The organism is Deinococcus multiflagellatus, from assembly GCF_020166415.1.
GTDB lineage: Bacteria > Deinococcota > Deinococci > Deinococcales > Deinococcaceae > Deinococcus > Deinococcus multiflagellatus.
Genome location: NZ_JAIQXV010000005.1, coordinates 1 through 56,016 on the forward strand (window position 1 = coordinate 1; position 56,016 = coordinate 56,016).

The 56,016-nt window shown below is 70.7% G+C and carries 52 protein-coding genes; 28 read left to right on the plus strand and 24 right to left on the minus strand.

What is annotated here, in order from left to right; translation table 11 throughout:
* Positions 1-145 precede the first annotated feature (145 nt).
* From K7W41_RS08435 to K7W41_RS08460, 6 genes are all read right to left on the minus strand, one after another.
* Positions 146-658 carry a CarD family transcriptional regulator gene (locus K7W41_RS08435; protein ID WP_224606864.1) on the minus strand — a complete coding sequence of 171 codons (513 nt, stop codon included), beginning with the start codon at positions 656-658 and terminating at the stop codon, positions 146-148.
* 247 nt (positions 659-905) lie between these two features.
* On the minus strand, positions 906-1,628 hold the full coding sequence (locus K7W41_RS08440; protein ID WP_396115356.1) for an ABC transporter permease: 723 nt from the start codon (positions 1,626-1,628) through the stop codon (positions 906-908).
* Positions 1,625-2,557 carry an ABC transporter ATP-binding protein gene (locus tag K7W41_RS08445; RefSeq protein WP_224606867.1) on the minus strand — a complete coding sequence of 311 codons (933 nt, stop codon included), beginning with the start codon at positions 2,555-2,557 and terminating at the stop codon, positions 1,625-1,627. Before K7W41_RS08445 ends, K7W41_RS08440 begins: the two co-directional genes overlap by 4 nt.
* Positions 2,554-3,702 (minus strand): ABC transporter permease, encoded by a 1,149-nt coding sequence (locus K7W41_RS08450; protein ID WP_318010903.1) that lies wholly within the window; start codon positions 3,700-3,702, stop codon positions 2,554-2,556. Before K7W41_RS08450 ends, K7W41_RS08445 begins: the two co-directional genes overlap by 4 nt.
* Entirely contained in the window at positions 3,699-4,616 is a 918-nt protein-coding gene (locus K7W41_RS08455; RefSeq protein ID WP_224606870.1) for an ABC transporter substrate-binding protein, read from the minus strand. The genes K7W41_RS08450 and K7W41_RS08455 overlap by 4 nt, the downstream gene beginning before the upstream one ends.
* Positions 4,617-4,734: 118 nt before the next feature.
* On the minus strand, positions 4,735-5,031 hold the full coding sequence (locus K7W41_RS08460) for an Lrp/AsnC ligand binding domain-containing protein (RefSeq protein ID WP_199188330.1): 297 nt from the start codon (positions 5,029-5,031) through the stop codon (positions 4,735-4,737).
* Positions 5,032-5,126: 95 nt separating this feature from the next.
* On the opposite strand from K7W41_RS08460, the gene ahbA reads away from it, so the two are divergent.
* Positions 5,127-6,200: a siroheme decarboxylase subunit alpha gene (ahbA, locus tag K7W41_RS08465; RefSeq protein WP_224606872.1), complete on the plus strand. Its 1,074-nt coding sequence runs from the start codon at positions 5,127-5,129 to the stop codon at positions 6,198-6,200.
* A 98-nt stretch (positions 6,201-6,298) separates the two neighbouring features.
* Here the strand turns inward: ahbA and K7W41_RS08470 are convergent, their stop codons facing one another.
* Positions 6,299-7,810 (minus strand): E3 binding domain-containing protein, encoded by a 1,512-nt coding sequence (locus K7W41_RS08470; protein WP_224606874.1) that lies wholly within the window; start codon positions 7,808-7,810, stop codon positions 6,299-6,301.
* 283 nt (positions 7,811-8,093) lie between these two features.
* Between K7W41_RS08470 and K7W41_RS08475 the strand changes: the two genes are divergently transcribed.
* The 4 genes from K7W41_RS08475 (at position 8,094) to csaB (ending at position 12,789) form a co-directional block, all read left to right on the plus strand.
* Positions 8,094-9,128: a Glu/Leu/Phe/Val dehydrogenase family protein gene (locus tag K7W41_RS08475; protein WP_224606876.1), complete on the plus strand. Its 1,035-nt coding sequence runs from the start codon at positions 8,094-8,096 to the stop codon at positions 9,126-9,128.
* An 11-nt stretch (positions 9,129-9,139) separates the two neighbouring features.
* Complete coding sequence (gene udk, locus K7W41_RS08480; protein ID WP_263489685.1) at positions 9,140-9,739, plus strand: uridine kinase; 600 nt, start codon at positions 9,140-9,142, stop codon at positions 9,737-9,739.
* 225 nt (positions 9,740-9,964) lie between these two features.
* Positions 9,965-11,821, plus strand: a complete 1,857-nt coding sequence (locus K7W41_RS08485) for a DUF5693 family protein (protein ID WP_224606880.1) — start codon at positions 9,965-9,967, stop codon at positions 11,819-11,821.
* On the plus strand, positions 11,818-12,789 hold the full coding sequence (gene csaB, locus K7W41_RS08490) for a polysaccharide pyruvyl transferase CsaB (protein ID WP_224606882.1): 972 nt from the start codon (positions 11,818-11,820) through the stop codon (positions 12,787-12,789). Before K7W41_RS08485 ends, csaB begins: the two co-directional genes overlap by 4 nt.
* Before the next feature lie 53 nt (positions 12,790-12,842).
* On the opposite strand, the gene K7W41_RS08495 is transcribed toward csaB, so the two are convergent.
* The 5 genes from K7W41_RS08495 to K7W41_RS08515 all read right to left on the minus strand — a co-directional run bounded on the left by K7W41_RS08495 (position 12,843) and on the right by K7W41_RS08515 (position 16,075).
* Complete coding sequence (locus K7W41_RS08495) at positions 12,843-13,307, minus strand: PaaI family thioesterase (RefSeq protein ID WP_224606884.1); 465 nt, start codon at positions 13,305-13,307, stop codon at positions 12,843-12,845.
* A gap of 120 nt (positions 13,308-13,427) precedes the next feature.
* Positions 13,428-14,000: a DUF2231 domain-containing protein gene (locus K7W41_RS08500; RefSeq protein WP_224606886.1), complete on the minus strand. Its 573-nt coding sequence runs from the start codon at positions 13,998-14,000 to the stop codon at positions 13,428-13,430.
* A gap of 297 nt (positions 14,001-14,297) precedes the next feature.
* Positions 14,298-15,269: a CobW family GTP-binding protein gene (locus K7W41_RS08505; protein ID WP_224606889.1), complete on the minus strand. Its 972-nt coding sequence runs from the start codon at positions 15,267-15,269 to the stop codon at positions 14,298-14,300.
* Between the two features lie 23 nt (positions 15,270-15,292).
* Positions 15,293-15,637, minus strand: coding sequence for a hypothetical protein (locus K7W41_RS08510; RefSeq protein WP_224606892.1), 345 nt, complete (start codon positions 15,635-15,637; stop codon positions 15,293-15,295).
* A gap of 96 nt (positions 15,638-15,733) precedes the next feature.
* Entirely contained in the window at positions 15,734-16,075 is a 342-nt protein-coding gene (locus K7W41_RS08515; RefSeq protein WP_224606894.1) for a hypothetical protein, read from the minus strand.
* Positions 16,076-16,186: 111 nt separating this feature from the next.
* Between K7W41_RS08515 and bioB the strand changes: the two genes are divergently transcribed.
* From bioB to K7W41_RS08550, 7 genes are all read left to right on the plus strand, one after another.
* Positions 16,187-17,233, plus strand: coding sequence for a biotin synthase BioB (bioB, locus tag K7W41_RS08520; RefSeq protein WP_224606897.1), 1,047 nt, complete (start codon positions 16,187-16,189; stop codon positions 17,231-17,233).
* A gap of 8 nt (positions 17,234-17,241) precedes the next feature.
* Positions 17,242-17,883, plus strand: coding sequence for a dethiobiotin synthase (gene bioD, locus K7W41_RS08525; protein ID WP_224606900.1), 642 nt, complete (start codon positions 17,242-17,244; stop codon positions 17,881-17,883).
* A complete protein-coding gene (bioA, locus tag K7W41_RS08530) occupies positions 17,873-19,207 on the plus strand; it encodes an adenosylmethionine--8-amino-7-oxononanoate transaminase (protein WP_224606903.1) in 1,335 nt (444 codons plus the stop codon). Before bioD ends, bioA begins: the two co-directional genes overlap by 11 nt.
* A complete protein-coding gene (locus K7W41_RS08535; protein WP_224606906.1) occupies positions 19,204-20,409 on the plus strand; it encodes an aminotransferase class I/II-fold pyridoxal phosphate-dependent enzyme in 1,206 nt (401 codons plus the stop codon). Before bioA ends, K7W41_RS08535 begins: the two co-directional genes overlap by 4 nt.
* Before the next feature lie 51 nt (positions 20,410-20,460).
* Positions 20,461-22,221, plus strand: a complete 1,761-nt coding sequence (locus tag K7W41_RS08540) for an ABC transporter ATP-binding protein (protein WP_224606908.1) — start codon at positions 20,461-20,463, stop codon at positions 22,219-22,221.
* Positions 22,222-22,294: 73 nt separating this feature from the next.
* Positions 22,295-24,268 (plus strand): eCIS core domain-containing protein, encoded by a 1,974-nt coding sequence (locus K7W41_RS08545; RefSeq protein ID WP_224606909.1) that lies wholly within the window; start codon positions 22,295-22,297, stop codon positions 24,266-24,268.
* A gap of 2 nt (positions 24,269-24,270) precedes the next feature.
* Complete coding sequence (locus K7W41_RS08550) at positions 24,271-24,756, plus strand: hypothetical protein (RefSeq protein WP_224606911.1); 486 nt, start codon at positions 24,271-24,273, stop codon at positions 24,754-24,756.
* Between the two features lie 96 nt (positions 24,757-24,852).
* Here K7W41_RS08550 and tkt read toward each other — a convergent pair whose 3' ends face one another.
* Positions 24,853-26,823, minus strand: a complete 1,971-nt coding sequence (gene tkt, locus K7W41_RS08555; RefSeq protein ID WP_224606913.1) for a transketolase — start codon at positions 26,821-26,823, stop codon at positions 24,853-24,855.
* A gap of 437 nt (positions 26,824-27,260) precedes the next feature.
* Between tkt and K7W41_RS08560 the strand changes: the two genes are divergently transcribed.
* On the plus strand, positions 27,261-28,181 hold the full coding sequence (locus tag K7W41_RS08560) for a GNAT family N-acetyltransferase (RefSeq protein ID WP_224606915.1): 921 nt from the start codon (positions 27,261-27,263) through the stop codon (positions 28,179-28,181).
* Positions 28,182-28,900: 719 nt separating this feature from the next.
* On the opposite strand, the gene K7W41_RS08565 is transcribed toward K7W41_RS08560, so the two are convergent.
* The 8 genes from K7W41_RS08565 to K7W41_RS08600 all read right to left on the minus strand — a co-directional run bounded on the left by K7W41_RS08565 (position 28,901) and on the right by K7W41_RS08600 (position 37,187).
* On the minus strand, positions 28,901-29,377 hold the full coding sequence (locus K7W41_RS08565) for a hypothetical protein (protein WP_224606917.1): 477 nt from the start codon (positions 29,375-29,377) through the stop codon (positions 28,901-28,903).
* A complete protein-coding gene (locus K7W41_RS08570; RefSeq protein WP_224606919.1) occupies positions 29,374-30,549 on the minus strand; it encodes a DUF1501 domain-containing protein in 1,176 nt (391 codons plus the stop codon). The genes K7W41_RS08565 and K7W41_RS08570 overlap by 4 nt, the downstream gene beginning before the upstream one ends.
* Before the next feature lie 121 nt (positions 30,550-30,670).
* Positions 30,671-31,933 (minus strand): DUF1800 domain-containing protein, encoded by a 1,263-nt coding sequence (locus K7W41_RS08575; RefSeq protein WP_224606921.1) that lies wholly within the window; start codon positions 31,931-31,933, stop codon positions 30,671-30,673.
* Positions 31,934-31,980: 47 nt separating this feature from the next.
* Positions 31,981-32,808: a transcriptional regulator gene (locus tag K7W41_RS08580; RefSeq protein WP_224606924.1), complete on the minus strand. Its 828-nt coding sequence runs from the start codon at positions 32,806-32,808 to the stop codon at positions 31,981-31,983.
* Positions 32,805-33,089 (minus strand): hypothetical protein, encoded by a 285-nt coding sequence (locus K7W41_RS08585; RefSeq protein WP_224606926.1) that lies wholly within the window; start codon positions 33,087-33,089, stop codon positions 32,805-32,807. Before K7W41_RS08585 ends, K7W41_RS08580 begins: the two co-directional genes overlap by 4 nt.
* Entirely contained in the window at positions 33,086-33,634 is a 549-nt protein-coding gene (locus K7W41_RS08590) for an RNA polymerase sigma factor (RefSeq protein ID WP_224606928.1), read from the minus strand. The genes K7W41_RS08585 and K7W41_RS08590 overlap by 4 nt, the downstream gene beginning before the upstream one ends.
* A 104-nt stretch (positions 33,635-33,738) precedes the next feature.
* The gene (locus tag K7W41_RS08595; RefSeq protein ID WP_224606930.1) at positions 33,739-34,854 is read right to left on the minus strand and encodes a polysaccharide deacetylase family protein; all 1,116 of its coding nucleotides are present in this window, start codon (positions 34,852-34,854) and stop codon (positions 33,739-33,741) included.
* Complete coding sequence (locus K7W41_RS08600) at positions 34,845-37,187, minus strand: G8 domain-containing protein (protein ID WP_224606932.1); 2,343 nt, start codon at positions 37,185-37,187, stop codon at positions 34,845-34,847. The genes K7W41_RS08595 and K7W41_RS08600 overlap by 10 nt, the downstream gene beginning before the upstream one ends.
* A 118-nt stretch (positions 37,188-37,305) precedes the next feature.
* Between K7W41_RS08600 and K7W41_RS08605 the strand changes: the two genes are divergently transcribed.
* The 5 genes from K7W41_RS08605 (at position 37,306) to K7W41_RS08625 (ending at position 42,903) form a co-directional block, all read left to right on the plus strand.
* Positions 37,306-37,980, plus strand: a complete 675-nt coding sequence (locus tag K7W41_RS08605) for a metal-dependent transcriptional regulator (protein WP_221091018.1) — start codon at positions 37,306-37,308, stop codon at positions 37,978-37,980.
* A gap of 38 nt (positions 37,981-38,018) precedes the next feature.
* The gene (locus tag K7W41_RS08610) at positions 38,019-38,753 is read left to right on the plus strand and encodes an adenosylcobinamide-GDP ribazoletransferase (protein WP_224606935.1); all 735 of its coding nucleotides are present in this window, start codon (positions 38,019-38,021) and stop codon (positions 38,751-38,753) included.
* A 21-nt stretch (positions 38,754-38,774) separates the two neighbouring features.
* Entirely contained in the window at positions 38,775-39,401 is a 627-nt protein-coding gene (locus K7W41_RS08615; RefSeq protein WP_224606938.1) for a histidine phosphatase family protein, read from the plus strand.
* Positions 39,391-40,512 carry a nicotinate-nucleotide--dimethylbenzimidazole phosphoribosyltransferase gene (gene cobT, locus K7W41_RS08620; RefSeq protein ID WP_224606941.1) on the plus strand — a complete coding sequence of 374 codons (1,122 nt, stop codon included), beginning with the start codon at positions 39,391-39,393 and terminating at the stop codon, positions 40,510-40,512. The genes K7W41_RS08615 and cobT overlap by 11 nt, the downstream gene beginning before the upstream one ends.
* 498 nt (positions 40,513-41,010) lie before the next feature.
* Entirely contained in the window at positions 41,011-42,903 is a 1,893-nt protein-coding gene (locus K7W41_RS08625) for a trypsin-like peptidase domain-containing protein (RefSeq protein ID WP_224606944.1), read from the plus strand.
* Between the two features lie 182 nt (positions 42,904-43,085).
* On the opposite strand, the gene K7W41_RS08630 is transcribed toward K7W41_RS08625, so the two are convergent.
* Together K7W41_RS08630 and K7W41_RS08635 are read right to left on the minus strand one after the other, a co-directional pair.
* Positions 43,086-44,357 carry a phosphotransferase gene (locus tag K7W41_RS08630; RefSeq protein WP_224606947.1) on the minus strand — a complete coding sequence of 424 codons (1,272 nt, stop codon included), beginning with the start codon at positions 44,355-44,357 and terminating at the stop codon, positions 43,086-43,088.
* 61 nt (positions 44,358-44,418) lie between these two features.
* Positions 44,419-45,180, minus strand: a complete 762-nt coding sequence (locus tag K7W41_RS08635; protein ID WP_224606949.1) for an SDR family oxidoreductase — start codon at positions 45,178-45,180, stop codon at positions 44,419-44,421.
* Between the two features lie 78 nt (positions 45,181-45,258).
* Here K7W41_RS08635 and K7W41_RS08640 point away from each other — a divergent pair, with 78 nt between their 5' ends.
* The 3 genes from K7W41_RS08640 to K7W41_RS08650 are packed head-to-tail and all read left to right on the plus strand — an operon-like array spanning position 45,259 to position 46,549.
* Positions 45,259-45,678 carry a winged helix-turn-helix transcriptional regulator gene (locus K7W41_RS08640; RefSeq protein ID WP_224606952.1) on the plus strand — a complete coding sequence of 140 codons (420 nt, stop codon included), beginning with the start codon at positions 45,259-45,261 and terminating at the stop codon, positions 45,676-45,678.
* Between the two features lie 5 nt (positions 45,679-45,683).
* On the plus strand, positions 45,684-45,926 hold the full coding sequence (locus K7W41_RS08645) for a hypothetical protein (RefSeq protein ID WP_224606954.1): 243 nt from the start codon (positions 45,684-45,686) through the stop codon (positions 45,924-45,926).
* Entirely contained in the window at positions 45,923-46,549 is a 627-nt protein-coding gene (locus K7W41_RS08650; RefSeq protein ID WP_224606956.1) for a phosphoribosylanthranilate isomerase, read from the plus strand. Before K7W41_RS08645 ends, K7W41_RS08650 begins: the two co-directional genes overlap by 4 nt.
* Positions 46,550-46,713: 164 nt before the next feature.
* Here the strand turns inward: K7W41_RS08650 and K7W41_RS08655 are convergent, their stop codons facing one another.
* Positions 46,714-47,559 (minus strand): metalloenzyme domain protein, encoded by an 846-nt coding sequence (locus K7W41_RS08655; RefSeq protein ID WP_224606957.1) that lies wholly within the window; start codon positions 47,557-47,559, stop codon positions 46,714-46,716.
* Between the two features lie 389 nt (positions 47,560-47,948).
* On the opposite strand from K7W41_RS08655, the gene K7W41_RS08660 reads away from it, so the two are divergent.
* The 7 genes from K7W41_RS08660 (at position 47,949) to priA (ending at position 55,708) form a co-directional block, all read left to right on the plus strand.
* On the plus strand, positions 47,949-48,827 hold the full coding sequence (locus tag K7W41_RS08660; protein ID WP_224606960.1) for a nucleotidyltransferase domain-containing protein: 879 nt from the start codon (positions 47,949-47,951) through the stop codon (positions 48,825-48,827).
* Between the two features lie 82 nt (positions 48,828-48,909).
* Positions 48,910-49,536 (plus strand): RNA ligase family protein, encoded by a 627-nt coding sequence (locus K7W41_RS08665; protein ID WP_224606963.1) that lies wholly within the window; start codon positions 48,910-48,912, stop codon positions 49,534-49,536.
* Positions 49,533-50,369: a TIGR02452 family protein gene (locus tag K7W41_RS08670; RefSeq protein WP_224606965.1), complete on the plus strand. Its 837-nt coding sequence runs from the start codon at positions 49,533-49,535 to the stop codon at positions 50,367-50,369. Before K7W41_RS08665 ends, K7W41_RS08670 begins: the two co-directional genes overlap by 4 nt.
* Positions 50,366-51,640, plus strand: coding sequence for an AAA family ATPase (locus K7W41_RS08675; protein WP_224606966.1), 1,275 nt, complete (start codon positions 50,366-50,368; stop codon positions 51,638-51,640). The genes K7W41_RS08670 and K7W41_RS08675 overlap by 4 nt, the downstream gene beginning before the upstream one ends.
* Positions 51,628-52,404, plus strand: a complete 777-nt coding sequence (locus tag K7W41_RS08680; RefSeq protein ID WP_224606967.1) for a nucleotidyltransferase domain-containing protein — start codon at positions 51,628-51,630, stop codon at positions 52,402-52,404. Before K7W41_RS08675 ends, K7W41_RS08680 begins: the two co-directional genes overlap by 13 nt.
* Positions 52,395-52,970 carry a 3'-5' exonuclease gene (locus K7W41_RS08685; protein WP_224606970.1) on the plus strand — a complete coding sequence of 192 codons (576 nt, stop codon included), beginning with the start codon at positions 52,395-52,397 and terminating at the stop codon, positions 52,968-52,970. Before K7W41_RS08680 ends, K7W41_RS08685 begins: the two co-directional genes overlap by 10 nt.
* Positions 52,971-53,182: 212 nt before the next feature.
* Positions 53,183-55,708, plus strand: a complete 2,526-nt coding sequence (priA, locus tag K7W41_RS08690; RefSeq protein ID WP_224606972.1) for a replication restart helicase PriA — start codon at positions 53,183-53,185, stop codon at positions 55,706-55,708.
* Positions 55,709-56,016 lie beyond the last annotated feature (308 nt).

A 56,016-nucleotide genomic window follows, 5' to 3' on the forward strand; every position in this document is an offset into this window, starting at 1 on the left:
GTCTCGGAAGTAGGTTGGAGTTGTACTACAGCGTCCTAACTGGGCAAGAAGCCGCTCCGCAAAACCGTCTACCGTCCCAAGTCAAACGGCCTCCTTTGTAGAAGCCGTTTACGTGTGCGGCAGGACCGTTCCTGCCTGAGCAATTTCAGGCGCCGACGTGCTGTGGACCCTCATTCCAGGCATGTGAAAGCAGCAGCTGCACGTCCTGGGCGCCTGGGTCCTGCAGGCCGCTGACCTCCTGCTCTAACAGCTTGATGGCGCGGCGAAAGGCCTGCCGGTCCAGATCGGGCAGGCCGCGCTCCACGTTCCAGCGCCGCAGTTCGCAGGTGAGGATCGCCAGTTCAAACGGGTTGCCGCTGACCAGAATCTCGGTCACGCGGCGGTGGCGCGCGGCCCACTGCCGGGGCAGGTTCAGGCGGCTGGTCTTCAGGGATTCCAGCAGGGCAGGCATGTCGTGGGCGGTGAGCGCCGCGCGCATGCCCGCGCCGTCAGGCGAGGCCACAGGCACGAACGCCTGACTGGCTGTGTTGGGAAACTCCACCTGATAGTAGGCGTGGGCTTCGCCCGCCACAGGTCGCAGGCAGGTGCCCCGCACCACGCCTATGCCGTAAGGAGGAAGAACAACGCGGTCACCGGGCTGAAAAGCGGTCTGCTTCAAGGTGTCACCTCTGGAGGCGGCCAGACGGGGAGGCCAGCGGGGGCGGTTCAAACCTCACACGGGGGTGCGGGGGCAGGAAAGCGCCGGTTCATTCCCAAGCAGAAGCGGCCCAGCGACAGGGCTGGACCGCGTTACAGGCAGGATGAAACCAGGGGGTGAAGCTGCAGAGATGCTGACCAGAGGACAGAAGACCAGCGGCGCTGCATACGCCCGAGTGTACCGCAGGTCGGTTGAAATTTCATCTCGGTTACAGTTCTGCCCCCGCAGGCCGCTGAACCAGCGCCAGCCACGCGTCCAGCGTGAGGGCCAGCAGTGCCGCTGGCAGTGCCCCGGCCAGCACCAGCGCCGTGTTCTGCTGGGAAAGGCCGCCAATGATCGGCTCGCCCAGGCCACCTGCGCCCAGCGCCGCCCCCACCGTGGCGGTGCCCACGTTGTACACCACGCTGGTGCGCAACCCTGAGAGCAGCACGGGGGCAGCCAGCGGCAACTCCACCCGCCACAGGCGCTGCGCCCCAGACATCCCCATGCCGCGCGCGGCGTCCAGCACCCCGGGGCTCACCCCCTGCAGGCCCAGAATCGCCTGGCCCACCACCGGGCCCAGGCCATACAGCACCAGCCCCAGCAGCGTAGGGGCCCAGCCAAAGCCCAGCGCGGGCACCGCCAGCGCCAGGATGGCGAAGGTGGGCACCGTCTGCCCCAGGCCCACCAGCGCCTCGGTGAGCTGCCGGGGGGCGGTCCAGCCGGGGCGCGTGACGGCAACCGCCAGCGGCAGGCCCACAACCCCCACCAGCAGCGTGGCGGCGCCCACCAGACCCAGGTGGGTCAGCGTCTGGCGCCACAGCGGCGGGTCCAGGGGGCCCAGCTCGCCCACGCCCAGGGGATTCAGCAGCCGGGGCATGACCCCGGGCCACAGGCACAGCGCCAGCAGCGCGGGCCACAGCAGCGCGCCCCAGGGCGGGCGCCGCCTCACCGGGGGGCCCTGGCGCGCAGGTCGGTCCAGTGCACGGTGCCCACGGGCTGGCCCTGCTGGGTCACGGTCAGGACGTCCTGACCTTCGCGCAGCATCACGCTCAGGGCGCTGCGGGCGTTCAGGGCGGCGTCCACCGCCGGGCCGCCGGGGGCCGCCGGGCCAGGGCGCAGGAAGGCCGAGACCGGCTGGCCCGCCAGCTGACGCAGCGCGGCGTCCTCGCCCAGAAACTGGCGCACGAAGTCGTTGGCTGGGCGGTGAATCAGGTCGTCGGGTGGGCCGTACTGTACCAGGGCGCCTTCCCGCATCAGGGCCACGCGGTCCGCAAGGCGTAGCGCCTCGTCAATGTCGTGGGTAACCATCACCACCGTCTTGCGCAGGCGGCGCTGGATGTCGCGGAAGGCCGCCTGCAGCCGCTCGCGGGCCAGGGGGTCCAGGGCGCCGAAGGGCTCGTCCATCAGCAGGACCGGGGGATCGGCGGCCAGGGCGCGCGCCACGCCCACCCGCTGCGCCTGCCCGCCTGACAGTTCAACGGGGCGCTTGTGCCGGAAGGTGTCGGGGTCCAGGCCCACCAGGGCCAGCAGCTCATCCACCCGGGCCTGGGTGGCGCGGCGATCATGGCCCAGCAGCGCGGGCACCGTGGCCACGTTCTGTGCCACGTCCAGGTGCGGAAAAAGCCCGATCTGTTGAATCACGTAGCCCATACCCCGGCGCAGGGTTTCGGGCTTCAGGCGCCGGGTGTCCTGCCCGGCCAGCAGCACCCGGCCCCCCGTGGGTTCAATGAGCCGGTTGATCATGCGCAGGGTGGTGGTCTTGCCGCAGCCGGACGGTCCCAAGAGCGTCACCAGTTCGCCTTCGGGCACCGTCAGGTTCAGGGCGCGCACTGCGCTGACCCCGTTGTAGGTTTTTTCGAGGTCCTGTAGCTCAATCACTCGGCCCTCCCCAGGCGGGTGCCCAGCCAGCCTTCCAGGCGCCGCAGCCCCGCGTCCACAGCCACGGCCAGCAGCGCGGCGGGCACGGCGCCCAGCAGAATCAGGTCACTGGCCGCGCTCTGCAGGCCCTTGAAAATGTAGGTGCCCAGGCCGCCGGCGCCAATGAGCGCCGCCACCGCCGCCACCCCGATCAGCACCACCGCCGCCTGCCGCAGCCCGCCCAGCCACAGCGGCAGGGCCAGTGGGGCCTGTACCCTCCACAGGCGCTGCGTGCGGGTCATGCCCATGCCGCGCGCCGCGTCCAGCACGCCCGCAGGAACCCCCTGCAGCCCCAGCAGACCGCCGCGCACGACCGGCAGCAGGGCGTACAGGGTCAGCGCGGTCAGGGCCGGACTGACCCCAATCCCGCTGAGGCCAGCGGCGCGCAGGGCGGGCACCGCGTCCGCCAGGGCCGAAAGCGGCGCAATCAGCAGCCCCAGCAGGGCGAGGCTGGGCAGGGTCTGCAGCCCGCTGCTGAGGCCCAGCGCGGCGCCCGCCACCCGGGGGCGGCCCGCGCCCCAGATGGCCAGGGGCGTGCCCAGCAGGGTCGCCAGCCCCAGCGCCGTGCCCACCAGCCGCAGGTGCTGCCCAAGTTCCTGCACCCAGCGCGCGCCCTCGCTGCGGCCTTCCACCACCACGGACCACGCGTTCAGGTGCCCACTGAGTGCGGCGGCCAGCACCGGGCCCAGCCAGACCCAGCCCACCCAGCGCCGCTCGGGTGCCGCCTGCGCCGCACCGAAGAGGGCAATGCCGGCCCCCAGCAGGTACAGCCACGCCCCGCTGGAGGCGCTGGCTCTGGCAAAGGGGGCCTGACCCACCAGCGCGGCGGCCGTCTGCTGGCCCAGCAGCCAGACCCCCAGCGCCAGGGCAGCGGTGGCGGCCGGCCACACCCAGGCCCGGCGCCAGTGGCCCACCAGGGCCGGCAGCAGGGCCAGCGCGGCGGCCCCCAAAAGCCAGCCCGGCTCCAGCCGCAGGGGCTCGCCGGGGGCCAGCCGGTTGGGGCGCAGCAGCACCCAGGGCAGCCACGCGCCCGCCAGCATGGGCAGGGCGCCCAGCCACAGGACCAGTCTGACGTCCCGGGGGGCGCCCCGGTGGGGGGCGGTCAACGGATCAGGCCCTTGCTCCGCAGGTACTCGCGCGCCACGTCCTGCGCGGTGCGGCCTTCCAGGGCCACCTTGGCGTTCAGGCCCTGCAGCGTGGCCTGGGTCAGCCCGGCGAAGGTCTTGTTCAGCAGCCCCTCAATCTGCGGGTTGGCCTTCAGGGTGGCGGTGCGGATGATCGGCGCGGGCTGGTAGACCGCCTGCGCGCCCCTGGGGTCTTTCAGGGCCACCAGTTTCAGGGCGCTCAGGGTGCCGTCGGTGCCGTAGGCCATCGCCGCGTTCACGCCGCTGGTGCCGCTGGCGGCGGCCTGCTGGGTCTGGGGCGGCGTGGCCCCGGCCAGCACGAGCTTCTGGTCGGCGCGCAGCTTGAAGCCGTAGGCCGCTTCAAAGGCGGGCATGGTGTCGGGGCGGTTGAAGAACTCGGGGCTGCCCGCAATCTTAAAGGTGCCGCCGCCATTGAGGTACTTGGCGAGGTCCGCCACACTGCTCAGCTTGGCGCGCTGGGCCAGCGCCTGCGGCACGGCGATCACCCAGGTGTTGTTTACATTGGCGGGCTTGAGCCAGGTGATGCCGTTTTTGCTGTCCAGCTGCCGCGCCAGCCCGTAGATGGTGCCGGGGTTGCCCGCCTGCTTGGCCGTGATCTTGGCCTGCGGAAACAGGTAGACCGCGTTGCCGGTGTATTCGGGGTACACGTCGATCTCGCCGGCCAGAATGGCCTTGCGGTTGACCCCCGTGTCCCCCAGGGTGGTGCGGTCCGTGACCTCCAGCCCCGCATTTTTCAGGGTCAGCAGAATCATCTGGCCCAGAATCTGCGCTTCGGGGTCCAGCTTGCTGCCCACCACGATGGGCTTGGCGGCGGCGGTGCCCAGCAGCGCCAGCCCCAGGAGGAACGCGGCGCCTTTCAAAGATGTGGGGATCATGGGGCCACCGTACCTGCCCTGGCGGTGGCCGACGGGTGCGGCAGCTCACAAAGCTCAGCGGCGGCCGGCAGATGAAGGCTTTGTTAAGAGGGTGGTGGGGTTCTGCTGTCAGGGGCTTTCAGCGCTGCTGCTGGCCCTCGTCCAGGCCCACGCCGAAGCCCTGGTCCAGCAGCGCCTCGTTGTAGGTGCGGAACGCCAGCATGGTCTGGGTGCGGGTGATGCCTTCCACGCGGCGCAGTCCGGCGGTGACCACGTCGTCCAGGTCCTCGTAGCGCGAGAGTTTGAGAATCGCCACGATGTCCCACTCGCCGGTCACGGAGTACACCTCGCGCACCCCACTCACGCCGGCCAGGGCCTCGGCTGTTTCGGGAATGCGCTGCCGCTCTGCTTGGACCATCACGATGGCTGTGACCATGCCTGCCATTGTGCGCTCCGCCCGGGGGGCCGCGCACCCGCCTGACCGTTCGTTCGGGGACGTTTCGCCGCCGCCGGGGCCGCTATTGTGCAGACATGACCGCTCCCGCCGCCCCCACCCCGCAGGCCGCGCATGCGCCTGAACCCAGCGCGCGCGAACAGCTGCTCAACCGCATTCAGCGCGATATTCCGATTGTGCAGCGGCCCTATGCCCGGCTGGCCGAGGAAGTGGGGCTGAGCGAGGCCGAAGCGCTGGCCATCTTGCGTGAAGTGAAGGCCGAGGGCGTGCTGCGGCAGGTCAGCGCCATTTTCGACACGCGCACCCTGGGTTACCAGAGCAGCCTCGTGGCCGCCGTGTACGACGAGGACCAGCTTGACGCGGGCGCCGAAGTCGTGAACACCCACCCCGGCGTGAGCCACAACTACAAGCGCAACCACGATTTCAACCTGTGGTACACGATTGCCGTGCCGCCCGAGAGCAACCTTGAGGCCCACGTCCAGAAACTGCACGAACTGAGCGGCGCCCGCCTGACCCGCCTGATGCCCACCCTGCACCTGTTCAAGATTGGCGTGGAATTCGACATGACCGGTAAGGAGGACTGGAACGCCAAGGCCAAGCCCCAGTACACCTCTGAGCAGCGCAACATCGGCTATCAGGTGACCGACCTGGACCGGGCCTTTGTCCTGGAATTCCAGAAGGACCTGCCCGTCACCGAAGAGCCCTACGCCGAGGCCTGCGCCGCCCTGGGCCTGAGCATTGACGAGGTGGCCGCCCACGCCGAGAAGATGAAGGCGGCCGGCGCCCTACGCCGCGTGTCGGCGGTGTTCCGCCACCAGAAGGCCGGCTTTACCTTCAACGCCATGGGCGTGTGGGCCGTGCCCCAGGCGCAGGTGGCGCAAGTGGGCCGCCAGATGGCCGAATTCAAGGCGGTCTCGCACTGCTACCTGCGCCCCACGTACCCGGAATGGCCCTACACCATCTTCACCATGGTGCACGGCCGCTCCAAGGAAGAGGCCTTTGGCAAGATCAAGGCCATTGAGCAGGAGGTGGCCCCCGGCGTAGACCACGCCATCCTGTACTCCACCAAGGAATACAAGAAGATTCGCCTGGAGTTCTACAAGCCCGAGTTCTACGCCTGGGCGAAAGAGTACCTGGGCACCGAAGCCTAAGGAGGCGCGTGGGCAGCGCCTTTGTTTTCCCACGGCCCACTCCCCACTTCCGCCCACAAAAAGGCCGCCCCGTACTGGGGCGGCTTTTTTGTGGGCTCTTACAGCACCAGCAGGATGGGCTGTTCCAGGGTGGCGGCCACCTGGGCCAGGAACTGCGCGGCGCGGGTGGTGTCCACGTCGCCGTTCAGGCTCAGGGTGGCGCGCCCGCCTTCGCTGCGCCCCACGCTGAGGGTCACGGTCTGGGGGTAGTGCAGGTCGTCCAGGTCCAGGGCGGCGGCGTCCACCACCAGCAGGTCGGGCGTGCCGTCAAAGGTGGTGTCCAGAGCGGCCACGGCGTCGCGCAGGCTGCCGCTGCCCACCGTGTGGGTGCGGCCCTGACCGTCCAGGGCCACGCTGCTCAGGCCCAGGGTGTCGGCGTGGCGCTGCGCGGCGCGGGCCACCAGCAGCCCCAGGGGCAGCTCGCTTGCCAGCGCGCGGCTGACCTGACCGCGCAGGTCGTGCAGGGCAGCGACATCCGCGCTGCGGCGCAGGTAGGCGCCGAACCACACGCTGCCCGCCGGGGTGCCAGTGGGCGCGGAAACGGCAGCCGGCATGGGGGCGGGCTGGGCGGCGGGCTCGGGCTGGGCCGCCACTTCGGGCATGGTGGGCGCGGCCACCGGCTCGGGCATGGGGGCCGGCTCGGCTACGGGGGCAGGGGCCACGGGGGCAGAGGCCGCCACGGGTTCCGGCTCGGGCATGGCGGGCGTGCTGACCACCGGCTCGCTGACCACAGGCGCGGGGGTCTCGTCCACGGGGGCGGGCGCCTCGACCTCGGTGGGCTGGGCCGCCACCTCAGGCAGGACAGGCGTAGGCTCGGGCATGGGCGCGGGCGTCTCCATGACCGGGGAGGCGGCCGGCGCGGGGGCCACGGGCTCGGCCTGGGCGGCGACGGGGGCGACCACAGGTTCGGGAGCCGGGGCCACGGGCGCCACGGGTTCCGGGGTGGGGGCCGGCTGGGCCGCTTCGGGCTGCGCGGGCTTCTGGTACAGGCGCGAGAGCAGGCTGCTCAGGCCGCCAGCAGCGGCGGGCGCGGCTGGGGGCGGCGTGACCGGCGCCGGGGTGGGCTCGGGCATGGGCGCCTGGGCGGCGGGCATCACCGGCTCGGGCATCGGGGCGCTCACGGCCGGGGCCACGGGCGCGGGGATGGGCTCGGGCATGGGGGCCGGGGCCGCCGCCGCCGGGGTCACTTCGGGCTCGTCGTCCAGCTCGAACTCGGTGTCCTCGTCGAGATTGCTGGGGGCCGGGGTGGCCGGCACCTCGGGCGAGGCCGTGCGGGTCTGCTCCACAAAGGCCGTCAGGTCGGTGTCCACGCCCGCGCGGCTGAGCATGTCGGCGTTCATGCCGGCCTGGTTCAGCATGGCGGCGCTGGGCACTTCCTCGCCGTTCCAGTCGGGCGGGGGCAGGTCCACCGGGGTGTCGGGCGGATCTTCCTCGCCGGACATCACGCGGGACAGGTAATTCAGGATGTCCTGTTCCACGATCTGGCCGCCTGCACCGGAGCCTTGAATCTTCTGCCAGTCAATCCCGTTCGCTTCTGCCAGAACCTTGGCAAGCGGCGCAATCCGTTCCATTCATTTCCCCCTTTGTGCGGCCCATTGTAAGGGACGCGGGCATGGCAGCGGGGCGCGCCGTGGGCGCCCGCACGGGGCCCAGAGCAGCGCTTCCAACCTCAGCATGTCTGTTAGGGTGCCGCCTCGGCTCTGACAGCCTTCTTTCATGTGGCGTTCATGCCGCGTCTCTCGGTGGGGTGTGCCGCGTGTCCCTGTGTGCCTTTGGGCGCGGGTGGTACCCTACGGGGCGTTTGACGCGCCCCCTGCCCAGCAGCGAGCGGCGCCTCAGCAGGAGCGAAAGACTATGCAGATACTCGAAGAGATGGGGTCGCGCGGGCATGAGGCGCTGACGCTGCTTCACCACGCGCCCAGCGGCCTGCGCGCGGCCCTGGCCGTGCACTCCACGGTGCTGGGGCCGGCCATCGCGGGGGTGCGCCTGCGCGAACAGGACGAGGACCTCGCGCTGCGCGGCGCCCTGGCGCTGTCCGAAAGCCTGACGCTGAAAGCGGCCCTGGCTGGCCTGAACTACGGCGGCGGCGCCTGCGTGCTGCTGAGCCCCGAATGCGGTATGGACGACCCGCACGCCAGAGAGGCCCTGTTCCGGGCGCTGGGGCGGCAGGTGCGGCCCATGGAGTCGCGCGTGGTGCTCACCGAGGACATCGGCGTGAGCCCGGCCGATATCGCCTTTGTGGCCCAGGAAACCGGCTCCACGCTGGGCATGCACACCGACACCAGCAGCGTCACCGGCTACGGCGTGTACCGGGGCATGAAGGCGGCGGCGCGTTTTGCCCTGGGCTCGGAGAGCATGCGCGGCGTGCGGGTGGCGATCTTGGGCGTGGGCGCCGTGGGGCGGGCCCTGGCCGCGCACCTGCACCGCGAAGGCGCCCGCCTGACCATCGCCGACGCCCGCCCCGAGCGCGCCGAGGCCCTGGCCGACGACCTGGAAGGCGTGACGGTGGTGGGCTATCAGGAGTTGCTGGACACCCCCTGCGACATTCTGGCGCCGTGCGGCTACGGCCACTCCATTCGCAGCGAGGACGTGCCCCGGTTGCAGTGCCGCCTGATTGCGGGCGGCGAACACCACCCGCTGACCCGCCGGGGCGAGGCGGTGGTCAAGGAAGCCGGCATCGTGTACATGCCCGACTTTGCGATCAACTCGGCGGGGTTGATCGCGGCGGCCACGGGGCTGGACATGAACCAGGCCGCCGAGCGCGTGTACCAGACGGTGGGCCGCATTACCCAGGCCGCCGAGCAGTACGGCAAGGCCCCGCATGTGGTGGCCCGGCGCATGGCCGAGCGGCGTATTGACCTGATTGGCAGCCTGGGAGGCCGCGCGTGAGCACCCCCTTCATGATCGGCGTGGCCGGGGGCTCGGGCAGCGGCAAGACCACCGTGACCCGCCGGGTGATTGAAACCGTGGGCCAGCAGGGCGTGGCAGTCCTGAACCAGGACAACTACTACCGCAACCAGGACGACATTCCCTTTGAAGCGCGGCTGAAAACCAACTACGACCACCCCGCCGCCTTTGACTGGGCGCTGCTGCGCGAGCATGTGGACGCCCTGCTGTCCGGCGTGCCCATCGCCATGCCGGAGTACGACTTTACCCAGCACACCCGCTCGGCGCAGACCACCACGGTGCTGCCCGCGCCCGTGGTGGTGCTGGAGGGCTTTTTTGCCCTGTACGACGAGGAACTGCGCGAGCGGATGCACCTGAAGGTGTTTGTGGACGCCGATGCCGACGTGCGCTTTATCCGCCGCCTGCTGCGCGACACCCAGGAGCGTGGCCGCACGCCCCAGAGCGTCATAGAGCAGTACCTGGAATACGTGCGCCCCATGCACCTGAGCTTCGTGGAGCCCACCAAGCGCTACGCCGACGTGATTATTCCGCACGGCGGCATGAACGAGCCCGCGCTGGACATGCTGGCCGCCCGTATCCGCACCACGATCTGACACGGGGCCGCCGCCAGCCCTCAAGCCGGTGAAAGGGGTCTGGCCGTGTCAGAGGTGGCCTTGAGAGGCTCCGGCGCCAGGGGAAAGACCGGCCTCCCTCCCCCGGCGCCCCGCCGCCCCTGCCCGCGCCTTTGGATGGATGCTTGCCCTGCCCGGCGGCGGCCATCATGGTCTGCTGTTCCGCAAAGCCCCCCGCCCCCTTCACCCGACCTTTAGGATGTGCCTGTGACCCAGCCCGCCCCTGCCCCCTCTGCGCCCCAGCGGCCCGGCCCGGACCTGCCGCCCGCCACGCGGCACCCGTGGACGCCCCTGCTGCTGGGCGCGCTGCTGCTGTCCCTGATTCCCGCTGTGCTGTTGGCCTACGGGCGCGTGACCTACGAGCAGTCGCAGAAAACGGCCGCGCTGGTCATGGACTACCCGGCGGTGGCCGCGCAGGCCCGCCGCTTTGGCCTGGACCCCGAAGCCCTGCTTTCGCGCTACCAGAAACTGGGCGTGAACGGGGTGGGGCTGTACGAGGACGTGATCGGCAACCTTGTGCAGCGCGGCGAGGTGATTCTGAAAACCGGCGCCGACCTGCTGGCCGATATACCTGGCGCCCCAGTGAAGGCCCAGAACGTGTACCTGCGTTCGGTGGTGCCGGGCGCGGCCGAGGCCCTGCCCGCGCGCTACACCATTCCCACCCGCACGGTGCAGTTTGGGGGCCAGACCTGGGTGGAGTGGCCCACCGACCCCACCTTTCTGCCCACCGGGCCCAACCGCGAGCTGCTGTCGCGCCTGCAGGCGCGGGGCCTGACGGTGGTGTACCGCCCCTACGCCGACGACGCCCTGCGCGACCCCGGCGCCGACTGGCCGGACGTGCCGTTTGTGCTGTTTAACGGCGAAGAGGTAATCGGCGCGCGCACCCCCGAACTGCTGGCCAAGATCAACGAGCGTCTGGGGAAGCGCATTCCCGCCCTGATTGAAGCCACGCCCCAGCGCGGCCTGGATACCCTGGTGGCGACCCACGGCGCGGCGCGCACCTTCAGCGTGAACCTCGCGTGGCAAAACCGCCTGGACCCCCTGACCCTGGCGAGCAAATACAACCTCGCGGCGCGCGAGCGCTCCATGCGCCTGCTGTACCTGCGCCCCTACCCCACCATTAATGAAACCGAGGCCCTGCTGACCCGCACCACCCAGCTGCTGCAGGCCTCTGGCGTGCGGGTGACGCAGCCGGTGATTGCTCCCTTCGAGGAAAACAGCCTGCTGCGCGCGCTGAGCCTGCTGGGCCCGCTGGCGGCGCTGCTGCTGCTGGGCCTGAGCCTGCCGCTGCCCCGCCTGGGGCTGCTGGCGGCGGGCGGCACGGCGGCGCTGGCCTTTGCCCTGAACAAGCTTGACCCCTTTGCGGGCACCGCCCTGATCGCCGCCGTGACCTTTCCGGCGCTGGGGCTGGTGCTGCGCCGCCACCGCGTCACCGACTGGTTTCTGGCCACGGGCCTGAGCCTCGCCGGGGTGCTGTTTGTCTCGGCGCTGGGGGCCAACAAGGACAGCGTGCTGGGCCTGGAACCCTTCCGGGGCGTGGGCCTGACCCTGCTGCTGCCCCTGGTGCTGGTGGCCCTGAGCTTCCTGCCCCGCCAGGACCTGCGCCAGACCGCCCGCGACATCTACAACGCGCCTATCAAGCTGGGCGACGTGGTGGTCATGGGGCTGGGGCTGGCGGTGTTCGCGCTGGTGTTCCTGCGCCGGGGCAACGCCACCGGGGCCAGCGTGAGTGACACTGAAGCCAAGCTGCGCCAGGACCTGCAAGACAGCCTCGTGCGCCCGCGCTTCAAGGAACTTGCCGGGCACCCACTGGCCCTGGTGGGCCTGAGCGGCGTGCTGCCGGGGTACTTCAGCGCCCTGCTGATTCTGGGCGGCGTGGTGGGGCAGGCCAGCATCCTGAACACCTTCTCGCACTTTCACACCCCGCTGCTGATCAGCGCCCAGCGCTGCTTCCTGGGGCTGGGTGCGGGCCTGATTGCGGGTCTGGTGGCCATCTGGGCTGTGAAAGCGGCTCTGCGCCTGTGGCAGACCTGGGGCCAGCGCCCCCGGCCGGTGCAGGCATGAGGGTCACGGTCAGCGGGTACTACGGCTTTGGCAACACGGGCGACGAGGCGATTGCCCTGGCGATCACGCGCGAACTGCGCAAGTACGGCGCCGCCCCGCTGCTGCTGTCCAACACCCCGGAGGACACGGCGCGCCTGTACGACTGCGAAAGCGAGCCGCGCATGCAGCCCGGCGCGGTGCTGCGGGCCCTGCGGCGCTCGGAGGTGCTGTTTTCGGGTGGCGGCGGCCTGCTGCAGGACAAGACGAGCGCGCGCACCCTGACCTATTACCTGGCGGTGATCCGCCTGGCAAAGGTGCTGAGAAAGCGCGTGGTGGTGTTCAACCAGAGTGTGGGCCCCCTCAGCCCCCAGGGCGGGCGCAAGGTGGCGGCGGCCCTCCGGGGCGTGACGGTGATCGTGCGCGACCAGGGCAGCGTGGACACCCTGGCGGCCCTGGGCGTGCGCGCCGAACTGGGCGGCGACCCGGCCCTGCTGCTCTCGCCCACGCCCGGCGTGACGCGCGACCTGCAGCGGGTGGTGGTGGCCCCACGCGGCGACGTGACCGAGGCCACCGAGCGCCTGCGTGAGGTGGTGACGCAGCTGAAAGCCGGCGGGCGCCACGTCATTGCCCTGAGCTTCATGCCTGACCACGACGACGAGGCCGCCCACAGCCTGGGCGCCGACGAGGTGCTCAGCACCCGCGATCCCCAGGTGGCTCTGGACACCATTGCGGGCAGCGGCTTTGTCATCGGCGTGCGCCTGCACGCGGTGATTCTGGCGGCGGCCAGCGGCACGCCCTTTTCGGGCATTGCCTACGACCCCAAGGTGCAGGGCTTCTGCGCCGACGCGGGCGCCGCCAGCCACCCTATCGCCCTGAATCCCGACCAGGTGGCCGACGAGGCCCTGCGCCGCGTACTGCCCGACTGGAACGCGGTGGAGGACATGCGCCTGCGCGCGGCGCAGAGTTTCAGCCGGGCGCTGGGGAGGTAAGTGGGGAGTGGTGAGGGGTTTCCTCTGTCCCACTCCCCACTTCCCACTGCCCCTTACGCCCCCACCGCAATCACATTGCACGTACAGCGGGCCATGCTGGTGACCCGGCCGCGCTCGTCCTTGATCTCAATGGTCCAGACGAGTACCGTGCGGCCCCGGTAGGCCAGGACGCCTTCGCCCGTCACCCAGCCGTCCGTGACGCCACGCACATGGGTGCCGCTGAGATCCACGCCCACGGCCACCTGCCGCTGGGGGTCTAGGTTCAGCCACGAGCCCACGCTGGCAAGTTCCTCGGCCAGGGCGAGGTTGGCGCCGCCGTGCAGGCGCCCGGCGGGCTGGCGGTTGCCCTCCACCGGCATCCGCGCCACCACCCGCTCGCGGCCCACCTGCGTGAACTCAATGCCCAGGCGCGTGCCCAGCGTGCCGGACAGGGCGTTCATGCGCCCGGCCAGTTCTTCTGGGCTCAGGGTGTCGAGTTCGTGGGGGGTGGGCAGCTGAAGGTCGGGGTGCAGCGTCATGGCCGCATGCTAAGGACATCGCCCCGGAAGTGGAATCTGTGGGGCGATGTTGGGGACAGGCGAACCGTGAAGGGCAATGTCCTCTCCTTACTTCGCTCGGTTGAAGGGGCGACCTTGCCCCTAGCCCTGGCGGTGGGCCAGGGTGCGCCCCACGCCCAGGCCGTGGCGGTAGACCAGTTCGCCGCCCAGGAACCCGCCGGCACCGGCCAGCAGCAGCCCCGCCCCGGACAGCGCCTTGCCCAGCCCGCGCTTGCCCTTCTTGCGCGCCAGCAGGGACGCCACGTTCAGGGTAAAGGCCACCTCGTTCACCAGACCGTGAATCAGGCCGGTGCGCCGGGCCTCGCCCTGGGTGTTCGACCAGTCGGCCCAGCCAGCGGCGATGGCCCCCACGGCGCCTGCGGTCCCCAGCGTCAGGGCCAGATCGGCGGCGGCCTCGTTGCCCCCTGGGGTTTTGGCGGGCAGGTAATCCAGCGCCGCCGCAATCAGCCAGCCGCCCAGCGGCAGGTGAATCAGGATGGGGTGCAGTGGGTGGCCTAGCGGTTCACCGTGCAGGAAGTCCAGCAGAGCCGGCGGCAGTGTGTCCTCGGCCTGCCGCAACAGGGTCTGCAGGCGCTCGGCGGTAACTTCCAGGGTGTCGTGGTTGCTAAGCAGGTCCTCGGCGGCGTGGGCGGGCGGGGTGTGGCGCTTGAGCATGAGGGTCCCTCCTGCGCCCTACCGTGGCACCCGGCCCGGCCCGACATATGGGAAGCGGGTTCAGGCGCGTTTAGAGCGGTTGACCAAAGAACGCCCTCACCCCTCGCTGCGGCGCCGCTCTTCGAGTCCCACAGGGGGAGAAGGTCGAGACCCAACAGCATCTTGATGGCATCTGCTCTGGAGGGGCAAAAAAGGGGAACCACTTGGGGGCGCCGAAGACGAGCGCCAGGGGTTCAGCTGGTGCCTGAGAGCGAGGCGGCCACACGCCAAGCCTCGAAAAGCTCCACCACCCTCCGCTCAATCGGGAATCAGGTCGCGGGGGTCTGGGGTCACGCAGGCTGTCCACGCGGCTTCAAATTCGGCCTTGTCCAGGCCCCGGCCGATCACCACCAGTTCAGACGTGCCGTCCCCGGCCGCCCAGGCGTCGGCGGTGAACAGGTCGCGCACCGCCTGAAACAGAATGCGCTGCGGGTAGCCGTGCAGGTCTAAAAAGCCCTTGGCCCGCAGCACCTCGGCCGGGCGCGAGAGCAGGAAGTCGGTCATGAAGCGCTGCCACGCATACGGGTCCAGGGGCCGCTCGGCGTGCAGGGTGAACGATTTCAGGCCCGGGGTATGCGCGGCCTTTTCGTCCACCCCGTCCAGCACGCGGGGGTCAAAGTCGTCGCGGGCGATCAGGGCCGCCGCGTCCACCTGCCCCTGCTCCACCTTTTTCACGGCCGCCAGCGGGTTGACGCCGCGCAGCACCTCTTCGGCGTGGGCCAGCCGCCCTGGGTCGGCCAGATCGGTCTTGTTCAGCACCACCACGTTCGCATAGGCCAGTTGCCGCGCGGCTTCTGGGTGCTCGCGCAGGGTCTGGAGGACGTATTGGGCGTCCACCACCGCCACCAGGGTCGTGACCCGGAACGCCGCGCGCACCGAGCGTTCCAGCAGTGTGGTGAGCACCGGGGTGGGGTCGGCCACGCCTGAGAGTTCCACGATCACGGCGTCGGGCCTGCGGTCGCGCATGGCGATGGTCACCAGCGCGCGCAGCAGGTCGTCGCGCCCGGTGCAGCACAGGCAGCCGGCGGTCAATTCGGTCACGTCGTCCTGCAGGCGCTCGATCAGGCTGCCGTCCACGCCCGCCGCGCCAAATTCGTTCACGATCACGCCCAGGCGGTGGGGCAGGCTGCGGATCAGGTGGTTGACCAGCGTGGTCTTGCCCGCCCCTAGAAAGCCGCCCACCACCACGACGGGAATGCGCTGATCGGCCGGGGAATCGGGCGTGCTCATGGGCCCCAGGATAGGGGAGAGGGCTAGCCCAGCACGCGGTAAGCGCTCAGCAGGCGCAGCACCGAGAGCACCAGCACCGCGATCCAGAGCGCGTGGTCGGTGCTGGGAATAACCAGGGTGCCGTGGTCGCCCGCGTAGCGTTTGCGCGCCCGCCACGCCAGCGCCAGGGCAATAAGCGGCAGGACCACCGCAAAGACATCGAAGTGATACCCCTGCACATGCTCAAGGCTGCCCGGGCCATTGCTGGACCGCTCCTCCTGCCGCAGGTAAAAGTGAACAAAGTACGGCGCGATGGCCAGCCCCAGGGCCCAGAACATAGAGCGGCGCAGCTCGGCTTCGGCCGGCGCCAGTGGCATAAATTGTGTCATGGCTTCCAGTATAGCTGACCCGGAATTCGCTGGGGGCGAGATTGGGGAGGATCAGAGCCGGCGAGCCTCTGGCCGCTGGCTTTCCAGAAAGTGCCCTTACAGCGGGAATCGAAGCCACACCGCCGTCAGCAATTTCACCGCCCCCAGCACCAGCACACCCAGCCACAGCAACTGCTCGTCGCGCGGCAGGCGGGGGGTCCCCGTCGCCTTCAGATACTGCCCCCGGGCCCACAGCGCCAGCCCCAGCCCCACGGCGCACAGCACCAGATCCAGCAGGTCCACCCGGTAGCCCGAGGTAAAGGGCGCGCGGTCCTGAAAGAAGGTGTTCTCCATCAGCTGGAACACCGTGACATTCAGAAAAAAGCCGACGGCCACCGTCAACAGCGCGGCCACCAGCCGGCGCCGCAGCAGGGGCAGGGCAGAAGCCGAGCTGGACATAGGGGCAGTGTAGGCGCGGGCCGGCGACCGCGCTGCCGCACCTGCAGGCCCCTTGCACCCGGTCCAGCCTTGCCGGGGTTCGTTCAGCTCCTGGCCTACACTGCTGAACGAATGCTGAACCTTGACACCCTGGCTGGGCGCGTGCTGCGCGGCGAACGGCTTTCTCACCGCGAAGGCCTGGAACTTCTGACCCTGCCCGACCACGACACCCTGCGCCTCGTGGACGCCGCGTGGCGCGTGCGCCGCGAAGCTTTTGGCGACCGCGTGAAGGTGAACGTGCTGCTGAACGCCAAGAGCGGCATCTGCGCCGAGGACTGCCACTACTGCTCGCAGGCCAAGGGCGCCGAGACCGACATTCCCCGCTACCGCGTGCTGCACCCGCGCGAGATGCTGGAAGAAGCCAGGAAAGCCCAGGCGGCGGGCGCGCAGCGCTACTGCATTGTGCTGGCCGGGCGCGGCGGCACCTGGAGCGAGGTGGAGCAGGTGGGCGAGGCCACCCGCCTGATCAAGGCCGAAACTGGCCTGGAAGTCTGCGCCTGCATGGGCCTGCTGCTGGGCGAGGAAGGCCAGAAAAAGGCCCAGGCCCTGCGCGAGGCCGGCGTGGACGCCTACAACCACAACCTCAATACCCACGAGGACCACTACAGCAACATCTGCTCCACGCACACCTACGCCGACCGGGTGGAAACCCTGACCCACGCGGCGCAGGCGGGCATGAGCACCTGCTCGGGCGTGATTATCGGCATGGGCGAGAGCCTGGAGCAGATCGTGGACCTGGCCGCCACCCTGCGGGACCGGGGCGCGGATTCCATTCCGGTGAACTTCCTGATTCCCATTGACGGCACTGGCCTGGACGGCGCCCAGACCACCGCGCACTTCACGCCGTGGTTCTGCCTGCGGGTGCTGTCGCTGTTCCGGCTGTTCAATCCGCGCGCCGAACTGCGCGCCAGCGCCGGGCGCGAACTGCACCTGCGCAGCCTGCAACCGCTGGCGCTGCTGGTGGCCAATTCCATCTTCCTGGGCAACTACCTGACCGAAGAGGGGCAGGCGGCCGGCGCCGACTGGGCCATGATTGAGGACCTGGGCCTGCACGCCGACGCATCTGGCCCGCACCGCTTGAACGCCCAGCCCCAGCCTGTGCCCGCCCTGGGCGACTGAGGCGCGCGGTGCACCCCACCTTCTTTGTCACCGGCACCGATACCGGCGTGGGCAAGACGGTCCTGAGCGCCGCGCTGTGCCGCGCCTGGGGGGCCGCCTACTGGAAGCCCCTGCAAACCGGCGCGCAGGACGGCGACGACGACACCCGCGAGGTGGCCCGGCTGGCCGTCCTGCGCCCGGATCAGGTCTTCGCCCCGGCCCGGGTGTACGGGGGCCCCTTTGCCCCCGAATGGGCCGCCACGCTGGAAGGCACGCGCGTCTCGGTGGCCGAGGTGCTGGCCCGCTGCCCTGCCCCCCCCGGCCCCCTGATCGTGGAAGGCGCGGGCGGCGTGCTGGTGCCGGTGAACGAGCAGGAGACCATGCTGGACCTGATGGCCGCGCACGGCGCCCCGGTGATCGTGGCGGCGCGCAGCGCGCTGGGCACCATCAATCACACCCTCCTGACCGTGGGGGCGCTGCGGGCCCGGGGCCTGCGGGTGCACGGCGTGGTCCTGATTGGCCCCCCCGCCCCCCACAACCGGGACGCCATCGAGCGCCACGGCGCCGTGCGCGTGCTGGCCGACCTGCCCCCGCTGGGCGAGGTGACGCCGGAAACGGTCGCGCAGGCCGCCGCGCTCTTTGGGCCCCTGGAGCCGCTGCATGCCGGCTGACCCCATCCTGGCGCTGGACGCCCGGCACGTCTGGCACCCGTTCACGCAGGCGCGCACGGCGCCGGACCCCACCGTCATCGTGCGCGGCGAGGGCGCCAGCCTGTACACGGCGGACGGGACGCGGCTGCTGGACCTCGTGAGTTCGTGGTGGGTGAACCTGCACGGGCACGCCCACCCGGACATTGCCGGGGCGATTGCCGCGCAGGCGCACGCGCTGGAACACGTGATTTTCGCGGGTTTTACCCACGCGCCCGCCGCCACCCTGGCCGCCCGGCTGGCTGACCAGCTGCCCGGCGACCTGAACCGCGTCTTCTACTCCGACAACGGCTCGACCGCTGTGGAGGTGGCGCTGAAAATCGCCCTGCAAGCCGCCCACAACCGGGGCGAGGCCCGCACCCGCCTGCTGGCCTTTGAAGGTGGCTACCACGGCGACACCTTCGGCGCCATGAGCGCCGGGGCCAGCAGCGGCTTCTACGCGCCGTTTCAGGACAAGCTCTTTGACGTGACCTTCCTGCCCTACCCCGCCACCTGGGCTGGGGACCCGGCGGTGGAGGCCAAAGAGGCAGCGGCCCTCAGCGCCCTGGACGCTGCGCTGGGCGAGGACGTGGCGGCGATCATCCTGGAACCGCTGCTGCAAGGCGCCGCCGGCATGCGCCTGACCCGCCCCGCCTTCGTGGACGAGGTGATGCGCCGCGTGCGGGGGGCAGGGGCCCTGGTGATTTTCGACGAGGTGATGACCGGCTTTGGCCGCACCGGGCAGCTGTGGGCCGCCCACCACCTGCACGGAGCCCCGGACCTGATGTGCCTCAGCAAGGGCCTGACCGGCGGCTTTCTGCCCATGGGCGTGACCGCCACCACCGAAGTGCTGTACCGCGCCTTTGACGGCGATTCCTTTGCCCAGGCGTTCGCCCACGGCCACTCCTACACCGCCAATCCGCTGGCCTGCGCGGCGGCCCTGGCCTCGCTGGACCTCACCCTGAGTCCGGAAACGGCGGCGCACTGGGCGCGGATCGGCGCGGCGCACGCGGCTTTTCTGCCCGAACTGGCCGCGCACCCCTGCCTTCAGCATGTTCGCCAGTGCGGCACCGTCCTGGCCGCCGAGATTCACGGCGCGGGCGAGTACGGCGGCAACGTCAGCCTGGACCTGCGCCGCTTTTTCGCCGCGCGCGGGCTGCTGCTGCGCCCGCTGGGCAACGTGGTGTACCTGCTGCCGCCGTATGTGGTCACGAACGAGGAACTGCGCCAGGGTCACGAGGCCTTGCTGGCCGCTGCCACGGGGTTTGGCCGCCCGCATGGGGGCGCGCACGGGGAAGGCGCCTCTTGAGCTGGGCGGTGCTGGAAGAGCGCCTCGGCGCCCTGCAAGCCGCCCACCGCGAGCGCACCCTGCACGACTGGACGCCCGACCCCCAGCCCGGGTACGTGCGGGTGAACGGGGCGCGCCTGCTGGACCTCGCCTCGAACGATTACCTGGGGCTGTCGCGGCGGGCCTGGACGCCCGAAACGGCCCAGGCGGCGCTGCGCGGCCACCTCCTGCCCGCAGAGCTAGAGGTGGTGCTGGACGCCCTGACCCGTTACGGCGCCGGGGCCGCGCGGCTGATCAACGGTAACCACCCGGTGTATGCCCTGCTGGAACGCGAACTGGCCGACCTGAAGGGCACCCAGGCCGCGCTGGTGTTCGGCAGCGGGCTGGCCGCCAACCTGGGCGTGATTCCCGCGCTGGTGGGCCGGGGCGACGCCGTGTTCAGCGACGCCCTGAACCACGCCTCCATCATTGACGGCGTGCGCCTGAGCCGCGCCCAGACGCACATTTACCCCACGCGGGATCTGGCGGCCCTGGAAGCGCAGCTGCGGGCCAGCCCCGCCCCCCGCAAGCTGATCGTCACCGACGCCCTGTTCAGCATGGACGGCACGTTGGCCCCGCTGCCCGAACTGGTGGCCCTGAAACGCCGCTACGGCGCGTGGCTGATGGTGGACGAGGCCCACACCGGCGGCGTGTACGGCCCCCAGGGCGCCGGGCTGGCCCACGCGCAGGGGGTGGGCGGCGAGATTGACGTCCTCATGGGCACGCTGGGCAAAGCGTACGGCAGCGTGGGCGCCTACATCGCCGGGGATGAGGTGCTGATTCGCTACCTGCTGAACGCCGCGCGCACCTTCATCTTCACGACAGGCCTACCCCCGGCGAATATCGCCGTGGGCCTGCTGAACGTGCTGCAGGCCCGCAGCATGGACGCCGAGCGCCGCACCCTGCAGGGCCACGCCGCGAGGTTTCGCCGCGCCCTGACCGCCCAGGGGCTGGACACCGCTGGCAGCGAGTCCCAGGTGGTCCCGGTGGTGCTGGGCGCCGAGGACGTGACCCTGCGCCGCGCCGCCGAATTGCGTGCCCAGGGCTTCGGCGCTGTGGCCATTCGCCCGCCCACCGTGGCGCCGGGAAGCACCCGGATTCGCTTCGCCCTCAGCGCGGCGCACGAATGGGCAGATCTGGAACGGTGCGTGGCCGCCCTGGCCCCGGCCCAGCCCGCGCGCTGATCGGTGGCCGGCACCCGGTCCGGGGCGCCGCTTTCCCGTAGCCTGCGGGGCATGCCGGCCTCGCCCTCCGTTCTGCGCCGCCTGTATGGCCTGCTCACCCCCTACCGCCGCACGGTGGGCACCGGGCTGCTGCTGCTGATCGGCAGTGTGGCCGCCGAACTGTACCCGCCGCTGGTCTGGATTCGCGTCGTGGACCAGGGCCTGCCCGCCCGGGACTGGACGTTTATCGGGGGGCACCTCGCGCTGCTGGTGGCGGTGTTTGGGGTGCAGCAGCTCCTGTCGGCGTGGCGGGGGCTGCTGCTGGAACAGGCGGGGCAGCAGTTCACGCTGGACCTGCGGCTGGCGCTGTACCGCAAGCTGCAGGGGCAGTCGGCGGCGTATTTCGAGTCTCAGCGCACAGGCGACCTGATCGCCCGCGTCACCGGTGACGTGGACGCCCTGCAGGACGTGCTGGTGCGCGGCACCGACGCGGTGCTCGCCAACGCCCTGCGCCTGATCGGGGTGGTGGCGGTCTTTGTGGCCCTGCAGCCGCTGCTGGGGGTGCTGACCACGCTGCCCATGCTGGCGGTGGGGGCGATGCTCTGGCGCTATGGCCGCACCGTGCAGCCCGCCTACCGCGCCGCCCGCGCCCGCCTGGGCGACCTGAGCGCCCTGGTGGCCGACCGCATAAGCGGCATCCGGGTGGTGCAGGGCTTTGCGCGCGAAGGGGCCGAAGCCGCCCGGGTGGAAGCCCTGGGCCGCGCCCTGTACGCCGAGCAGCTGCGGGCCGTGCGGCTGCGCAACCGCGCCTTTCCCCGCGCCCGCTTTGTGGGCAACCTGGGCAACGTGATCATGCTGGGCGGCGGCGCGTGGCTGATTCTGGCCGGGCAGTTCACGCTGGGCGGGCTGCTGGCCTACCGGGGCTACGGGCGCTACTTTTACGGCCCCATTGACGATCTGGTGAATATTGGCGACCTGCTGCAGCGCGCGGCGGCCAGTGGGGGGCGGGTCTTTGAGGTGCTGGACGCCCCCGTGGCCGTGCAGGACCGTCCCGGCGCCCGGCCGCTGCCGGAACCCGCGCGGGGCGAAGTGCGCTTTGAAGGGGTGACCTTTGGGTACGACCCAGCCCGCCCTGTGCTGCGGAATGTCACCCTGACCATTCCGGCCGGGCAGCGCGTGGCCCTGCTGGGCGAATCCGGCGCGGGCAAAAGCACCCTGCTGGGCCTGCTGACCCGCACCCACGACCCGCAGCAGGGCCGCGTGAGCCTGGACGGCGCAGACCTGCGCGACCTCACCCTGAACAGCCTGCACACCCACACCGCCGTGATGGCCCAGGACACCTTCCTCTTTCACGACACCGTGGCTGCCAACGTGCGCTACGCCCGCCCCGACGCCACCGACGCCGAGGTCCACGCCGCGCTGCAGGCCGCCCACGCCCTGGGCTTTGTGCAGGCCCTGCCCGACGGCTTAAACACCGTGGTGGGCGAACGCGGGGTCAGGCTCTCGGGTGGGCAGCGCCAGCGCCTGTCCATTGCCCGCACCCTGCTGGCCCGGCCCACCGTGCTGCTGCTGGACGAGCCCACCAGCGCCGTGGACGCCCAGAGCGAGGCGCAGGTGGTGGCGGCCCTGGGGGCACTGATGCAGGGCCGCACCGCCTTGATCGTGACCCACCGCCTTAGCCTGGCGCGCACCGCCGACCGGGTGGTGGTGGTGCGTGAGGGCAGCATCGTGGAAGACGGGCCCCCGGACGTACTGCGCCGCCACGGAGGCGCCTACGCGGCCCTGGAGCGGGCGATGGGTGAAGCCGTGGGCGAGGAGTTGCCGGTGGCTTAAAGCGGGCAGGGAGGGGCGCAATCTGGGCAGTGCGTCACTGACCCGGCGTCTATGCTGGGGAACAGGAGGCCTGATGGAGTACCAGCGCCAGCGTTCCCAGATCCGTCCGTCTAAAGAGCGTTCTCTCGTCGTGGAAAACGGGTTGGCCGACCCACAGGTGGCCCTGCAGCGGCAAGTGATGCAATTGCTTGAACGGCCTGCACGCCTGCAGCGGCAAGCGGCTGGGCCAGTGCTGCGGGCCTCAGGGTTAGAGCAGCAAGAGGTAGCCCGGCTCGCTGTTCAGCGCCAAACCGTCAGTGAGCAGTTGGCCGCCTTGCCCCAGGTGGAGGCTGCACCGATTCAGCGACAGGTCCAGCCCGTGCCCGCCAAACCTCAGAGCCCCGCCGACTGGGTGACGGTGATGCGCCACCGGGCCGAGCAGGTTGAAGGCAAGTCCCTGGACACGCGGCAATATGCCCAGTTCACGGCGCTGCAACGACAAGTAGCGAATACGTTGGTCCAAGGCTTTCGTTCAGACCGAGGCCCCGCCCAAGCGAGATATGACACCTACGGCGAGCATTTAGCGACCCTGCAACGCCATGAGATCAGTGCGCCAGTCAGCCGCGTGGTGCTGGGCCTGGTGCCCCCTGGGGAACGCCTAGCCCTTCAGCGAGCCGTGGACACAGCCGTTCAGCGCTACGAGGCTGAGGCGGCCCTATCAGCCACCGCTGCCCACCGCCAGACCCTACAGCGGCAGTTGGCGGAATTGGATGCGGAAGCGACGCAGCCAGTCTTGCAGCGCATTCAAGCCCGACGGGGCGGAGGCAATCCTCTGCCCGAAGCGATTCAACGGCACCTCGAACAAGGGCTCAACCACGACCTGTCCCGGGTGCGCATCCACGATGATGCGGAAGCGGACAGGCTCGCTAAGGGTGTCAATGCCCTGGCCTTCACCACCGGCAGCGACATTTTCTTCCGAAGTGGGAAGTTCAATCCGAACAGCCAATCTGGCCTGGAATTGCTGGCGCATGAAGTCACCCATACCGTGCAGCAGTCGCAAGGGCGCGTCGGCCCGGGTGTGGACCCCGATGCTGGGCTGGAAGCCGAGGCCCGGACGATGGGCGCCAAGCTCGCCGTGTCTCCAGTCAAAGTGACGAAGGTGCAGCGGGCAACCCTACGTTCTATTCATTCTGCAGCGCCGCTCCAACGTCAGCTGGAACCAAGGACTCCAGTATCCGGCCAGGTTCCTCTTGACGCGGCTCGCCTGGAACAACTTCGGAGACTCACCGTGGACTACAAAAAGTTGGTGGACTCTGGAGTCATTACGCCCGCCGAGCAGCAAAAGGTCAATGCGGCTTTGCGCCAGGTTTCAGGCAGCATTCAGAGGGCACAGTCGCTCGCTGGACGCGGAGGTACGGCTCGCATGCTCGCTGCTGGAAGTGTGAGTGGTGCGGGCGCGCTTCTTGCCGATGACGTCACCGGAATAGGGGTTGCCGACGATGTAGCCATTCCATTCGTGCTTCTCTTCGGTGCAGGGGCTTTCGTTGTCTCCAAATTCACTCAGTCATCGTCGGCTGAGCAGCAGCAGGCTTGGCAAGGGGCACAGGGGGCCGTGAATACTGCGGTGGCCGTGCTGGGTGGCGTCGTCGCAATGGGTAAAAAGCGATCTCAAGCCCGCACTGAGACGCAGGCCAGAACCGGGACCACGACTGCCACAGCCGCGAATCAACGGCAGCAGCCCATACACACCATGCGCTTTCAGGTGCAATGGGGGTCAAATTCCGGTGGTCCGACCTTCTCAGAAGTGGTGAACGCGCCAGGTAACGTGGGCGTCACTTCTGCACAAGCAGTCGCGGCCTTGACAGCTGTGGTGGCCTCGGTGAGCCCAAAGGCGGCTCGCCTGGCTGCGGCGCCGGCTCTTGCGAAGCAGCTCAAGTTCGTCAACGCTGCTCCTCCTGCAGGCCTCACCCAGCAATATCGGTCCTGGAGCGCCTACTTTCCCTATCTGAAGTTCAAAGATGCGCGCGTTGATGTAGAGAATTTGCGCGGGCACAACTTGAGGACCTGACAATGACCTTGATTGCCGATCTGCTCAACACAGCATTCAGCAGGCGCAAAACGTCCCTAGATGCCATTGGGGCCTTGGGCCTGCTTCTAGAAGAGAAACGGGCGAAACGCCCGCCGGGTGAAGATGGCGGGCTGCTTGAGTTACTCGGCCCAGAGCTGGCTACGTACCGTCTTTCCGATGCTGAGCGGACGGAGATTATTGAAGCCCTCTCAAATGCAGTGCTGAAGCAGCGAAAAATTAATCACAGCATGATCTGGGCATTGAACAAGAGTGCTGATGAACGCATTTTTCCTGTGCTGGCGACCGTCCTCAAGCGGACCTTACGCGTAGGATCACAGGAAGATGCTGCCAGTGAGGCCTTAAATGGCTTGGCTCTGTTTTACCCAACCTCTAAGTCAGTGTTGGAAGAAGCTGCCAGGCTTGGGCAAGGTGAGGTGCGAGAGCAGGCACAGGAACTTTTGGAAAGGCTGTCGCTTTACGATGACTGACTTTAAGAGCTTTCAGTTGAGTATGAGGGATACAGCCTCCCCGTAGGCTTGAGAAGGGGGCCGACGAGTGAAATCGGCCCCTCCTGTTCGCAGGGCTTACAGAATGCCTTTCACCACCTTCACCACGTTCTGCACGCTGAAGCCGAACTTCTCGAACAGCACGCTGGCGGGCGCGCTGGCGCCGAAGGTGTCCATGCCGATCACAGCGCCGTCCAGGCCCACCCACTCGTACCAGGGCCCCTTGCTGGCGGCCTCAATCGCCACGCGCTTGACCCCGGGGGTCAGCACCGAGTCGCGGTAGGAGCGCTCCTGGGCGCGGAAGACTTCCATGCAGGGCATGGAGACCACGCGGGCGGCAATCCCGTCCCCGCTCAGGGCCTCGGCGGCGTCCAGCGCGAGGCTGACCTCGCTGCCCGAAGCCATCAGGATGACCTGGGCCGCGCCTTCGGCGTCGCGGACGACGTAGGCGCCCTTTTTCACGCCCGCGTGGTTGCGCGGCAGAATCGGCAGGTCCTGGCGGGACAGGGCGATGGCGGTGGGGCCCTTGTCGTATTCCAGGGCCATCTGCCACGCGGCGGCCGTTTCGTTGGCGTCGGCGGGGCGGATGACGTGGGCGCCGGGCACAGCGCGCAGCATGGCGAGCTGGTCAATGGGCTGGTGGGTGGGGCCGTCCTCGCCCAGGCCAATCGAGTCGTGGGTGAGCACGTAGGTCACCGGCTGCATTTGAATGGCGCTCAGGCGCAGGGCCGGCTTCAGGTAATCGGCAAACACCAGGAAGGTGCCCACCAGCGGGCGCAGGCCGCCGTACAGGCTCAGGCCGTTGGCCGCAGCCGCCATGCCGAACTCGCGCACGCCGAACAGCACATTGCGCCCGCCCATGCTGTCGGCCTGCAACTCGCCACCGTCCTTGATGGTGGTCTTGGTGCTGCCCGAGAGGTCCGCGCTGCCGCCCATCAGGCCGGGCACCACCTTGGCCAGCGCGTTGATCACCTCGCCGCTGGCGTTGCGGGTGGCCACCGCCTTGCCGCCTACCTCGTAGCTGGGCAGGGCGTCGGCCAGTTGCGCGGGCAGGTCGCGGGCCAGCAGGGCGTCCACTTCGGCCGCCAGTTCAGGGTGGGCGGCGCGGTAGCCGTCCATCAGGGCGTTCCAATCGGCTTCCAGCGCCGCGCCGCGTTCGCGGGCGTTCATATGGGCGGCCACCTCTTCGGGCACCGTGAAGGGCGGGTAGTCCCAGCCCAGGGCCTGCTTGGTGGCGGCCACGCCCTCGGCGCCCAGGGGCTCGCCGTGGGCCTTGCTGGTCCCGGCGCGGGGACTACCAAAGCCAATCACCGTGCGCACCTGAATCAGGGTGGGGCGGTCGGCGTTCTGGGCTTCGGCAATGGCCGCGCGAATCTGCCCCAGGTCGTTGCCATCGGCCACCTTCAGCACGTTCCAGCCGTAAGCGCGGTAACGGGCGGCGGTGTCCTCGGACTCGGCCTTGCTGGTGGGGGTGTCCAGCTGAATCTGGTTGTCGTCGTGCAGCCAGATCAGCTTGTTCAGGCGCAGGTGCCCGGCCAGCGCGGCGGCCTCGTGGTTCACGCCTTCTTGCAGGTCGCCGTCGCCCAGAATCGCGTAGGTGTGGTTGTTGAAGAGGGCAAAGTCGGGGCGGTTGTAGCGCGCGGCGAGGTGCGCTTCGGCCATCGCCATGCCCACGGTCATTGCGGCGCCCTGGCCCAGCGGCCCGGTGGTGGCGTCCAGGCCTGGGGTGTGGAAGAACTCGGGGTGGCCGGGCGTCTTGCTGCCCCACTGTCGGAAGTTTTTCAGGTCTTCGAGCGGCATGTCGTAGCCGGTGAGGTGCAGCAGGCTGTAAATGAGCATGCTGGCGTGCCCGGCCGACAGCACAAAGCGGTCGCGCCCGGCCCATTCGGGGTGCTGGGGGTTAAAGCGCAGGAACTCCTGCCACAGCACGTAGGCCATAGGGGCGGCCCCCAGCGGCGCGCCGGGGTGGCCACTGTTGGCGGCCTGCACGGCGTCAATGCTCAGGGTGCGGATGGTGTTCACGCTCAGCTGCGACACGTCAGTGGACATGCCGTCCATCCTACCCTGCCGCGGATATGTGTCTTTCGTACACTTAGAGACAGGACCTTTACACACGCAGGGACAGGCCAAAAAAAGCGCCCCACCAGACGCGGGGGGCGGAAAAAGGGCCGAGCTTGAACAGCATCCGTCCTGGACCACAAGCACACCACGGCGCTTCCATTCCGGTACAAACAGAATACGGCATGGGCAGAATTCTGTCAAGGCAATCTGTGAATGTGAGGTGAGTATGAATTGGGCTGTATGGCGGTGGGCACTGTTGAGCTCGGGGTGATGGGGGAGAGGGGTAGCTGCATATACGCTGCCTCGGGGTGGAGAATGCTGGGGTGGTGGCTCTGCTTCCTCGGGCAGGGCATGCCCCCGGACTCCGCCATCTGGCTTAGGGGGCCGATTCGCCTCCGGCCAGGGTGGCCGGGCACCATAGCCCCATGACCCACGCCCTGCACCCCACCGCACACCTGCCCACCCTGCGCCCCTTTCGCCAGAGCGACGCCCCGGCGGTGGCCCGCCTCGTGACCGAGAGCGTGCGCGGCCACTGGACCTACACGCCAGAGCAGTTCCGCGAAGTCTCGCCGCCCACCCGGCTGGTGGCCGAACAGGACGGCGCGGTGATCGGCACTGCCCGGCTTGCTCCCTTTGGCCCGGGGGTCCCTGACGCCCTGCGCCTGGATCTGGCCGGGGAGGCGGCCACCTTTACTGCGCTCACCCTGGCCCTGCTGGCCGAGGCACAGGGCGGCTTTGCGCGCGTGCTGGGCGTGACCCGCGAGGATTTTGGCGAGCAGATGACCTTTTTTCAGGCGGCGGGCTTTCGCAACGCGTGGCAGTCGTGGGGGGCGCACCTGGATCTGACGGCCTTTGATCCTGCCCCGTTTGAGCCCCTGCAAGAGCGCCTCTTCCTGGCCGGCTACGAGCCCGAGCGCCTGTCCTCAACGGCCCCGGAAAGCGACTGGGCCGCCGTGTTCGCCCTGCACGAGTTGGGCCTGCGCGACCGGCCCCGCAACCCCACCACCACGCCTGATCCCCTCAGCCCTGAGCGCCTGCGCGAGACCATCGTGCGGGAAGAAGCCGCCTTCGTGACCCGGCTTGGGGGCGAGATCGTGGCCCTCACCCGCCTGAGCCTGCGCGGCCCCGAGGTGGACTCTGAAGACACCGTCACCCACCCGGCCCACCGGGGGCGCGGCGTGGCCACCGCCCTGAAGGCCCACGCCCTGGGCTGGGCCAAAGCCGAAGGCCACACCCACGCCGGCACGGGCGGCACGGTGCTGAACCTGCCCATGCTGCGCGTGAACACCCGCATGGGCTACCGGGTAGAGCGCATGTGGATCACCTGGGAAAAGGCGTTGGCCTGAGTGTATAGAGGGCCCGCCCAGACGTGGCTGTTCAGGCGTCTGGGCGGGCGTTTCTCGGGTCGGTCGGCTGGGGTTGACCCCGGCTGCATATGGCGCTATCTTGGTTCTATCACCGCCGAAGAAGGCGGCTTTTTTGTTTTGGTGCCTTGCGTGGGGCTGGTGTGGTGGAGGGTCCCCATGTCCGGCTCTTGTTTAAGAGGGGTCAATAGGGCGGGCATAGCAACCCAGCCGGGCGCAGGTGAAGGCGGAGGCGCTGGGCATCGTTCGGCCAGGAAGCATTGCTCCTCGGGGCCACTTCGGGAAACGGGTGTCAGTGAAGCCTTCCTTCCCGCTTCAGTCGCAGTGAGGCTATAGCCCGGTCGCCCAACCGCTCCTCCTGCATAGCCCCCCGTCAATCACCGCGTAAACCAACGTCCAGCACGGTGAAAACAGGCCCCACTGGCTGGGGTTGATCCCGACTGCATACGGCGCTATCTTGGTTCTATCACCGCCGAAGAAGGCGGCTTTTCTATTTTGCTTGCTATGGAGTGCCCGGCCTGTCGCGGCCAACCCCAGAGTGCGGCTGGGAGGTTCGCCGCCCTGAGTTATGCAGCAGCCTCGCCTTGCCTCTCCACAGAAAAGACGGTCAGAACGCCCCAAATCTGCCCCAATGGCTGAACTTGACCCAGGCTGCATACCACGCTATCTTGTTCTTATCACCGCCGAAGAAGGCGGCTTTTTTATTTTGCTTTCTTGAGGGGGGCGTACTGGGCCACGCCGCCGGCCTGCTCAAAGGCAGCCGCAAGGTCGGCCACCGGGGTTTCGGGCTTGCTCTGGGGATCGCCGGGGAGGGTTTTGGCAAAGACCTCCAAGGCGTCTGCGTAGCTGTCGCCGTCGGCGTCGGTGTTGGCGGCCAGCAGCTGGGACAGGGCCTGGGGGAAATTCAGGTGCTGCCCGGCGGCAGCGGCCTCGGCAAAGGTGCGCTGCAGGGCCTGCCCGAACGGGTTCCAGCCTGGCCCGCCTGCCGGGTCCACATGGCAGTAGGTGCAGGGCATCACCCGGCGGTCCAGCTGCCACAGGGCGTTGCCTTCCGTCAGGTGCAGCTGCGGGGCGGCCTGGGTGCGGTACTTGGGCAGGGCCAGGGCCGGACTGACCAGGGCGGGGGCAGCCACCACCAGCGCCCCCAGCAGCCCCGCCACCAGACGGGGCGGGGTCATGACGCGATCCAGCTGGGGCCGGTAAACGAGCCGCCCAGAATCTCGCGGGCGTTCAGGCCCAGCCACTTGGTCAGGGCCTCGGCGTACACGCCCCGGAAGTCCTGCTTGTAAATAATGTCGCCGTCCGAGAGCTTTTCCAGGTCGGGGCTGCTGCCGTGAATGCCACCTTTGACGCCCTGGCCCAGCGCAAACATCACGCTGCCCTTGCCGTGGTCGGTGCCCGCGCTGCCGTTTTCGGCCACGCGGCGGCCGAACTCTGAAAAGCCCATCACGATCACGTCGCCGGCCACGCCCTGCCGCTCCAGGTCGGTCTGGAAGGCGGCCAGCCCCCCCGCCAGGGTCGCCAGCAGGTCGTCCTGCTCGGCGCGCTGCCCGGCGTGGGTGTCAAAACCCCCCAGCGACACGTACAGCACCCGCTGGCCCACCCCGGCGGCGATCAGGCGCGCGGCCTCGCGCAGTTGACCGGCAAACTTGGTCTGGGGGTAGGTGGCGCCCGCCTTGTACTTCTTGGCGTTTTCCTGCACCCGGGCGGTGTTTTTCAGCATTTGGCGGGTGGCACGCGTGAGGTACGCGGCCTCGCCCGTGCGGGGGGAATTCAGCATGGACTGAAAGGGCGTCTGCATGCCGTCGGGCAGTTTCAGCTGAAAGTTGTCAATGGACTCGATGCTGGGCAGGCTGAAGTCGCTGGCGCGCAGGGCCTGGGGCGTGGAGCCGCCCACGTTGCTGGCGCAGAAGGGATCGCCAATCTGCTCGGCGAGGCGGCCAATCCAGCCCTCGGCCTGGGCCTGGGTGGGGTCGGCGGTGTGCCAGATCGCCATGGAGGCAAAGTGGCTGCGGTTGGGGTTGGGGTACCCCACGTTTTCCATCCAGGCCAGCTTGCCGCTGTCCCAGAGGCCCATGAGCGGGCGCAGGCTGGGGTGCATCCCCAGGTCTCCGGTGACCGTCAGCACGTCCTTTTTGGGAATGGCGATGTTGGGGCGCGCGGCGTAGTAGGCGCCGTTGGTGTGGGGAATCAGGGTGTTCAGGCCGTCGTTGCCGCCGGTCAGCTGAATGACCACCAGGGTCTTTTTGCCGCCGGCCTGCGCAGCGGCCCGCGCCAGAAAGCCCGGCATGCCGCTGGTGGCCGCCACCGCCAGCGCCGAAAGTTTCAGAAAGTCGCGTCGGTTGGTCATGGGGGGAACCTCGGGTGGTGGGAAGTGGGTTGTGGGAAGTAGGGAGTGGGAAAAGACCTTGGGGGACAAGGCTTCGGGGTCTCTGGGTCTCAGAGCTCATGGCTCATGGCCCAGAGCCCTTCTACGCCAGCTGAAACTCGGGGCTGATCATGCTCATGTAGGTGCGCTGGCGGCCCTTGAGGCTGGACAGCAGCACGGCCGCCGCCGGGCGCTCCTGACCGGTCATGGCGAGGAGGCTGGGGGGCTCGGTGGTCGGGGCCTTGGAGGTCAGCGTGAGGGCCGCCGCCACCTGCAGGCGCAGCAGCAGGGTGGAATCGTTGATCCATTCGCGTCCGCCGTCCCAGCCCTTGACGGTGTCGGGTTCCAGCAGCAGCTGGCCCATGCGCCCGGCGGTGCCGGTGAGGTTCAGCAGCGTCTTGGCGTCGAAGGTTGGCTGGCCCAGGGTGCGCAGCGCGCCCACGATGAACTCCACGGGCGAGCGAATAATGCGCGCGCGGCTGGCGTAAAACACCTCGCTGCTCAGCAGTTCTTCCAGCACGGCGCCCACGTCGCCCCCAGTGCGGCGCCACGTTTCGGCGCTGCCGGCCACGGCGGCTTCGTCGGGGGTGTCGGCCACAAAGGCGCGGTGCAGCTTGCGGGCCACGAAGGTGGCGGTCTGCGGGTGGGCGGTGGCCAGCCGGATGATGTCCTCGCCCCGCAGGGTGCCGCTCTGGCCCAGGTAGGTTTTGCGCCCGCTGTCAAACTGCCCGGCCTGAAACACGAATTTGGGTTCGTCGAGATACTGCTTGTTGCCGCGCCCACCCACGAAGGTCCAGCCGGTCAGGGCGCGGGCGCCCTCGCGCACGTCGGTTTCCGTGTACGCGCCGATGCCGGTGGTGAACAGTTCCAGCAGTTCGCGGCTGAAGTTCTCATTGGGCTTGCCCTTGCGGTTCTGGTCGTTGTCGAGGTAGCGCAGCATGGCCGGGCTCTGGGCAATGTCCAGCGTGAAGCGCTCGAAACTGGGGGTGGCCGCGTGGCGGCGCAGCAGCGCCAGATACCCCAGCAGGGCCGGGGTGTTGCGCACCTTGTCGGTGCCGACCACAAAGTGGTTACTCCAGGTCAGCGCCAGTTTCTCGCGCAGCGGGTGGGGGCCGTAGACCAGTTCAAACAGCCACGCGCCGCGCGTGAGCTGAATGGCCGCGCCCGGCGAGGCCCCCTGCATCGGGTCAAAGGGGTTGTTCGGGGCCAGCGTCTGGTCAAAGGCCAGGGCGGCTTTGGCGACGCTGCGGGCGTCCTTGCCGGCCAGGGCGCGAATCTGGGCGTCGGTGGCGCCAAAGGCGGTGCGGCGCAGAAAGTGCGCGGCGTCCTCGGCGGTGAGTTTGCGGGGCAGGGGGGTCAGGGACATGGCGGCTCCTTGGCGGGGCGGGATGGGGGGGGCAGAAGGGGGGGCAACTACAACTTAGAGTCGGCGCGGGCCGCAAAAGTTCCGGGGGGCGGGGCTGGGGTGGGGGAGAGGCGGCGGGAGGTGACCTGAAAGGGGTTCAGCGGCGTCTGGTCGGTGCGGGTGATGCCCGACAGCGCCGCGCCCAGGGGCCCAGGCGGCAGGTTGCCCACCAGCCACACAAAGCCCCCCGCCACCCGGCGCGAGGCCACCCCGGGCGCCGCCGCCACGTCCCGGCGCGCCAGCACCAGCGTCAGGGTGTTCAGGCCGTCGGTGAGGACAATGTCCATGCCCGCTGCCCGGCGGCCCACGCCCGAGGGCACGAAACCTGGGGGCAGCCGCAGCCCCGGCAGGGCCTGGGCCAGCGCGGCGCGCAGGCCAGCCGGCACGGCGGGCGGGGCCACGTTCTGGCGCACCGGGGCGGCCCCCACCTTCACAAAGGCCGCGCGCCGGGCCAGCGCGCCCCCGGCCGAGCGTTCCTCGTAGGCCAGCGGCACGTTCCAGGCGGTGTCCACCCACAGCGACCAGCGCGCCGCCTGCCCCACCTTGGGGGTAAGGTCGTAGCGGATGACCGCCCGGCCTGCCACCGTGTCGGGGCCCACGCGGGTGGCGGTGAAGTTCTGCGCGATGAGATTAGGGCGCGCGGGCACCGTGGGCAGCGTGGCGGCGCGGCGGGTGGGTTCGGGGCGCGGCGGAAACAGCACCGTGACCTCGGCCTGCCCGCGCGCGGCCAGGGTGCGGGCCTGTTTCAGGGCGCCCAGCACCTCGGCCATCTCGGCCTCTGGGCCCGCTGCCTGCGCCGCGCCCAGCAGGGCCAGCCCTAAGGCCAGCAGCCTCACCAGCCCTCTCCCCAGGCGCTCTGGTAAACGTCGTAGGCGGCGCTGGCGGGCAGGGCGGTCGCGGCGGGGCGCAGCATCAGGGCGCCCGCCACCACGGCGGCCCCCAGCGCCGCCGAGAGCCAGCCGGCGCGGGTGTGCCGGGCCCGTGCCTGGGTCTGTGCCGCACGGTGGGCCACTAGAAAGCGCGCGGCGGCGGCGTGGTCGGCCGGGGTCAGGGTGCGGGCCTGGGCGAACAGGGTGTCCAGTTCGGGGGCCGGGTGGGGGACAGGGGGGTCGGTCATGGGGTCACTCCAGCGGCCAGGAGCCACTCGCGCAGGGCGGCGCGGGCGCGGGCAATGCGGCTTTTGACCGTGCCCAGTTCGGCGCCCGTGATCTGGGCAATCTCAGCGTAATCCAGCCCCGAGAGCTCGCGCAGGGCAATGGCCTCGCGCTGCTCGCGCGGCAGCGTCGCCAGGGCGCGTGAAAGGCGCTCGCGCACCTGCGCCTGTTCGCCCGCGCGGGCCGGGTCGTGGGGGGCGGCGGGTTCGGGGCCCTCGGCCAGCGGCAGGCTCTGGCGGGCCGCGAGCGCCTTGTGGCAGGCGTTCAGGGTCACGCGGTGCAGCCACGTGCTGAAGGCGGCGTCATGGCGAAAGCTCTTGAGGTGGCGGTGCACGGCGATAAAGACCTCCTGCACCACGTCGTCGGCGGCGCCGGGGCCCACCGTCACGGCGGCCAGGCGGTGCACGCCGGGCGCGTGGCGCGTCACCAGCGCCTCAAAGGCCCGCTCGTCGCGCAGGGCCAGGCGCGCCAGTTCGGCGTCTGGAAGGGGGGCGTAGGGGTCATTCAAGGGCACCTCGAATGTTAGAGGAGCCTGGGGCCCAGAAAGTTCCCCGGGCCAGGGCGGGTGGGTCCGGCCCCCAGGTGCCCTCCGGACGACGTGTGGACCTGGGCTCAGGGCCGGGCAGTGCCGGCCAATGTGGCTGCGTCGGGGCGCATCGCGTCCACCGTCTCGAAGGCGTAGCCCTGGGCCTGCGCGGCCCGGATCATGGCGGGCAGGGCCTGCAGGGTGGCGTCCACGTTGTCGTGCAGCAGCACGATCTGCCCGGGGCGAAGCTGCTGCACAAAGGCGCGCTGCAGCTGTCCCGGCGTGCGGCCCAGGTAATCGCCCGGGTTCTGGCTCCACATCACGGTGCTTAGGCCCTGGGCGGCGGCGGCCTGCCGCACGGCGGGGCTGAGCCCACCCCCGGGCGGCCGGAACACCGTGACGGGCTGGCTGGTCAGCGCCCCCAGCAGTGCGGACGTGCGCGCCAGTTCCCGGCGGACCTCGGCCGGGGGCAGGGCCCGGAGCGGCCGGTGGGCATAGCTGTGGTTGCCCACAAGGTGACCGGCGCGGACCAGATCCTGCACGAAATAGGGATAGTGCTCGGCGCCCCGGCCAATCACAAAAAAGGTGGCCCGCACCCCAGCGCGCCGCAGCAGGTCCAGCAGCAGCGGGGTGTAAAGCGGATGCGGGGCGTCGTCGAAGGTGAGGGCCACTGTCCGCATCGGCCCACTGCCCCGCCAGAAGACGGAGGTGGGGGCGGCCGGGCGCGTGGGGGCCAGGGCCACCGGCGCCGCGCCCGCGCGCCAGACCCGGGTATAGGTGCCCTGCCCCAGCGCCCGGGCAACGTGCGCCCGCGCTGCGGCCGGCACCGAGAGGGTCAGCAGCGGCGCTGAAGCCGGCGCGGCGCGCTGACCGGCGCGCCACAGGGTCACGTCCACCTCAGCCAGGTCAGGAAAGGCGCGGTAGGCCGCTTCCACGGCCCGCGCCGCCAGCGCGTTCTGGGCCCCGGGGGCCGTCCCCGCAGGCACGGCAAGGGCCAGCGCGGCCACCCGAATGAAGCCGTTGCCGCGCACGCTCAGGGCCGTGACCTGGGGCAGCGGGACCCGCGCCTGGGCCGCCGCCCCCCGCAGGTCCAGGGGCGAGGAGGAGCCATTCCGCGGGCCCGGCCGGGCGGCCAGACCCAGAAGGACCAGCAGCAGGGCGGCGGCCACCAGGGCGAGGGGGCGCGCCGCCTTCAGAACCACAGGTCCACCGTGGCAGACGTGGCCCCCTGCGCGGGGCGCAACTGCAGCTGCAGGTGGTCCCCACGCCACTGGGCGGCGCTGCCTGGGCTCAGGGTCATGCGGGCGGGCCGGGGGGCAGCGGCCAGGGTCAGCGTCAGAGGGTGCGGCCCCGTGAAGTGGTGGGCGGCCAGCCGCAGGTGGCGCGGCCAGTGCGCTGGGCGCAGTGCGTAGGTGGGCCCCGGCCACAGGTTGGTCTGAAACGAGCGGTTGGGGCCCTCGCGCGGGTTGCCGCGCAGGAGGATGCCCGCGCCGTCCTCGCGGCGCACGGTCAGCGGCCCCATAGCGCGGGGCTGGGGGTCCAGGTCCACCGCAAACAGGCTCACCGGCGAGCCAGGGCAGGTCACGGCGCCCCACGCCGGTTGCCCCACGCAGGCCGGGCGGCGCAGGAAGGGCGTGTCCAGCAGCACCGAGCTGCCGGGGTGGCCCGTCACCGAGCCGTCCACATCCAGAAAGGCGGCGCTGCGGTAGCCGTCGGCGCCCGCGTCCTCGGGGGCCGGCAGGGGCCTGGGGGCCAAGTACACCGGCTGGGCGTTCACAAAGCGCAGGCGCGCGGCGCGGCTGGCCGGATGAAAGAAAAACGGACTGAACTGCAGCGCCCCCAGCGCCCCGGCCGGGCGCTGCGGCGTGGAGACAAAGCCGGTAAACAGCACGTCCTGCACCGCCACCGGACCGTCGTAGAACTCGAAACCGCGCAGGGGAAAGTGCGGCTCCTGCGGCTTGGGGGGCCCGGTGCGGTTGTCACTTTCTCCCACCACCACCCCGCCGCGCAGTTCAGCGTCGGCGGCGGCGAACGTGACCCCAATGGCGTTGTCGGCCAGCCTCACCCTGCTGAGGCGCAGCCCGGTCCCGCGCAGCCACGCGCCACGGCGGCGGTTTTTGTAGGCGGTCAGGCCCTGAAAGTCGGCGGGGCGGGGTGGGCTGTAGTTGGGGGCCTCCAGCACGCCGGGCGGGTTTTTCAGGTTGTCCACGAACAGCCCGGTGTGCCCGGTGGAGTGCGCCACGTTGTCCCGGAATTCTCCCAGGGCCGTGCGCCGGGGCCGGATGGTGCGCGCTTCTTCTGGCGTCACCCCGTCGCCCTGCGGCTGCGGGGGCAGCGAGTACCAGAAGCCTGAATGCTCGGCCCCGGCCGCCACGTTGCCGCGCAGCACGTTGTCGGGGTTGGTGATCCAGAAGGCGGCCGCCAGCACGTCGGTGTCCAGAATCGCCTCGCCAGGGGGCGTGGCCCGGGTCTGCACCGCGAGGTTGCCCAGCAGCTGGTTGCCGGTTTCGGTGCCGTCTTCCAGAAAGAAGCAGTGGCCGCTGGCGCCAAACGTCACGTTGCCTTCCACCCGCGCGCCCTGGGTGCCGTGCAGGGTCAGGCAGCGGTTGAAGGGCTCAGAGAAGCTGGAATCGGCCACGAAGGAGTGGGCTTGCAGGCCCGCGCGGTGAAAATGCACGGGATACATCCCCTTGTGCCCGGCGCGCCCCAGTCCGGTAAAGGCCACGCCGCTGGCGCGCAGGGTGCCGCCGCGCAGCACCATGAGGCTGCCGCCCTGCCGGGCGCGCCGGGCGGCGGCCGGGCTGGTGACGGTAATGGCGCGGCTCAGGGCCCCCACTTCGGCGCGTTCGTCCACGCCGCGCGTGACCTCGCCGTAGTGACGGTAACGCAGCGGCGCGCGCAGCGTCAGCGTCCGGCCGTCCCTGGAACGTGCCGCCACCGTGACCTGTTCGGCCTCGCCCGGGTCGAAGCCGCTGGGGGCCAGGGCCAGCACGGTGCCTGGGCCCCAGTTCACCCCGGCCAGGAGGTGCAGCGTGCGGCTCCCGGCAGGCGCCGTGCGGCTCAGCTGGGTCCAGCGGCTGGGCTGCGCCCCCCACAGCTCCAGGGTGCCGCCCGGCAGCACGGTGAGCAGGCCAGCGGCGCCGCTGGCCGGGCGCCCCGGCAGGCCCAGCACCACCCGCAAGGGGCGGCGAAGGGGCTGAGTGCGCTGGCCGGCCTGCCAGCGGCCCGCAACGTCAATGCGCCCGGCCTGCAGGGTCAGGGGCGCGGTCCCCGCCTGGTCCTGCACCAGCAACTCGCCCTGAATGGTGAGGGCGCCCAGCAGCGGCGGACTGACATCCAGCAGCACCCGCTGGCCCCGGGGGATGGTGACCGCCTGACCGGGCTGGGGCAGGCGGCCGCCCCAGGTGCGCGGATCAGACCAGCGCAGTGGAGCCGGGGGCCGGGCGCTGGCGAGGCCCGCTGCCAGCACGGCCGCTAGGGCACACAGCAGTGCGGGGCCCCACCAGGGGCGTAACCCGGGGCGCAGGCTGGGCATACCCGCGCACTCTAGGGTGCGCGCGGCCGGGCTGGCGTCCGCCGAAAGGGGGACGGGGTGCGCTGCGGGGGACTGCTGCCAGCCCGGCCACGCGGCCCCCCCCGCTACACTGGGCGCCATGACCGGCCGTTCCCTCTCCCGCTCTGCGGAAGATTACCTGAAGCATCTGTACGTGCTGGGGCAGGCCGGCAAGGTGAACACCCAGGCCCTGGCCACCGCGCTGGAGGTGGCCCCCGCCAGCGTCACCGGCATGCTGCGCAAGCTGGCCGAACAGGGCCTGGTGTCGCACGCGCCGTACCAGGGCGCGCGCCTGACCGCCGAGGGCGAGCGGGTGGCGCTGGAGGTGCTGCGCCACCACCGCCTGCTGGAACTGTTCCTGCACCGCGCGCTGGGCGTGCCGCTGGACGAGGTGCACGAGGAAGCCGAGCGCCTGGAACACGCCCTGTCCGAGCGACTGGAAGCTCGCATTGCCGCGTGGCTGGGCGACCCCACCCACGACCCGCACGGCGACCCCATTCCCACGCTGGACGGCGAACTGCCCGCGCAGCCCCAGCGGCGGCTGTCGCAACTGGCCCCCGGCGACCACGCGGCGGTGGCCCGCATTCCCGACGACGACGCCGCGCAGCTGCGCGCCCTGATGGCCGCCGGCCTGACCCCGGGCGCCCCGGTGCAGGTGCAGGGCGTGGACACGGCGCTGGGCACCCTGACCGTCTGGGCCCAGGACCACACCCTGACCCTGGCCCTGGCGGTGGCCGCCCAGATTCATGTGACGTGGCCCGGAGCTGACGGGTGAGGGCTGAGGCATGAGGGCCCAGCCGTGAAGGCGAATCAGTGAGGCCCCGGGACCGACTGGCCCGCCAGGGCCGCGCCCTGCACCTGGCCCTGGCCTTTCTGACCACCTTGCCGCTGCCCCACGTCACCCGGGTGGACGAGGGCGACTTTGCGCGGGCCAGCGCCTACTACCCGCTGGCCGGCTACGCGGTGGGGGGCGCCGTGGCCGCGCTGCTGTGGTGGGGGCCACCGCTGCCCGCCGGGGTGGTGGGCGCGCTGGGCGTGGGTCTGTGGCTGTGGCTGACGGGCATGCTGCACTTTGACGGGCTGGTGGACAGCGCCGACGCCCTGTTTGCCGTCAAGACCCCGGCCCAGCGCCTGGAGATTCTGCGCGACGTGCATGTGGGCGCCTTTGGGCTGGCGACGGGCGCGTTGAGCCTGCTGCTGCTCTGGAGCCTGCTGTCCGCCCCCCTGCCGCCGTACGCCCCCCTGGTGGCGGCGGTGAGCGCGCGGGCGCTGCTGCTGCTGCCCATGAACCGCTACCCGGCCGCCCGCGCCGAGAGCCTGGGGGCGCGCTCGCGCGAGGGGCGGGTCTGGGGCGCGCTGCTGCTGGCGGCCCCCACCCTGCTGCTGCCCGGGGCCTGGCTGGCGTGGCTGGCCGCCCTGCTGGGCGTGCTGGGCGCGGCGGCCTTTGCGGCGCGGCGCCTGGGCGGCGGCCTCAGCGGCGACGTGTACGGCCTGATTGTGGTTACGGCCGAACTGCTGGCTCTGGGCGCCTACGCCTGGGGCCGCTAGGGCAGGGGGGTGGGGGCGGCCATGCTGACCCTGCATCTGGTGCGGCACGCGCCCACGGCGCCCAATGCCCAGCGGCGCTACCCCTTCCCCCACGAGGACGCCCCGCTGAGCTCCGCTGGCGAGGCGCTGGCCCAGACCCTCGGCCGGCTGCTGGCCCTGCCGCCCGGCACCCTGGCCTTCACCTCGCCGGCCCAGCGCGCGCAGCGGACGGCGGCCCTGGCCGGGTTTCCGGGGGCGGTGCCCACCCCGGCGCTGCACGAAGCCCAGTTTGGCGTGATGGCGGGTCACACCTGGGCCGAGCTGGAAGCCCGCTACGGTGAGGCGCCCCGCACCTGGATTGACGCGCTGGCCGCTCCCCGCTCGCCCCTGGGCCCCCCGGGCGGCGAGACGGGGGCGGCCTTTCACGCCCGGCTGTCGGCGTGGCTGGACAGCCTGCCCCCGGCGGGCGAGGCGGTGGCCTTTACCCACGCCGGGCCGCTGCTGGCCCTCCTGCGCCTGACCGTGGACCTGCGTGCGGCGGCTGTTCCCCCGGGCACGGTGGTGACCCTGGCGCGCGCCGGAGATGACTGGTGGCTGCTGCGCCTGTTGCCCCCAGCCCAGACCCCAGCGCCTGCCCTCTGTGCCACAGTGGGCCGCGATGAGCCTTGACCTCTCTCCCGACCTTCACGCCCTGATTGGGGCGGTGCAGCCCGCCGACGCCGCCGCCATGACCCGCGCCCAGGCCCGGCAGGCGCAGCTCACCAAGCCGCCCGGGGCGCTGGGGGCGCTGGAGGCCCTCTCTATCCGGCTGGCGGGGGTGTTCGGCACCGAGCGGCCCCACCCGCGCGGCGTGGCGGTGCTGGTGGCGGCCGGGGACCACGGCGTGGCCGCGCAGGGCGTGAGCGCCTTTCCACCCGAAGTCACCCCGGCGATGGTGGCCAACTTTCTGGCCGATACGCCCTACGGCCCCGGCGGCGCGGCCGTCAACGCCCTGGCGCGCAGCGTGGGGGCCCGGGTGTACGTGATGGACGCCGGGGTGAACGCCGAATTGCCGGCCCACCCCGCCCTGCACCGCGCCGCTGTGCGCCGGGGCACCCGTGACCTCAGCCGCGAAGCTGCCATGACCCCGCAGGAAACCGCCGCCCTGATCCTGGCCGGGGCCGCGCTGGCCCGCCGGGCCATAGAGGGCGGCGCCGACCTGCTGATTCCCGGCGAGATGGGCATTGGCAACACCACCCCGGCGGCGGCCATCAGCGCGCGGCTGCTGGGCCTGGACCCGGCCGCCGTGACCGGGCGCGGCACCGGTGTGGACGACGAGCGGCTGGCCCACAAGGTGGCGGTGATCCGCACCGCCCTGGCCCGCACCCCCGCCACCGACCCCCTGACGGTGCTGGCCGAACTGGGCGGTTTTGAAATTGCCGCGATGCTGGGCATGATGCTGCAGGCAGCGGCCCTGCGCCGCGTGGTGGTGCTGGACGGCTTCGTGGAGGGCAGCGCGGCCCTGGTGGGCGTGGCCCTGGCGCCCGCCCTGCGCGACTACCTGTTCCCGGCCGGCCAGTGCGCCGAGGTGGGGCACGCCGCGCAACTGGCGCACCTGGGCCTGACCCCACTCTTTGGGCTGGACCTGCGTCTGGGCGAGGGCACCGGCGGGGTGCTGGCTGCCCCGCTGCTGCTGGGCGCCGCCGCCACCCTGCGCGAAATGCGCACCTTTGAAGAGGCCGCGGTGCCGGGCGGCGTGGAAGCCGGAGGCCACGGGCGCCAGAGAACCCCGCAGGATTGATACGGCCTCCGAAAAATGCCGTAAGAGGTTTCAGAGTGTTTCCGACCGGCCTGACCCAGCTGCGCCGCAGCGGGAGAAGGAAAAATGCGGATTGCCGGGCCTTGGGCTGGCACAGCGCCGGGGCGGGGAACATCCAGCTCTCTTCTGGATGTTCCGGCAATGGACGGCCGTCCGTATGACTGCTGTGAACTGGTGCCGTCTCCCTTCACCTCACCTGTTGCCCCAGGTTCACCGGAAAGACGCCTGGGTGGGCGCTGAAGGCTGTGGCGGGTGTCCCCAGCAGGCGTGCCCCGGGGCAGGCCTGAACCCAGGGCAGAGCTGGGCGAGGTGTTGTGATCTTCCCCAGCTTGTCCCCAGGCCCCGACGCCCTGGCCCAAACCTGCGCGCCGTTCTGATGAGGGCTTCATAAAGAGGGGGTGCCACCTTTTTTGACCCCTCTCATGGCCAAACGTGCCCACCTCGCCTAGACACCGCACTGACCGCGCGCTTAAATAAAGCATGAGAAACATCAAGCTGTTGGGGTGGGTGGTCTTCACCCTGCTGTGGTCCTGGGGCGGCGCGCAGAGCCTGCCCAAAGAGGTGCGCGAGCGCATTATTCAGGCCACGGTGATGCTGCTGCCCGCCGACGCCAACGGCCGGCTGCAGGACTCGCTGGGCTCGGGGTCCATCATCAGTCCGCAGGGGTACATCCTCACGAATTACCACGTGATTGGGGACACCGATGACCGGACCATCGCGCCGCTGGTGCAGGTGCGCACCGTGCGCTTTGTCGACCGCGAGCCGGAATTCACCTACTGGGGCAAGGTGGTGGCCGCCGATCCCAACCTGGACCTCGCCATCGTTCAGATTGTGATGGACAAGAACAAGAAGGCGGTGTCTGGCCTGAAGCTGCCCTTCGTGGAACTGGGCGACTCGAACGCCATGAACATTGGCGACGACATCTTCGTGTTCGGGTTCCAGGGCACGGGCGGCATGACGCTGACGTTCTCGCGCGGGTCGGTGGGCGGCTTTACCGGCGAGGATCTGGAAAGCAGCGGGCGCCAGTGGCTCAAGCACGACGCCCAGACGGGCCCTGGGAACTCGGGCGGGGGGGCCTACAACGAGCGCGGCGCCCTGATCGGCGTGCACACCGCCGGGATTGCAGGCAACAACAACTCGCGCACCTCGTTTATGCGCCCGCTGGCGCTGGCCTGGGGCCTGGTCACGCCCAACGTGCTGGGCTTTGTGGTGCAGCGTGGCACCCAGGGCCCGCAGGATCCGCAGGCCAATAACACCACCACGCCCCAGGAGCAAAGCGGCGCGTGGCCCCCCGCCCTGACCTCCGGGAAAAACCCCGTGAGCGGCACCGTGCGCGTCACCGGCAGCGCGGGCGCGGGCACCTGGACCCTGGACCTGACCGAGCCCCTGAAAGACGGCGGCCTGAAGGGCACCGCCAAGAACGGTTCGCAGACCCAAGCCGCCTTTTTCTATTACGGCGAGGACGACGACGTGGTGTGGGTGGAATGGACCCCCGACGGCAAGTCCTATATCAGCTGCGTGGTGGAAGAAGACGGCGTGGACGCCAGCAGCTGGAGCGGCAAGGCGTACAGCTTCAAGGACCAGAGCGCTGACGGGACCCGCACCGGCGACTGCACCGTGAGCCTGCGGATCAAGGCGCAGGCGGCGCCCAATCCCAGCCCGGCGCCCAGCCCCAGCTCCAGCAGCCTGACCTGGCCCCCCACCCTGCGCACCGGCCAGAAGTGGACCGTGAACTTTGGGCAGAGCGGCACCTACACCGTGACCCTGGGCGCGCAGGACGACGACGGCGGTTTTCCAGGCACGGCGGCGCGCGGCAACGAGCAGGGCAACGCCCTGATGAACTACTCGGACGGTGAACTCATCGTGATCGTCCAGCGCCCCGACAAGAGCTTTCTGCTGTGCAGCGCCGACCGCAGCGGGCTGAGCGGCGCCTCGGTGCGCGGCGACGCCACCAGCCACAAGAACTCGAATGACAAGGGCACCTCGGTTGGCGCCTGCACCATGAGCCTGGGCACCGCCTCGGCACCGACCCCGGCCCCCGCTGGCCTAAGCTGGCCCCCCGCCCTGGCCACCGGCCAGCAGTGGACCGTCGGCTTTGGGTCGGCAGGCACCTACAGCGTGACGGTGGACGAGCGCGGCGACGACGGCAGCTACGACGCCGTGGCCACCAAGGGCAGTGAGCGCGGCACCGCCCTGATGGACTACTCCGACGACGAACTGACGGTGATCGTGCAGCGCCCCGACAAGAGCTTCCTGGTGTGCGTGGCCAACCGCAGTGGCCTCAGTGGCGCGACGCTGCGCGGCAACGCCACCAGTCACAAGAACTCCAACGACAAAGGCACCAGCCTGGGGACCTGCACCATCTCGCGCTGAAGAAGAGTCAGGTCAAAGGTGCGCCCCAGGTGATGAAGCCTGGGGCGCGCCTCTTGGTCACGGGGCGAGCGGCTTTACCGCATCGCGAAAGGGCTGGGTGGAGCCGTTATGGCCGTTCTGCCCCGCTGACGTCAAGGCGGGGAACTCGGGGACCGTCCGATGGGCAACCTGACTGTCGATGTTCAGGTCTGCGTTTCTCCCATCTGCTCAGGCACCAAGCGGCGCAGGTGGTCCAGATGCACGCCGTGCCACTCGGTCTGGTCGGGCACCGCGCCCTGAATGCCGTCCACATAACCCAGGGCGCGGAACAGTTCCCCCGCCAGCACCGCGTCCTCGTGCAGGGCGCGCAGGTCGTCCAGGGGGGCGTGGTCGGTCCAGGCCGCCAGATAAACGTCGCGGGCCGCCGCCAGGGCCTCCGGCGGGGTATCGTCCGGGGCAAGGTAGGCCGGGTTGGCGTCCAGAAAGGGGTGGGTGGCGCAGCCATCTGACCAGTCCAGCAGGGTAAAGGTGCCGTCCCGGGCAGTCACATTGCCCGCGTGCAGGTCGCCGTGGCCCAGGGTGGGCGGCAGCGGGCTGGCCGCCAGCCGGGCCAGGGCAGCGTCCAGGGCCGGCTGGCGCGTGCGCAGGTCGGCGGCCTCGGCGGGGGTAAAGCCTCTTGGCTGCCCCACCTGTAAGCCCTCGTCGCTCAGCAGGTGGGGCAGCCAGCGGCACACGTATGCTGGGCCCCGGTCACGCAGCCCCAGCGTGGGCAGCAGCGGCAGACTGGCGCGCTGCACCCAGGCGAGGTGGCGCAGCAGTCCTGGCAGGTCGTCCGGGCCCGCCTCGCCGCTGTCGGCCAGCAGCAGGAAGCCGCGCGCGGTGTCGGCGGCCAGCACCCGGGGCGCGGCGCCCGGCACCTCGCGCGCCAGCACCGGGGTCAGCGCCACCTCGCGGGCAAAAAAATCGGGCACCGCCTTGAAGTACACCGGGCCCCCATCCGTGGGCACCCGCCACAACAGGCTGATCTGCCAGTGCTTGAGCACCTCGGGCTCGCCTGTGCGGGTCAGCGCCTGCGCGGCCAGCTCCGTGTCCAGCCACGCCAGCGCCGGGGCCGCCCAGTCGGCGTGAAACCAGGGAATGGGGGGCGGCGGGCTCAGCGCGGCCTGACGCCAGCCGGAAACCTCGGCTGGTGCTCCCTCTGGCCCTGCCGCGTCCGGGCCCAGCGGCGCGGCGCTGTGCAGGTGCCACACACACTGCGCCAGGGCCACGCCGTCCTGGGTGCCCAGCGGCGTAAAGGCGAGGCGGCGCCCCAGCTGCGCCCGCAGGCCCAGCGTCTGCGCCGCCTCCAGAATGTGCTGGCCGTAGTACGTGGGTGTGTGCACCGTCAGGGTATGGTGCGCGGCCCGGGCCTCGCCGGGGTGGGTCAGGATCAGGTGTAGCGTGGTGTGGCGCTGGGGAGGCGGTGGAGCAGACATGGGGCTTCAGCGTGTCACGCGCCTGGCGCCCTACACATCGGCCAGGTGGCGTGCGCCGCCCTTACGCCGGGTCGCCGTGCTGAGCGTTCAGGCCGCGAAACACCGCGTCGTAGGTGCCGTTGGCCACGGCGTGGCGCAGCGGCCGCACCCGCTCCACCAGCACGTAAGGGGCGTTCGGCTGGGTGTCCAGCAGGTGCAGGGTTTCTGCCATAAAGTCGGCCAGCGGCATGGCGCGCGGGTCCTGGCTGCCGCCGGGCATCAGTTCGGTGGCCACGTAGGGCGGCGCCAGTTCCGTCACCTGAATGGATGTGCCGCGCAGCTGCCAGCGCAGTGATTCGGTATACGAGTGCAGCGCGGCCTTTGTGGCGCTGTAGGTGGGCGTGACCGCCAGCGGCACCGACGCCAGCCCGGACGTCACGTTCACGATGGTCGCCTGGGGCTGGCGCCGCAGGTGCGGCAGCAGCGCGTGAATCAGGCGGATGGGCCCCAGCAGGTTGGTGGCAACAGTGGCTTCGGCAGTGGCGGTGTCCGGCTGGGTCAGCAGGTCCTCGGCCACCATGATCCCGGAATTATTGATCAGCACATTCAGCGCGGGGTGCTCGGCGCTCACCCGTTCGGTCAGGGCGGCGATGGACGCCGGGTCGGTCACGTCCAGCGCGTAGGCGTGCAGGTTGGGGCGCGCGGCGGCCACCGCCTGCAGCGTTTCCAGGCGGCGCCCCGCAATCAGCACCGTGTTGCCTCGGTCGTGCAAGCCCTCGGCCAGCGCGCGCCCAATCCCCGAACCGCCGCCGGTGAGCAGCACCGTCTTGCCTGTGATGGTCATGGTGAATCCTCCTGGCCGCACCCTACGCCCCTCACTCTCTTTTGGGAAGAAGGCACCCGAAAGTGCTATGGTCTCCCTATGGAGAGTATCGAGCAGGCCGCCATTCCAATCCCTGAGCCGGGTGCCGGCCCCTGGCCCAAGGCCGCCCCCGAGGTGGAAGCCCTGGTGCGCGAGATGATCGGGCGGGTGGCGGACAAGTGGACGCTGCTGATTCTGGAGGTGCTGGAAGAACACGGCACCCTGCGCTTTACCCAGTTGGGCGAGCGGGTGGGCGGGATCAGCCAGAAGATGCTGACCAAGACCCTGCGCCAGATGGAAGCCGACGGCCTGCTGCGCCGCACCGTGCATCCCGTCATTCCCCCCCGCGTGGAATACACCCTGACCCCGCTGGGCCACAGCCTCAGCGAGGCCTTCTGCCCGGTGTGGCTGTGGGCCGAGGCGAATTACGCCGCCGTGATGCGCGCCCGCGCCGCCTTTGCCGGGGCGGCGGCAGAATAGGGCCCATGAGCGACCGCGAACTGAACTTTGCGCGCGAGATTCTGGGTACCCGGTCTTACCGAGAGGTGCCCGACCCCGAGGTGCTACAGGAGGCCGAGCGCCTGCTGTCCCAATGGCTGGCGGGCGAGACGCGCATGGAACGGCCCAAACTGTACGACCACTACGCCCTGCTGCTGCTGGCCCTGACCCGGCAGGTGCGGGCCCTGGAAGCGCGGGTGGCGGCCCTGGAAGGCGCCCAGGCCGAATGATCCGGGTCAAGGTGTGCGGCACCACCAGCGTGCACGACGCCGTGCTGGCCGCCGAAGCGGGGGCCGACGCCCTGGGCTTTATCTTCGCGCCGGTCAGCAAGCGGGTGGTCACGCCACAGGTGGCGCGCGAGGCGGGCCTGGGTGTGGGCCCGACGGTGGCGCGAGTAGGCGTCTTTCTGAACCAGGGCCTGGACGAGGTGCTGCGGCTTGCGGAAGCGGCGCGGGTGGGCAGCGTGCAACTGCACGGGCTTTTGTCAAGTCTTTACGTTGAGCAGGTCGCCGCGTATTATCCCGTTCTGCGCGTGGTGCGCCCCGCTGAACTGGCGGCGGAAGCAGACGTGTGGAGCGGTGACCCCCGCGTCACCCTGATGGTGGACGCCCCCGAGCCGGGCAGCGGTCACGCCCTGGACTGGGACGCGCTGCGGGCTGCTTTTCCACCCGGGGCGTGGCTGGCGGGGGGCCTGGGCCCGGCGAACGTGGCGCAGGCCATTGAGACGCTGGAGCCAGCCGGGGTGGATGCGGTCAGCCGCCTGGAAACCCGCCCCGGGGTGAAGGACCTGGCCGCCGTGGTGGCCTTCGTCCGCGCCGCGCGGAGCACAGTCGGCCCCAGTTATCCACAGTGAAACGCGAAGCTGTGGATAACTTTGGAACCCATGGAACCCCAGCGTGTTTCGTCTGAAAACAGTGTCCTGGCGCCCAGAAAATGCACCGCATCCGGGGGCCAACCCCTACCTTATCCACAGCTTGTCCACAGTCCTTGTGGATAAACCTGTGGATAACTTTGGCGTTACAGGCCCAGCACGGCGGCCAGCGCCTGTCCCCCCTCCACGATGGTCGCGGCACCTGGCAAGCTCAGGCCCACCCCAAGGAACGGCACCCGCGCGGCCGTGTGCGACTTCACCCGCAGGTCCTCCAGGTTGCCGTGGTCGCTGCTCAGAACCACGCGCGCTCCGGCTTGCAGCGCCCCCCAGAGCAGGGCGTCCACCCGGCGCAGGTAGGCGCGGCCGGCGGCCCAGACCTCGGGGGCTGCGTCTGGCCCGCCCCCGTGCCCCAGCAGGTCGCTGAACCACAGGTCGGCGGCCAGCAGGTCCGCGTGGGCAGCGGCGTGGCCCAGCGCCTCACCGTGCCGGGCGATCTCGTCCAGCGTCCCCTCTTCGGCCCAGGGACGTGCGTAGGCCAGCCCCAGGGTGGCGCCCAGCAGGGGCACCCCACCCGGGTTCAGTGGCAGCCCAGCGGCCTGAAACGCAAAGGGAAAGCAGCCCAGGCGGTTGCGGGGGCCCCGTGTGCCCGCGTGCAGGTAAGCGGGGTGATAGCGGTTGACCAGCACCGCGCGGCCCCCGGCCTGGGTCAGGCGCATGGGCAGCGAGGCCGCCCGCAGCAGTGCCTGCAAGGTGGGCCCCGGGTGTGGCCCAAAGTGCTCGCCCATCAGGGCCACCGCGTTCTGCCCGGTCAGCCAGCAGCTCTGCCCGGTGCCGGACTGTGGCAGCCCCGGCACGCCCAGCGCCGCGTCCAGCGCGGGGGCCGCGTCCACCAGCGGGCGCAGGGTGGGCAGGTCCTGGTCCCACACCGAATCCGGCGGGGCGTCCAGCGGGTGCCCCACGCCGTCCAGTGCCAGCCAGAGCAGCCCGGTCATGGGCCAAGGATAGGGCCCGGGGGGGCCGTCAGCGCCAGGCGAACACGTCTCTGGCCGTGCGGTCCGGGTTGGTGACGGTCACGGAGCGCTGGCCCCACGGGGTGTCGGAGGGTCCGGGGCTTCGTGACCCGCCGCGCGCAGCGGGGCCCTCGGCTTCCAGGGCCAGCTCTGCCCGCCCCCACCCAGGCGGGGTTCAGCTCGCGCATCAGGGCCCCTCGGTTGCCCAAGCCAGCCACGCAAATCTGTCTCTCGCTGGGGTCGGCTCCGCTGGGCTGGAGACCAGCAGACTCACAGAGGGGCGGTTGAAGGTACAGGGGGATGCCCCGCCTCCCCCCGAGCTGTGCGATTCGGCGGATGCCTCCGGGCCCGGGGTGCCCTACCCTGCGGGCATGAGCCGCCCCCTGCCCCCCGGTACACCTGTCACGCTGCATGCGCCGCAGGCTGGCCTCCCGGCCGGCACCGCTGGCGTGATTGTGGCCGCGCCCCAGGCCGGCAGCGTGTACGAGGTAGACTTTGCCGGGCAGGTGGTGGCAGTCAACCGCGTGCACCTGAAAGTGATGCGCCTGGACCTCGATCCGCCGCCCGTTCACGAGGACCTGCGCCCGTATGTGCAGTATGCCTGTGTGATGGGCAGCCGGGCCTTTGGCCTCAGCACCGACACCTCGGACACCGACCTGCGCGGCTTTTACCTGCCGCCTGCGCGGCTGCACTGGGGTCTGGGCGAGGTGCCCCCCCAGCTGGAATTTGCGGCCCCCGGCACCGAGGAGGTGTACTGGGAGGCCCGCAAATTCGTGCTGCTGGCCCTGAAGGCCAACCCCAACGTGCTGGAGGTGCTGGCCTCGCCGCAGCCGGTGACGGTGACGCCCGTGGCCGGGGCACTGCTGAACATCCGGAGCGCTTTCCTGAGCCGCCGGATTGCGCAGACCTACGGCGAATACGTGCAGGCGCAGTTTCGCCGTATGGAAGCTGACCGCCGCACCCATGGCGAGGTGCGGCCCAAACACGTAATGCACCTGCTGCGGCTGCTGCTCAGCGGCGCCCATGCCCTGCGCACGGGCGAAATACTGGTGGACGTGGGCGAGCACCGCGCGGCGCTGCTGGCGGTGAAAACGGGCGAGCTGACCTGGGCCGAGGCCGACCGCTGGCGGGCGCAGTTGCAGCGAGACTTTGAGCACGCGGCGGCGCACACTGGCCTGCCCGACCGCCCGGACTTTGCGGCGGTGGAGGCGTGGCTGGTGGATGCGCGGCGGGCAGCGCTGGACTGGTAGGCCAGATCGCGTGCCTCGGCGTGACGCATGGCCGATGTCTCTCCTCGTTGGTGCCCGGTAGGGTAGCGGGCAGTGATGCCCCATGCGAATCAAATACCCCTCCACCCCCCACCTGCCCTGGTCACCCGGGCTGCACAACGACGACCGCCGCATTCCTGACCTCAGCGGCTTCAGCGGCCACGAGGTCGTGGTCACCGAAAAACTGGACGGCGAGAACACCAGCCTCTACCGCGAAGACCTGCACGCACGCAGCCTGGACACCCGCCCCCACCCCTCGCGCACCTGGGTCAAGGCCGAGCGGGGCCGCTTTGGTCACGAGATTCCACCGGGCTGGCGCCTGTGTGGCGAGAATGTGTACGCCGTGCACAGCCTGCGCTACGCCGATCTGGAAGGCTACTTTTACCTGTTTTCCGTGTGGGACGAGCACAACGTGTCGCGCCCCTGGGACGAGGTGCGGGCCTGGGCCCAGCAGGTGGGGGTGCCCACGCCGTGCGAACTGTACCGGGGCCCCTGGGACGAGGCCGCCCTGCGCGCCCTGCCGGTGGACCCAGGGCAGATGGAAGGCTACGTGGTGCGCGTGACCGGCGAGATTCCGTATGCCGACTTTGGGCGCCGCGTGGCCAAATGGGTGCGCCGGGGGCACGTGCAAACAGACGCCCACTGGCTCAGTAAGCCCGTGGAGGCCAACGGCCTGAAGGAGAAGCCATGAACAACGCCGCCCGCGTGAAGATGGCGCAGGAGACGCTGGCCCTGCTGGACGGGGGCGGCTACGCGCTGAACGGCCAGCGGGTTCACCTGCCCGACCCAACCCCCATGCTGGCCGGCACCCGTCTGTTCACGCCCGCTGAGGCGCCCACGCTGCTGGCCGCGCTACACGGGGCCTGCGACCGCTGGGCCACCCGCACCGAGGTTACCCCCGAAACCACCTTTGCGGCGGCGCGGCGCCTGCGGGCCAGCGGCCCCGAAGTCCTGGCGCTGAACTTTGCCTCCGCGCGCAACCCGGGCGGCGGGTTCCTGAAGGGCAGCCTCTCGCAGGAGGAGGACCTGTGCCGGTGCAGCGGGCTGTACCGGTCGCTGACCGCGCCGCCAGTGTGGGGGTATTACGCCGCCAACCGTGCGGAACCTTCCGCGCTGTACACCGACCACCTGATTTACAGCCCGCAGGTGCCGGTGTTCCGCGATGACCACGGCGCGCTGCTGGCCCAGCCGGTCACGGTGAACGTGCTGACTGCACCCGCCCCCAATGCCGGCGCGGTGGCCCAGAACGAGCCGGCGCGCCGGGCCGAGGTCCTGCCCGCCTTGCGCCGCCGCGCCGCGCTGGTGCTGGGGGCCGCCGTCCTGACCGGGCAGACCCGACTGGTGCTGGGGGCCTGGGGCTGCGGCGTGTTTCAGAATGATCCGCTTCAGGTGGCGACTGCCTTCCGCGACCTGCTGGCGCACGAGGCCCGGGGCGTGTTTGAACAGGTGACGTTCGCGGTTTACGACCGGCAGCCGGGCCAGCCGGTGCTGGGCGCCTTTCAGGCCGTCCTGGGGACCCCATGAGCCCCCCGGCCGTTCCCGACGTGCTGGCCCTGCTGGCGGAGGGCCGGCCGCTGACCTTCGAGACCATCAGCGCGGCCTTCACCCCCTTTGTGCCGCTGCTGGCCCGCCTACCCGACACCCCGCAGGACCCCCAGTGGCACGCCGAGGGCTCCGTGGCCGCCCACAGCGCCCTGGTGGTGGCCCACGCGCACGCCCTGGCGGATGAAGCGGGACTGGGGGGCGAGGACCGCGCCGCGCTGCTGCTGGCCGCCGCCCTGCACGACCTGGGCAAGGCGCGCACCACCCGCGAGGAGCCCGATGAAACGGGGGCCCTGCGCATCCGCTCGCGGCAGCACGCCCGGCGGGGGCGCGACGAACTGGCCTTCCGGCTGCTGGACGCGGGCCTGCGCCGGGGGCTGCTGCTGAAAGTCCTGGCCCTGGTGGCCGAACACCACAGCCTCCACCGCGCCCTGGACGGCGACTGGTCGCGGGGCGTGCCGGCCCTGGCCCGGCGGGCGCCGCTGCCCCTGCTGACCCGGCTGGCCCGCGCCGACGCCCGGGGCCGCGTGGTCCTGAGTGGGGACGCGGCGCGCGGCAAGGACACCGCCGACCTGCTGGAACTGGCCGCGCAGGACCTGGGGGTGTGGGCGGGGGGCGACCCCTACGCCGCCTTCCGGGCCGAGGTGGCGGCGCTGCTGCCCGGGGCCAGCCCGGACCTGCAGGCGCTGGCCGCAGGGCGCGGCCTACAGGACTGGGAGGCGGGCCGCATTCACACCCCCCACGAGGCGGCGGCCCGCGTGCAGGAGGCCGCCCGGCACGGCTTTCCTCGCCTGACCGTGCTGTGCGGCCCCAGTGGCAGCGGCAAATCCACCCTGGCCGCAGAATTTCCAGACGCCGAGGTGATCAGTCTGGACGACCTACGCGCACAGTTGGGCGGGGGCCGCCACGGCGCGAAGCACGGCGCCTGGGTGGGTGGGCAGGTCATGCAGGCCGCCCGCGAAGCGCTGCGGGCCGGGCTGCGCCGGGGGGCCCATGTGGTCTGGGACGCCACCAGCCTGCGGCGCAGTGGCCGCGCGCAGGTGCTGGGCCTGGGCCGCGATTACGGCGCCCTGACCCGGATTGTGGTGGCCTGGACCCCGCCCGCCCTGGCCGCCGCGCGCAACCGCGCCCGCCCCCAGCCGGTGCCCGCCGCCGTGCTGGCCGACCAGTTCCGGGCCCTGGACTTCCCCGAGGTGACCGAAGCCCACGAGGTGATCCTGCGCGGGCCAGAGGAGGACACATGGACCCTGTGACTTTTCCGCCCCAGCTGGCCGCCGCCGCCGCCGACCACCCCTGGCCGCTGGTTTTTGCCACCGTCAGTGGCGCGCACCTGTACGGTTTTCCCAGCCCCGACAGCGACTGGGACCTGCGCGGCGTGCATGTGCTGCCCCTGCGTGAGGTGTTGGGCCTGGACGAAGGCGCGGGCACCCACGAGCTGGAACAGAACGACGGCGCGGTCGAACTCGATCTGGTTACGCATGACGCCCGCAAGTTCGCGGCGCTCCTCCTGAAGCGCAACGGGTATGTCCTGGAACAGCTGCTCTCGCCGCTGGTGGTGCACACCTCGCCCGCGCACGCGGCGCTGGTGGACCTGGCCCCGGGCGTGCTGACCCGGCACCACGCGCACCACTACCTGGGCTTTACCGCCAACCAGTGGAAGTTGCTGGAAAAGGAAAGCGTGCCGCGCTTCAAACCGCTGCTGTACGCCTTTCGCACGGTGCTGACCGGCCTGCACCTGCTGAACATGGGCGAGGTCCAGGCGAATCTGGAGGTGCTGAACGCTGAGGCCCGGCTGCCCTTCCTGACCGACTTGATGGCCCTAAAGCGGGAGGGGCGTGAGGCCGAACCGCTGCCCGGCGACCTGTCCTTTTACCGCGCCCAGCACGCCCGGCTGGTGGGCGCCCTGGAGGACGCGCAGGCCACGACCCGTCTGCCTGCTGCGGTGCCCGAAGAGGTGCGCCGCGCCGTCAGCGACTGGGTGGTGGCCGTGCGCCTGGGGGAGTTGCCATGTTCCTGAACGTCGTGGATGTGGAAGCCACCTGCTGGGACGGACCCCCGCCCCCCGGGCAGGTGAGCGAGATCATTGAAATCGGCCTGTGCGTGCTGGACCTCTCCACCCTGGAACGAACAGAGCGCCGCGCCCTCTTCGTGCGTCCAGAGCGTTCAGAAATCAGCGCCTTCTGCACGGAACTCACGGGCCTGCGCGCGCAGGATGTGGCGGACGGCCTGAGCTTTCGGGACGCCTGCACTGTTCTGCGGCGCGAGTTCCACGCCGATTCGCGCCCCTGGGCCAGCTGGGGCGACTATGACCGCAAGCAGGTTCAGGCGCAGTGTGCGGCAGCCGGCATCCCGTCCCCCTTCAGTGTCCGGCACATCAACGCCAAGAAGGTGTTCACCGAGGCCCACGGCCTGAACAAGCGCCCCGGCATGGCGCAGGCGCTGGCCCACGCGGGTCTGCCCCTGGAAGGCCGCCACCACCGGGGCGTGGACGACGCGTGGAATATCGCGGCGTTGGTGGCGGGGCTGGTGCGCGCGGGGGGGTGGCCGGGGTCAGGGTCTGAAGGGGTTTGGGCTTCGGGCTGACCCCTCCGCCCCTTCGGGGCACCTGCCCTTGAGGGGAGGCTGAATCAGGCTTCTGGTCGGACTGTTCGGCGTTGGCTCCCCTCCCAGGGGAGCTGGCCGCGCAGCGGTCTGAGGGTTAGGGACAGGGAAGACCCCGCCACCTCTGGACGGTCCGCTGCCCCTGCCGTCAAGGGCCCGGCTTACCTCGTTTCTTCTGGCTTCACGCTAGCCTCATGGGTGTGACCCCGGCCGCCGCCCCCCCCTCTGGTTCGTGGCTGGTGGCCGTGAACCTGCCGGTGGTGGCCTGCGATTTTGCGCCCCTGCACGGCTTTCAGGGCCCAGCGCCGCTGGGCTGCCGGGTGCTGGTGCCCTGGCGCGGCGACCTGATCGTGGGGCTGGTGGTGGGCGCGGGGGACGGCCGGGGCGCCCACCGCCTGCGCGAGGTGGTGCATATGCTGGACGACCCCGGGCGGCCCTGGGTGGCGCCCGCCACCGTGCAGGGCATTGGCGAATGGGGCCGCGACGCCCGGCTGCCAGCGGGCCTGATCTGGGGCGACCTGCTGGGCGTGGGCTGGGCCGCCGCCTACGTGCATCTGGTGCGCGCGGTGGACGACGCCGACCTGAGCCCCTTTGCCCGCAAGGTGCCCGGCGCCCGCTGGACCGACGCCGAGCACTTTCCGCCCGCGCTGCTGGACGCCATCCGCGAACAGGGGCTGCTGGAAGAACGCTTTACGCCGCAGCCACGCCTGAAAACCGTGGTGCAGGCCCGCGCGCTGGCCGAGGTGCCGCCCGCCTCGCGGCTGGTGACGCTGGTTCAGGCGGTGGCCCCGCCGCCCGCGTCCCTGACCCCCAAGCAGGCCCAGGCCTGCGCGTGGCTGCGCGAGCACGGCCCCGCCGACACCCTGAGCGCCTGGGCCAGGGGCGCAGGGCTTAGCAACAGCGTGGTCACGGCGGCCCTGAACGCGGGGGGCGCCGCCTACGTGCGTGCCGAGGCCCCGCCGCCCGAGGCCTGGACATGGCTGCACGAGCGGGGGGCCGCAGAGTCCTACGCCGCCTGGGCCAATGGCGCCAGCGCCGACGGCATTCCCCTCAGCCCCACCCAGGCCGGCACCCTGGCCCTGCGCGGCTGGGCCGACACGCTGGAGGTGCCGGCCCCGCCCCCGCCGCTGCCTGAAGCTGTGCCCCAGGCTGCCTTCCCGGCAGGGTTGCCAGACCGCCTGCCCCACGCCCCGGTCTGGCGCCTGCACGGTGGACGGCTGGGCGCGCGCTGCGCGGCACTGTCGCCCCGGGTGGCCGCGCTGCTGGCACAGGGCCAGAGCGTACTGGTGCTGGCCCCGGATCACACCACGCTGCGCCGCGCCTGGGACGGACTCTCGGGGCTGGCGGCCCACGCGGGCACGCGCGCCGTGCAGGTCAGCGGCGCCCTGTCGGACGTGCAGCGCGAGCACACCTGGGCCCTGATTCAGGGTGGGGAAGCCCGGCTGGTCATTGGCAGCGCCCACGCCCTGGGGGCGCCCCTGCCGGCCCTGGGCCTGTTGATCGTGCTGGAAGAAGCCAGCGACGCCCACAAGCTCCTGAGTGGCAGCCGCGCCTTCGTACCAGACCTCGCCGCGCGGGTGGCCGCCGCCCACGGGGCGCAGCTGGCCTACGTGGGGTCGGCCCCCGCCGCCGAAAGTGTGCCGCACCCCGGCGCGGTGCTGCCGCCCCCGCGCGCCCGCGTGCATGTGGTGGACTACGCCAACCCCCCCGAACAGCCGGAACTGGGCCCGCTGTCCGGCGTGCACCTGAAGATGGGCGGCCTGGGCTATCCCCTCAGCCACGACCTGGCCCGCGTGCTGCGGCAGGTGCAGGAGCGCGGGCGGCAGGCGGCCCTGCTGGCCCCCCGGCGCGGCTACAGCGCCCTGCTGCGCTGCCCGGGTTGCGAGCATGTGCCCCAGTGCCGCCACTGCGACGTGCCGCTGCGCTTTCACCAGCAGACCCGGCAACTCACCTGCCACCAGTGCGGCTACCACCAGCCGCCCCCCGACCGCTGCGACGAGTGCGGCGAGCGCATGTGGCAGGCGCGCGGCCCCGGCACCGAATGGATTGCCCAGGAGGTCGCCAGGCTGCTGCCCGGCTTTCCGGTCTACCGCTACGACAAGGACCAGCAGGACGACCTCTCGCCCCTGATGAACGGCGAGAGCGGCGTGGTGGTGGGCACCCAACTGCTGCTCTCGCACGACGCGCCGCCGGACCTCGCCCTGATCGGGGTCACCCTGGCCGATACGTGGCTGAATGTCAGCGACTTCCGCGCCAGCGAGCGCTACCACCGCCTGCTGCGCCAGCTGACCGAATGGCACCCCACCCGCGCGCCCATGCTGGTGGTGCAGACCTTCCAGGCCGACCACCCCGCCCTGAAGGTGCTCCTTGACGGCCAGGGCGTGCTGGCCTACCCCGCCGCCGAGGAACGCGCCCGCGCCGCGCTGGGCTACCCGCCCCACGCCCGCCTCGCCCAGATTGAGGTGAGCGCCCGCGAAGCGGCCAGGGCCCAGGCCGCCGCCCAGGACCTCGCCGCCGCCCTGCACGGAGCCGGCGCCACCGCCCAGGAGGTGCTGGGCCCCGCCCCCAGCCCGGTGGCGCGGCTGCGCGGTGTGTACCCCTACCACCTGTTCCTGCGCGCCCGCACCGAGGCCCGCCTGGGCGAACTGCTGCGCGTGCTGGATTCCCGCACCTGGAAAGCGCGCGTGCGGGTGGATGTGAACCCCCGGGGTGGCCTGTAAGCCGGTCTGCCGCCGACACCTCTCACCCGGAACAGGGTTGAGGGGGTCAACGCCACGCCCAAAAGCCCGTTTCTGCTCGGATGGAGCCGCAGATAGGATCGGAGGGTGGTGAAAATGCCTTGCTGCTCGCCTGATCGCTTGCTCTGTCCCCATCTCCCCTTGTGGGAGAGGGAGGGAGGAGCGGAGCGACGGAAGGGTGAGGGGGCCACCGCGTGACTCGGACGGGTGTGGCATCCATTCAGTCCCGTCTGACAGGAGTTCGGCTCCTGCTCAAGCGAAGTGGGCAGGCCGCAAGCGAAACGTGGTCT

Bases quoted from the DNA above. Each gene is read 5' to 3' on its own strand.
- K7W41_RS08495 (WP_224606884.1), bottom strand. From the start codon at position 13,307: ATGACGCTGCACCCCGACCTTCAGCTGCCCACCCCCCACGAACTCGAC.
- K7W41_RS08630 (WP_224606947.1), bottom strand. From the start codon at position 44,357: ATGTCTGCTCCACCGCCTCCCCAGCGCCACACCACGCTACACCTGATC.
- bioB (WP_224606897.1), top strand. From the start codon at position 16,187: ATGCTGAACCTTGACACCCTGGCTGGGCGCGTGCTGCGCGGCGAACGG.
- K7W41_RS08680 (WP_224606967.1), top strand. From the start codon at position 51,628: ATGGACCCTGTGACTTTTCCGCCCCAGCTGGCCGCCGCCGCCGCCGAC.
- K7W41_RS08625 (WP_224606944.1), top strand. From the start codon at position 41,011: ATGAGAAACATCAAGCTGTTGGGGTGGGTGGTCTTCACCCTGCTGTGG.
- K7W41_RS08640 (WP_224606952.1), top strand. From the start codon at position 45,259: ATGGAGAGTATCGAGCAGGCCGCCATTCCAATCCCTGAGCCGGGTGCC.
- K7W41_RS08655 (WP_224606957.1), bottom strand. From the start codon at position 47,559: ATGACCGGGCTGCTCTGGCTGGCACTGGACGGCGTGGGGCACCCGCTG.
- K7W41_RS08515 (WP_224606894.1), bottom strand. From the start codon at position 16,075: ATGTCCAGCTCGGCTTCTGCCCTGCCCCTGCTGCGGCGCCGGCTGGTG.
- K7W41_RS08585 (WP_224606926.1), bottom strand. From the start codon at position 33,089: ATGACCGACCCCCCTGTCCCCCACCCGGCCCCCGAACTGGACACCCTG.
- K7W41_RS08600 (WP_224606932.1), bottom strand. From the start codon at position 37,187: ATGCCCAGCCTGCGCCCCGGGTTACGCCCCTGGTGGGGCCCCGCACTG.
- udk (WP_263489685.1), top strand. From the start codon at position 9,140: ATGATCGGCGTGGCCGGGGGCTCGGGCAGCGGCAAGACCACCGTGACC.
- K7W41_RS08670 (WP_224606965.1), top strand. From the start codon at position 49,533: ATGAACAACGCCGCCCGCGTGAAGATGGCGCAGGAGACGCTGGCCCTG.
- K7W41_RS08550 (WP_224606911.1), top strand. From the start codon at position 24,271: ATGACCTTGATTGCCGATCTGCTCAACACAGCATTCAGCAGGCGCAAA.
- K7W41_RS08665 (WP_224606963.1), top strand. From the start codon at position 48,910: ATGCGAATCAAATACCCCTCCACCCCCCACCTGCCCTGGTCACCCGGG.
- K7W41_RS08685 (WP_224606970.1), top strand. From the start codon at position 52,395: ATGTTCCTGAACGTCGTGGATGTGGAAGCCACCTGCTGGGACGGACCC.
- K7W41_RS08615 (WP_224606938.1), top strand. From the start codon at position 38,775: ATGCTGACCCTGCATCTGGTGCGGCACGCGCCCACGGCGCCCAATGCC.
- K7W41_RS08455 (WP_224606870.1), bottom strand. From the start codon at position 4,616: ATGATCCCCACATCTTTGAAAGGCGCCGCGTTCCTCCTGGGGCTGGCG.
- K7W41_RS08635 (WP_224606949.1), bottom strand. From the start codon at position 45,180: ATGACCATCACAGGCAAGACGGTGCTGCTCACCGGCGGCGGTTCGGGG.
- bioA (WP_224606903.1), top strand. From the start codon at position 17,873: ATGCCGGCTGACCCCATCCTGGCGCTGGACGCCCGGCACGTCTGGCAC.
- K7W41_RS08660 (WP_224606960.1), top strand. From the start codon at position 47,949: ATGAGCCGCCCCCTGCCCCCCGGTACACCTGTCACGCTGCATGCGCCG.
- K7W41_RS08675 (WP_224606966.1), top strand. From the start codon at position 50,366: ATGAGCCCCCCGGCCGTTCCCGACGTGCTGGCCCTGCTGGCGGAGGGC.
- K7W41_RS08605 (WP_221091018.1), top strand. From the start codon at position 37,306: ATGACCGGCCGTTCCCTCTCCCGCTCTGCGGAAGATTACCTGAAGCAT.
- K7W41_RS08540 (WP_224606908.1), top strand. From the start codon at position 20,461: ATGCCGGCCTCGCCCTCCGTTCTGCGCCGCCTGTATGGCCTGCTCACC.
- K7W41_RS08505 (WP_224606889.1), bottom strand. From the start codon at position 15,269: ATGAGCACGCCCGATTCCCCGGCCGATCAGCGCATTCCCGTCGTGGTG.
- K7W41_RS08570 (WP_224606919.1), bottom strand. From the start codon at position 30,549: ATGACCAACCGACGCGACTTTCTGAAACTTTCGGCGCTGGCGGTGGCG.
- tkt (WP_224606913.1), bottom strand. From the start codon at position 26,823: ATGTCCACTGACGTGTCGCAGCTGAGCGTGAACACCATCCGCACCCTG.
- K7W41_RS08470 (WP_224606874.1), bottom strand. From the start codon at position 7,810: ATGGAACGGATTGCGCCGCTTGCCAAGGTTCTGGCAGAAGCGAACGGG.
- cobT (WP_224606941.1), top strand. From the start codon at position 39,391: ATGAGCCTTGACCTCTCTCCCGACCTTCACGCCCTGATTGGGGCGGTG.
- K7W41_RS08565 (WP_224606917.1), bottom strand. From the start codon at position 29,377: ATGACCCCGCCCCGTCTGGTGGCGGGGCTGCTGGGGGCGCTGGTGGTG.
- csaB (WP_224606882.1), top strand. From the start codon at position 11,818: ATGAGGGTCACGGTCAGCGGGTACTACGGCTTTGGCAACACGGGCGAC.
- K7W41_RS08460 (WP_199188330.1), bottom strand. From the start codon at position 5,031: ATGGTCACAGCCATCGTGATGGTCCAAGCAGAGCGGCAGCGCATTCCC.
- K7W41_RS08645 (WP_224606954.1), top strand. From the start codon at position 45,684: ATGAGCGACCGCGAACTGAACTTTGCGCGCGAGATTCTGGGTACCCGG.
- K7W41_RS08575 (WP_224606921.1), bottom strand. From the start codon at position 31,933: ATGTCCCTGACCCCCCTGCCCCGCAAACTCACCGCCGAGGACGCCGCG.
- K7W41_RS08500 (WP_224606886.1), bottom strand. From the start codon at position 14,000: ATGCTCAAGCGCCACACCCCGCCCGCCCACGCCGCCGAGGACCTGCTT.
- K7W41_RS08510 (WP_224606892.1), bottom strand. From the start codon at position 15,637: ATGACACAATTTATGCCACTGGCGCCGGCCGAAGCCGAGCTGCGCCGC.
- K7W41_RS08475 (WP_224606876.1), top strand. From the start codon at position 8,094: ATGCAGATACTCGAAGAGATGGGGTCGCGCGGGCATGAGGCGCTGACG.
- K7W41_RS08560 (WP_224606915.1), top strand. From the start codon at position 27,261: ATGACCCACGCCCTGCACCCCACCGCACACCTGCCCACCCTGCGCCCC.
- priA (WP_224606972.1), top strand. From the start codon at position 53,183: ATGGGTGTGACCCCGGCCGCCGCCCCCCCCTCTGGTTCGTGGCTGGTG.
- ahbA (WP_224606872.1), top strand. From the start codon at position 5,127: ATGACCGCTCCCGCCGCCCCCACCCCGCAGGCCGCGCATGCGCCTGAA.
- K7W41_RS08650 (WP_224606956.1), top strand. From the start codon at position 45,923: ATGATCCGGGTCAAGGTGTGCGGCACCACCAGCGTGCACGACGCCGTG.
- K7W41_RS08545 (WP_224606909.1), top strand. From the start codon at position 22,295: ATGGAGTACCAGCGCCAGCGTTCCCAGATCCGTCCGTCTAAAGAGCGT.